Origin of the sequence: Alteribacter keqinensis, from assembly GCF_003710255.1 — a bacterium.
Classification (GTDB): Bacteria; Bacillota; Bacilli; order Bacillales; family Salisediminibacteriaceae; genus Alteribacter; species Alteribacter keqinensis.
Genome location: NZ_RHIB01000004.1, coordinates 56609 through 114279 on the forward strand (window position 1 = coordinate 56609; position 57671 = coordinate 114279).

The 57671-nt window shown below is 42.5% G+C and carries 49 protein-coding genes, 6 tRNA genes, 1 rRNA gene and 1 pseudogene (2 of these 57 running past the window's edge); 51 read left to right on the top strand and 6 right to left on the bottom strand.

Translation table 11 applies throughout. From position 1 onward, the window contains the following. The 4 genes from EBO34_RS18900 to rpsI (EBO34_RS18915) all read left to right on the top strand — a co-directional run. Positions 1-535, top strand: the 3' portion of a protein-coding gene (locus tag EBO34_RS18900) for an energy-coupling factor transporter transmembrane component T family protein (protein WP_122901562.1). Its footprint begins 263 nt before the window's first position; only the last 535 of its 798 coding nucleotides appear in the window; its start codon lies beyond the left edge, outside the window; it ends in the stop codon at positions 533-535. Positions 536-561: 26 nt separating this feature from the next. Next, positions 562-1329: a tRNA pseudouridine(38-40) synthase TruA gene (truA, locus tag EBO34_RS18905; RefSeq protein ID WP_122901564.1), complete on the top strand. Its 768-nt coding sequence runs from the start codon at positions 562-564 to the stop codon at positions 1327-1329. 658 nt (positions 1330-1987) lie between these two features. Further along, positions 1988-2425, top strand: a complete 438-nt coding sequence (gene rplM / locus EBO34_RS18910; RefSeq protein ID WP_122901566.1) for a 50S ribosomal protein L13 — start codon at positions 1988-1990, stop codon at positions 2423-2425. Between the two features lie 21 nt (positions 2426-2446). Further along, the gene (gene rpsI / locus EBO34_RS18915) at positions 2447-2839 is read left to right on the top strand and encodes a 30S ribosomal protein S9 (protein ID WP_122901568.1); all 393 of its coding nucleotides are present in this window, start codon (positions 2447-2449) and stop codon (positions 2837-2839) included. 119 nt (positions 2840-2958) lie between these two features. Here the strand turns inward: rpsI (EBO34_RS18915) and EBO34_RS18920 are convergent, their stop codons facing one another. Both EBO34_RS18920 and EBO34_RS18925 read right to left on the bottom strand, forming a co-directional pair. Continuing rightward, entirely contained in the window at positions 2959-4107 is a 1149-nt protein-coding gene (locus EBO34_RS18920) for a tyrosine-type recombinase/integrase (protein ID WP_122901570.1), read from the bottom strand. A gap of 42 nt (positions 4108-4149) precedes the next feature. Then, positions 4150-5181, bottom strand: a complete 1032-nt coding sequence (locus EBO34_RS18925; RefSeq protein ID WP_122901572.1) for a hypothetical protein — start codon at positions 5179-5181, stop codon at positions 4150-4152. 144 nt (positions 5182-5325) lie between these two features. On the opposite strand from EBO34_RS18925, the gene EBO34_RS18930 reads away from it, so the two are divergent. The 11 genes and pseudogenes from EBO34_RS18930 to rpsI (EBO34_RS18980) form a co-directional block, all read left to right on the top strand. Further along, the gene (locus tag EBO34_RS18930) at positions 5326-5505 is read left to right on the top strand and encodes an XRE family transcriptional regulator (RefSeq protein WP_183163961.1); all 180 of its coding nucleotides are present in this window, start codon (positions 5326-5328) and stop codon (positions 5503-5505) included. A 22-nt stretch (positions 5506-5527) separates the two neighbouring features. Beyond that, complete coding sequence (locus EBO34_RS18935) at positions 5528-5812, top strand: helix-turn-helix domain-containing protein (RefSeq protein ID WP_122901576.1); 285 nt, start codon at positions 5528-5530, stop codon at positions 5810-5812. Then, the gene (locus EBO34_RS18940) at positions 5805-6677 is read left to right on the top strand and encodes a bifunctional DNA primase/polymerase (RefSeq protein WP_122901578.1); all 873 of its coding nucleotides are present in this window, start codon (positions 5805-5807) and stop codon (positions 6675-6677) included. The genes EBO34_RS18935 and EBO34_RS18940 overlap by 8 nt, the downstream gene beginning before the upstream one ends. Next, positions 6674-8137, top strand: coding sequence for a YfjI family protein (locus tag EBO34_RS18945; RefSeq protein WP_122901580.1), 1464 nt, complete (start codon positions 6674-6676; stop codon positions 8135-8137). The genes EBO34_RS18940 and EBO34_RS18945 overlap by 4 nt, the downstream gene beginning before the upstream one ends. 268 nt (positions 8138-8405) lie before the next feature. After that, a complete protein-coding gene (locus EBO34_RS18950; protein ID WP_122901582.1) occupies positions 8406-8960 on the top strand; it encodes a hypothetical protein in 555 nt (184 codons plus the stop codon). A 136-nt stretch (positions 8961-9096) separates the two neighbouring features. Further along, the gene (locus EBO34_RS18955) at positions 9097-13170 is read left to right on the top strand and encodes a HigA family addiction module antitoxin (RefSeq protein WP_122901584.1); all 4074 of its coding nucleotides are present in this window, start codon (positions 9097-9099) and stop codon (positions 13168-13170) included. Positions 13171-13455: 285 nt separating this feature from the next. Then, the gene (locus tag EBO34_RS18960) at positions 13456-16323 is read left to right on the top strand and encodes an ATP-dependent helicase (RefSeq protein ID WP_122901586.1); all 2868 of its coding nucleotides are present in this window, start codon (positions 13456-13458) and stop codon (positions 16321-16323) included. Positions 16324-16338: 15 nt separating this feature from the next. Beyond that, positions 16339-18198, top strand: coding sequence for a site-specific DNA-methyltransferase (locus EBO34_RS18965; protein WP_122901588.1), 1860 nt, complete (start codon positions 16339-16341; stop codon positions 18196-18198). After that, entirely contained in the window at positions 18191-20809 is a 2619-nt protein-coding gene (locus tag EBO34_RS18970) for a TnsA endonuclease N-terminal domain-containing protein (RefSeq protein WP_122901590.1), read from the top strand. Before EBO34_RS18965 ends, EBO34_RS18970 begins: the two co-directional genes overlap by 8 nt. Before the next feature lie 185 nt (positions 20810-20994). After that, positions 20995-21681 (top strand): hypothetical protein, encoded by a 687-nt coding sequence (locus EBO34_RS18975; protein ID WP_122901592.1) that lies wholly within the window; start codon positions 20995-20997, stop codon positions 21679-21681. Between the two features lie 165 nt (positions 21682-21846). Next, positions 21847-21912: pseudogene (gene rpsI, locus EBO34_RS18980) on the top strand (30S ribosomal protein S9); the annotation flags it as partial. A 90-nt stretch (positions 21913-22002) separates the two neighbouring features. On the opposite strand, the gene EBO34_RS18985 reads toward rpsI (EBO34_RS18980), so the two are convergent. After that, complete coding sequence (locus tag EBO34_RS18985; RefSeq protein WP_122901594.1) at positions 22003-22794, bottom strand: YheC/YheD family protein; 792 nt, start codon at positions 22792-22794, stop codon at positions 22003-22005. A gap of 228 nt (positions 22795-23022) precedes the next feature. Here EBO34_RS18985 and EBO34_RS18990 point away from each other — a divergent pair, with 228 nt between their 5' ends. The 26 genes from EBO34_RS18990 to EBO34_RS19120 all read left to right on the top strand — a co-directional run bounded on the left by EBO34_RS18990 (position 23023) and on the right by EBO34_RS19120 (position 53010). Beyond that, positions 23023-24387 (top strand): YheC/YheD family endospore coat-associated protein, encoded by a 1365-nt coding sequence (locus EBO34_RS18990; protein ID WP_122901596.1) that lies wholly within the window; start codon positions 23023-23025, stop codon positions 24385-24387. Between the two features lie 590 nt (positions 24388-24977). Next, on the top strand, positions 24978-26684 hold the full coding sequence (locus EBO34_RS19000; RefSeq protein ID WP_249414155.1) for a sigma-54 interaction domain-containing protein: 1707 nt from the start codon (positions 24978-24980) through the stop codon (positions 26682-26684). Between the two features lie 277 nt (positions 26685-26961). After that, positions 26962-28581: a long-chain-fatty-acid--CoA ligase gene (locus EBO34_RS19005; protein ID WP_122901600.1), complete on the top strand. Its 1620-nt coding sequence runs from the start codon at positions 26962-26964 to the stop codon at positions 28579-28581. Then, entirely contained in the window at positions 28578-29357 is a 780-nt protein-coding gene (locus tag EBO34_RS19010) for an enoyl-CoA hydratase/isomerase family protein (protein WP_122901602.1), read from the top strand. Before EBO34_RS19005 ends, EBO34_RS19010 begins: the two co-directional genes overlap by 4 nt. Before the next feature lie 18 nt (positions 29358-29375). Continuing rightward, complete coding sequence (gene fabG, locus EBO34_RS19015; protein WP_122901604.1) at positions 29376-30125, top strand: 3-oxoacyl-ACP reductase FabG; 750 nt, start codon at positions 29376-29378, stop codon at positions 30123-30125. A 228-nt stretch (positions 30126-30353) separates the two neighbouring features. Then, on the top strand, positions 30354-31505 hold the full coding sequence (locus EBO34_RS19020; protein ID WP_122901606.1) for an acyl-CoA dehydrogenase family protein: 1152 nt from the start codon (positions 30354-30356) through the stop codon (positions 31503-31505). A 46-nt stretch (positions 31506-31551) separates the two neighbouring features. Then, entirely contained in the window at positions 31552-32889 is a 1338-nt protein-coding gene (locus EBO34_RS19025; protein WP_122901608.1) for a hypothetical protein, read from the top strand. A 20-nt stretch (positions 32890-32909) separates the two neighbouring features. Then, entirely contained in the window at positions 32910-33665 is a 756-nt protein-coding gene (locus EBO34_RS19030; protein WP_122901610.1) for an electron transfer flavoprotein subunit beta/FixA family protein, read from the top strand. A gap of 26 nt (positions 33666-33691) precedes the next feature. Next, complete coding sequence (locus EBO34_RS19035; RefSeq protein WP_122901612.1) at positions 33692-34669, top strand: electron transfer flavoprotein subunit alpha/FixB family protein; 978 nt, start codon at positions 33692-33694, stop codon at positions 34667-34669. Between the two features lie 30 nt (positions 34670-34699). Further along, on the top strand, positions 34700-35917 hold the full coding sequence (gene lhgO / locus EBO34_RS19040) for an L-2-hydroxyglutarate oxidase (RefSeq protein ID WP_122901614.1): 1218 nt from the start codon (positions 34700-34702) through the stop codon (positions 35915-35917). Between the two features lie 26 nt (positions 35918-35943). Then, a complete protein-coding gene (locus EBO34_RS19045) occupies positions 35944-36264 on the top strand; it encodes a DUF3870 domain-containing protein (RefSeq protein ID WP_122901616.1) in 321 nt (106 codons plus the stop codon). A 478-nt stretch (positions 36265-36742) separates the two neighbouring features. Next, positions 36743-37675 (top strand): glutarate dioxygenase GlaH, encoded by a 933-nt coding sequence (gene glaH / locus EBO34_RS19050; RefSeq protein ID WP_122901619.1) that lies wholly within the window; start codon positions 36743-36745, stop codon positions 37673-37675. 448 nt (positions 37676-38123) lie between these two features. Next, positions 38124-39275 carry an acyl-CoA dehydrogenase family protein gene (locus tag EBO34_RS19055; protein ID WP_122901621.1) on the top strand — a complete coding sequence of 384 codons (1152 nt, stop codon included), beginning with the start codon at positions 38124-38126 and terminating at the stop codon, positions 39273-39275. A gap of 19 nt (positions 39276-39294) precedes the next feature. Then, on the top strand, positions 39295-40161 hold the full coding sequence (locus EBO34_RS19060; RefSeq protein ID WP_122901623.1) for a 3-hydroxyacyl-CoA dehydrogenase family protein: 867 nt from the start codon (positions 39295-39297) through the stop codon (positions 40159-40161). A gap of 27 nt (positions 40162-40188) precedes the next feature. Further along, complete coding sequence (locus EBO34_RS19065) at positions 40189-40590, top strand: PaaI family thioesterase (protein WP_122901625.1); 402 nt, start codon at positions 40189-40191, stop codon at positions 40588-40590. 110 nt (positions 40591-40700) lie between these two features. Next, positions 40701-41885: a thiolase family protein gene (locus tag EBO34_RS19070; protein ID WP_122901626.1), complete on the top strand. Its 1185-nt coding sequence runs from the start codon at positions 40701-40703 to the stop codon at positions 41883-41885. 72 nt (positions 41886-41957) lie between these two features. Then, a complete protein-coding gene (locus EBO34_RS19075; RefSeq protein WP_122901628.1) occupies positions 41958-43949 on the top strand; it encodes a TRAP transporter permease in 1992 nt (663 codons plus the stop codon). A gap of 23 nt (positions 43950-43972) precedes the next feature. Continuing rightward, the gene (locus EBO34_RS19080; protein WP_122901630.1) at positions 43973-45601 is read left to right on the top strand and encodes a long-chain-fatty-acid--CoA ligase; all 1629 of its coding nucleotides are present in this window, start codon (positions 43973-43975) and stop codon (positions 45599-45601) included. Continuing rightward, positions 45598-46602 carry a TAXI family TRAP transporter solute-binding subunit gene (locus EBO34_RS19085; RefSeq protein ID WP_122901632.1) on the top strand — a complete coding sequence of 335 codons (1005 nt, stop codon included), beginning with the start codon at positions 45598-45600 and terminating at the stop codon, positions 46600-46602. The genes EBO34_RS19080 and EBO34_RS19085 overlap by 4 nt, the downstream gene beginning before the upstream one ends. 265 nt (positions 46603-46867) lie before the next feature. Further along, the gene (locus EBO34_RS19090; RefSeq protein WP_122901634.1) at positions 46868-47614 is read left to right on the top strand and encodes a polyphosphate polymerase domain-containing protein; all 747 of its coding nucleotides are present in this window, start codon (positions 46868-46870) and stop codon (positions 47612-47614) included. A gap of 22 nt (positions 47615-47636) precedes the next feature. Then, positions 47637-48320 (top strand): DUF4956 domain-containing protein, encoded by a 684-nt coding sequence (locus EBO34_RS19095; protein WP_122901636.1) that lies wholly within the window; start codon positions 47637-47639, stop codon positions 48318-48320. A 1052-nt stretch (positions 48321-49372) separates the two neighbouring features. Beyond that, the gene (locus EBO34_RS19100) at positions 49373-49810 is read left to right on the top strand and encodes a DUF2521 family protein (protein WP_122901638.1); all 438 of its coding nucleotides are present in this window, start codon (positions 49373-49375) and stop codon (positions 49808-49810) included. A 61-nt stretch (positions 49811-49871) separates the two neighbouring features. Next, the gene (gene cwlD, locus EBO34_RS19105) at positions 49872-50591 is read left to right on the top strand and encodes an N-acetylmuramoyl-L-alanine amidase CwlD (protein WP_122901640.1); all 720 of its coding nucleotides are present in this window, start codon (positions 49872-49874) and stop codon (positions 50589-50591) included. A 105-nt stretch (positions 50592-50696) separates the two neighbouring features. Continuing rightward, positions 50697-51755, top strand: coding sequence for a P-loop NTPase (locus tag EBO34_RS19110; RefSeq protein WP_122901642.1), 1059 nt, complete (start codon positions 50697-50699; stop codon positions 51753-51755). A gap of 145 nt (positions 51756-51900) precedes the next feature. Continuing rightward, a complete protein-coding gene (locus EBO34_RS19115; RefSeq protein ID WP_122901644.1) occupies positions 51901-52377 on the top strand; it encodes a YsnF/AvaK domain-containing protein in 477 nt (158 codons plus the stop codon). A 126-nt stretch (positions 52378-52503) separates the two neighbouring features. Next, positions 52504-53010, top strand: coding sequence for a YsnF/AvaK domain-containing protein (locus EBO34_RS19120; protein ID WP_122901646.1), 507 nt, complete (start codon positions 52504-52506; stop codon positions 53008-53010). Positions 53011-53140: 130 nt separating this feature from the next. On the opposite strand, the gene gerD is transcribed toward EBO34_RS19120, so the two are convergent. Further along, positions 53141-53803: a spore germination lipoprotein GerD gene (gene gerD, locus EBO34_RS19125; RefSeq protein ID WP_122901648.1), complete on the bottom strand. Its 663-nt coding sequence runs from the start codon at positions 53801-53803 to the stop codon at positions 53141-53143. Positions 53804-53989: 186 nt separating this feature from the next. Between gerD and EBO34_RS19130 the strand changes: the two genes are divergently transcribed. After that, complete coding sequence (locus EBO34_RS19130; RefSeq protein WP_122901650.1) at positions 53990-54601, top strand: KinB-signaling pathway activation protein; 612 nt, start codon at positions 53990-53992, stop codon at positions 54599-54601. 120 nt (positions 54602-54721) lie between these two features. Here EBO34_RS19130 and pdaB read toward each other — a convergent pair whose 3' ends face one another. Then, positions 54722-55483, bottom strand: coding sequence for a polysaccharide deacetylase family sporulation protein PdaB (gene pdaB / locus EBO34_RS19135; protein WP_122901652.1), 762 nt, complete (start codon positions 55481-55483; stop codon positions 54722-54724). 178 nt (positions 55484-55661) lie between these two features. On the opposite strand from pdaB, the gene EBO34_RS19140 reads away from it, so the two are divergent. The 8 genes from EBO34_RS19140 to EBO34_RS19175 all read left to right on the top strand — a co-directional run bounded on the left by EBO34_RS19140 (position 55662) and on the right by EBO34_RS19175 (position 56984). Then, positions 55662-55910 (top strand): hypothetical protein, encoded by a 249-nt coding sequence (locus tag EBO34_RS19140; RefSeq protein WP_122901654.1) that lies wholly within the window; start codon positions 55662-55664, stop codon positions 55908-55910. A gap of 241 nt (positions 55911-56151) precedes the next feature. After that, positions 56152-56268 (top strand): 5S ribosomal RNA (gene rrf / locus EBO34_RS19145). Between the two features lie 199 nt (positions 56269-56467). Beyond that, positions 56468-56542: transfer RNA gene (locus tag EBO34_RS19150), tRNA-Asn, on the top strand. A gap of 1 nt (position 56543) precedes the next feature. Beyond that, a tRNA-Thr gene (locus EBO34_RS19155) sits at positions 56544-56619 on the top strand. A gap of 3 nt (positions 56620-56622) precedes the next feature. Continuing rightward, positions 56623-56697, top strand: a tRNA-Glu gene (locus EBO34_RS19160). Between the two features lie 14 nt (positions 56698-56711). Then, positions 56712-56787 (top strand) — tRNA-Thr (locus tag EBO34_RS19165). A gap of 17 nt (positions 56788-56804) precedes the next feature. Further along, positions 56805-56879: transfer RNA gene (locus EBO34_RS19170), tRNA-Gln, on the top strand. Positions 56880-56908: 29 nt separating this feature from the next. Then, positions 56909-56984 (top strand) — tRNA-Ala (locus EBO34_RS19175). Between the two features lie 263 nt (positions 56985-57247). Here the strand turns inward: EBO34_RS19175 and EBO34_RS19180 are convergent. Then, positions 57248-57418, bottom strand: a complete 171-nt coding sequence (locus EBO34_RS19180) for an aspartyl-phosphate phosphatase Spo0E family protein (protein WP_122901656.1) — start codon at positions 57416-57418, stop codon at positions 57248-57250. 195 nt (positions 57419-57613) lie between these two features. On the opposite strand from EBO34_RS19180, the gene sigW reads away from it, so the two are divergent. Continuing rightward, positions 57614-57671 carry the 5' portion of an RNA polymerase sigma factor SigW gene (gene sigW, locus EBO34_RS19185; RefSeq protein WP_122901658.1) on the top strand. It continues 506 nt past the right edge of the window, so 58 of the gene's 564 nt are visible here — the first part of the coding sequence; the start codon lies at positions 57614-57616; its stop codon lies off the right edge, out of view.

The window sequence follows — 57671 nt, forward strand, 5'->3', positions numbered from 1 at the left end:
CAGGGAAGGGGATGTTCTTTTTCAGGGAGGATGGATTACGCTCCATGAAGGGGCGCTTACCCAGGCTTCTTTAATTGCCCTGAGGCTTTTGCTGCTTGTAATTCTGGCATCTATGCTCACGCTTACGACAACGCCGATCGATTTAACCGACGGTCTTGAAAAGCTGTTTGGTCCTCTGAAAAAAATCGGTGTTCCAGCTCACGAACTGGCTTTGACCATGAGTATCGCCCTGCGGTTTATTCCTACACTCCTCGGAGAAACAGAGAAAATCGTAAAAGCACAGATGGCAAGAGGGGCATCATTCTCAGAAGGGTCTCTCGTGAAACGGGCAAAAGCCCTCGTTCCGTTATTGGTGCCTCTTTTGATCCAGTCCTTTAAACGGGCTGAGGATCTGGCAACGGCGATGGAGGCAAGAGGGTATGACGGGAGTGCGAACCGGACGAAATACCGTCAGCTTCACTGGAAAAGGTCGGACACCCTGATGCTGGTGATCACCGTTTTAACCGGCGTGGTCATATTTTTACTCAGAGGATAAAGGCAAACATGAAAGCAGGTGATTAGATGACCCGGTATGTATGTCGCGTTGCCTATGACGGCACCGCATTTTCCGGCTACCAGGTCCAGGCGAACGGCCGGACGGTTCAGACTGCATTCGAACAAAGCTTGAAGAAACTTCATAAAGGCGTTGTAGTAGAATCCAAGGCATCCGGACGGACCGATGCAGGGGTTCATGCTAAAGGGCAGATGATCCAGTTTGACTCTGAGCTCGGTATTGCTCTTGAAAACTGGCCCATTGCCTTGAACGCCGTCTTGCCGCCGGATGTTGCCGTAATGGCTGTGGCAACGGTCCCTGACGACTTTCATGTGCGCTACGATACAACCGGTAAGGAATACCGCTACCGCATCCTCAGAGGACGCCAGAAAGACGTCTTCAGACGCAACTACACGTATCAGCCCTTTCCGCTGATTACCGATGTGGAAGCCATGAGAGCGGCTGCTGGGCATCTACTCGGTACCCATGATTTTACGAGCTTTTGTTCACCTCGTACGGACGTAGTGGATAAAGTGCGGACCATTACAGAGGTGGAGATCGTGGAAGAGGCGGATGAGCTGCTGCTACGCTACAGAGGGAGCGGCTTTCTTTATCAGATGGTGAGAATCCTTACGGGAACGCTTGTAGAAGTAGGGCAGGGAAAAAGGCCCCCTGACTCTGTTAAGGACATTCTCACAGCCAAGGACAGGGATGCTGCAGGGCCGACTGCTCCAGGACACGGCCTGTACCTCTGGGATGTGTTTTACGATACCGATCTGTTTAAGAAAGGGACGTGAGGGCGAAGCCGATTTAAATGAGGTTACTATTCGTTCGTGTTGATTGTTATTTTATACACCAACAGTATTTTCGTAAAAATAGTTGTTTTTCGACAAGGCTCTGTTAAAGTCAGGTGTTGATTTTACGCTCATTTCGCTCCCTTTCCGCCGGCGCCGGTGAGCCTCCAGGAGGCTTATGTCTGCTTCTTCCTCTACCAGGAACGTTACGCAGATTTGTGCGGTGAAGCAGCTCGCAGCTGATTAGTAGTGTAACCGCTTGTTGCTTCCGCAGGAGAGTCGCGCATTCGCTGCAATCAACATTTCTTAATAAATCAACAATGCACTTTAACAAAGAAAAATGGAGCGAAAGGCGGCGACTCCTGAAAGAACAGCATCAAATGAAGACTCCGCAGGGTGGTTTTCCCGGGGAGGCTGAATTGATGCCCGAGGAAAGCGTCCGCCTGCAGCGTAATTTACCTTTGTTAGAGGTCAAATGGTATTGGAAGAAAAAAACTTCACGTGACAACGAATCCTGGTGTAACATTCTATTGACATCACTGTCTCAATAGGTTAAGATGGTCTATGGTATTCTAAAGCCCACTAGCCCCGGGCAGACGAATCGTTTTGTAACAATGTAGTTATGATTTTGGTATTGAAGTATTAGGAGGGAAATAATCTGATGCGTACGACATATATGGCAAAGCCTAGCGAAGTAGAACGTAAATGGTACGTTGTAGACGCGGAAGGTAAAACGCTTGGTCGTCTTTCAACTGAAGTTGCGTCAATTCTTCGTGGAAAGCACAAGCCAACGTTTACACCACACATCGACACTGGAGATCACGTAATCGTGATCAACGCAGAAAAAATTCACCTGACTGGTAATAAGCTTGCTGACAAGATGTATTACCGTCACTCTCAGCACCCAGGCGGACTTAAGAGCATGACTGCTCAAGAGATGCGCGATCGCAAACCGGTAAAAATGCTAGAGCTTGCGATTAAAGGAATGCTACCAAAAGGGTCTCTTGGCCGTAAGCAAGGCATGAAGCTTCATGTTTATGCCGGCAGCGAGCACCCACACCAAGCACAACAGCCTGAAAACTACGAATTACGCGGTTAATAAAGAAGGAGGTTATCCACTTTGGCACAGGTTCAATACTACGGAACTGGTCGTCGTAAGCACTCCGTTGCACGTGTACGTTTAGTACCTGGTGATGGCACAATCACTATCAACAAGCGTGACATCGATGAGTACTTCGACCTTGAAACTCTAAAACTTATCGTAAAACAACCACTAGCTGAGACTGAAACAGAAGGTACGTATGACATTCACGTAACTGTTCACGGCGGTGGCTACACAGGACAAGCGGGTGCGATCCGTCACGGTATCTCTCGCGCGCTTCTAGAAGCAGATCCTGAGTACCGCACATCTCTTAAGCGTGCTGGCTTCTTGACTCGTGACGCTCGTATGAAAGAGCGTAAGAAATACGGTCTTAAAGCAGCTCGTCGTGCTCCTCAGTTCTCTAAGCGTTAATTACCAAGGCTTTAAAGGCTCTCAACCATTTCTGGGTTGGGGGTCTTTTTTGTTCTGATAATCGTTTTTGACCACATTTTGACCACAAAAGTTTTTTTGACCGCAGATATGACCGCAGATCATAGCTCAATGTACTGCTGGAATTTTTCTGCGGTCTTCTCTTTCAGGTAATCGGTGACGTGAGTGTAGATGTTCATCGTCATTTGAATGTTTGTATGTCCCAATCGCTCTTGGACCTCTTTGATGCTAGCGCCAGCTTCAAAGAGAAGTGAAGCGTGAGTATGCCTCAGACCATGGATCGTTATTCTATGGAGGTTATGTTTCTTGATGAGGATATTGAGCTTTTCGTTGAGGTAAGCAGACCGTAATGGCAAGTTATCATCCCGAGTGAATACAATGTTTTCGGTATTAACAGTCATAAAGGCCAGGTTATCTTTTTTCTGCTCAATACGCAACTTCTTTAGCAACTCAAGGGTTTGGGGATCTAAGCTTATTAACCGTCTGGACTCTTTTGTTTTTGATGTTTGAAAGATGTGTTTGCCTCCGGATTGGAACAATGTTTTAGATAACTTTATAGATCTTGCATCAAAGTCAATGTCATCCCAAGTGAGCGCCAGCACTTCACCCTTCCTAGCGCCTGTATAGATGAGAAGTTGAAAGCATACGTGATCCCGTAGTGATAACTCCTCCTTAGTTATAGAAAGGAATTTCTTTAGCTCATCTTTCTTCCAGTAATTTCGATCTTCTGAATTCCCTGGTTCGTTTAAAAACTCTTTTTTCTGTTTCGGGACGGTCACGTGCTCCAATGGGTTCTTTAGTATAATGTCCATTTTTGTTGCGTATTTAAATACCTGATTAGCTTGAATTTTTATGTCATTAACTGAGGCGATTGATTCAGCTATTTCATTAATCATCTTCTGGCAGTAAGAGCGAGTGATCTCTTTAATTTTCAGCCTTCCGAATCGGGGGAGTATATGGATCTTGAACATCGATTCGATTCTTTTCTTTGTACTGAGCTTGATCGTTTTCGAATGATTGTCGTACCATTGGTCGAAAACATCCTGGAAAGTAAGATTTTCATCTTGAATTGATAGCCCATTTTTTATTTCCTGCTCAAATTGATTTGCAGCTTTTATAGCTTCTTTTTTCGTTTTAAAGCCCCTGCGTGTTGTCTGCTTTGGTTGACCTGTTGCGGGATCAATGACTGCCCGTGTCTTAAATAACCACATTTGTCCTTTCTTAGTAGAGTATTTTTGATATGAAGCCATAGTTACCACCCTTTTTCGTTTTAATTTTGTTAGTAGACTGGGTTAATCCAGCCTCTTACCGATTTCCTTGATTATTTTCACCTCCCCGCTATAGCCTTCTTCGATTAACGTGTGGAAGATGGCTTCAATATCTTCATTGTTGTAGTCTTCATAATGCAAGAGTGATTGTTTTAACCACTTTTTTTCATTGTGTTTCTGTGAATGATAGTATCCCTTGCAATTATCTGAGCAATATTCATTGCTGGGTCTGGTAGTTATAAACTGTTTGTTGCATTTTTTCATTTTACAGCGTCTGAATTTTTTACCTTCGTGTTTATCGGTGAAGAATTTAATATAAATAGCTCCAATCAGCGAATTGTAACCCCACCCCGGTGAGTCTGAATTGCTAACGATGTCGAAAAAAGACTGAGGATGCACTTCTTCAAGCATTTCGTTTAAATGTAAGTAGGTAGAAAAAGCTTGGGATTCATGAATGGTCATTGCTTCAATCAAGTCCCTCTGACCTTCTGGGTGGTCCTTTTCTTTTTCCTCTCTGTCGATTACCGCGTTGCGAAACTCCTTTCTCTTTTCTTCGCCCCCTAACTTTAAAAGAGGATTATCCCGCTTATATCTGTTTATATCATTGATGAGTGTTTGATATGTTCTAACGGCTGCTTGAAAAATTATGACGGGCTCTCTGTCTTTTTCGCCATTTCGTCTTTTATTATTTCGATAGAGTTTGCCTTCTTCAAAAAGTCGAAAAGCGTTTTCTTCTTTACTGAGGATTGATAATACACTTTTGGTTGAAGTATATTTTTTTGTATTACTCAATCCTAGTAGTCCCCACATATTTACAAACTCCAGTATATCGTCGTGCTTTTCAGGGTTGATTCGACCAAGGGCAATATGTGGACCATATTGGAGGTTTTCTTCTTCTATATCAGGTCTTACTTTAGGAAGGCGATCTAGTAATGGATTGTATCTGGTTTCTTTTGCGCCTCTCATCGGGACAATAAACTGTATACCGTCCTCTTCTTTAATTTCGTAGTTCGATTTTGGCCAAGTACTATTATCGTCTATAAGTTTAGGTGCCATGTAATGTACTCCCTCTCTTAAATATTTTGACCCCTTTTATAGATATAAAGGGTCAATAAAAAGTGGTACATTAAATATACAACAACAAGAACAACAAGACAACAGAGTATTCATTCATTTCAAAAAACTGAGGGGGAAAATCAATTGAAAAGTAAGGCAAATGAAGAAATTAGACGTCTATTCAAATCGAAGGGATTACAACAATGGGAAGCAGCTGAGTTGATGGAGATCGACGAGAGCGTATTTTCTAGGTTACTGCGTAAAGAACTAGAGCACGAGCAAAAGGCATGGATAATTGAACAAATCACACGCTTGTGCGATTAACGAAGGGAGGTGACAGGAAGATATGAGCGTCAGAATCGAATTACCGGAACACACCTGTTTAGTGCATCGAGATGATCTGAAAGGCGTTTTAAAGGAAGTATTCCTTGAAATAAAAGAGGAATACGATGCTAGCGAGGTTATGACGATCAAGGAAACAGCTACATACCTAAAGGTGAGTGTTCCTGTCGTGAGGGATATGATTGCTGGTAATGAAATACCTTATTTCAGACGAGGCCAGGTTATAAGGCTGAAGCGGTCTGATATAAAAAACTGGATGAAAGGGGAGGTGGGGGGTCAGCATGGTTGATTACGATTGTTCCTCCATTGTCATCTGTTCGTCAGAGGAAGAACCTACACTAAGAGCGGCGCTAGGGTACGCAAATCTGCTTAACTGGGCTGTTTTCCCTGTTCACTCAATTGAAGATGGGCGTTGTACATGCAATAAAGCATGTACAAGCCCTGGAAAGCACCCGAAGACCCTCAATGGTGTTAAGGCAGCTACAGCCCAAACAGATAAAATCATTAACATGTTCTCAGGAGTAACGCAATCAAATATAGGTATTGCTACAGGAGGCCAGAGTGGATTCTTCGTCTTAGACATAGATTCGAAGCACGGAGGAATGGAGTCCCTAGCTGAACTGACAAATTCCTATGGAAAGATGCCTCGCACTGTTAAGGCTAAAACAGGAGGTAATGGCTACCATTATCTGTTCCAGCATCAATACGGAATCCGTAACAAAACAAATATACTACCGGGGATTGATATCAGGGGGGATGGCGGCTATATCGTCGTCCCGCCTTCTAAGCATAACAGTGGTAAAAAGTATACCTGGGAGGTAAGTGGCAAACCGCACCAGACTCCAATAGCCCAAGCCCCGGGATGGTTACTGGATATAATAATCGAACCTGAAGGAAAACGAACAAAGAGAAAGCCTTCCTCTTACTGGTCAGATTTACTTAGTGGTGTGCGTGAAGGGCAACGGAACATCGCGGCAGCATCATTATCAGGATATCTGTTCAGAAATATAGATCCGATCCTAGTTCCCGATATAATGCACCTTTGGAATGAAGCAAGAGTAAACCCGCCCTTAAAAGCGATTGAATTGGAACGAGTGCTCAACTCTGTAGCCAAGCTGGAATTCAAGAGACGACAAAAGGAGGGGAGTGAATGAACTATGTAAATGCTCTGAAAGAATTAGCAGATGATAATGGTTCCCTCATTGAATGGGGGGAACCAATAGGCTTTGATGATTATAAGCTTCCTGAATTCAATACAGCAATATTCCCGGAATGGCTAGGGAACTTTGTAGAAGGGGTAGCAGAATCCACACAAACCCCGAAAGATGCTTCTGGAATAGCTGCAATTTCAATACTATCAACGATACTGGCAAGAAAGTATGAGGTCAAAATCGTCGATGGATGGATAGAGACGTTAAACACATATACTGTAATGGCATTGGGGTCGGCTAATCGTAAATCATCTGTCCTAAAAAGCTTTATCCAGCCTGTGATGGAGTATGAGCGAGAGCAAACACAACTACTGAAATCGGAGGTAGCTAAACAGCAACAGTGGTTCCAGGCGAAACAGAAACGAATTGAAAAGCTTGAAAAGGACTATGCAAGGAGCAACGACCCACAGATAATGGATGAAATCTTTTCAGTTCGAGAAGAAATTGAAACAGCGCCAATAGTCACTTTGCCTTCATTTATCACCGCTGACTCAACCCCCGAGAAGCTGGCTGACTTAATGGCCAAAAATAATGAAAAGATATCAATCTTATCCGCAGAAGGGGCGGAAGTATTTCAAATGATGGCGGGGCGCTATGCAAAGTCATCTAATCTTGACATTTATTTAAAAGGTCATTCAGCTGACAACGTGTCGATCGATCGGATTGGAAGAGAGCCTATAAAACTGCACGACCCAACGCTGACGATCGGATTGTTTGTTCAGCCTTCTGTGGTAAAAGAGATTCCTTCGACTTTTCAAGACAGGGGCTTAACTCAACGATTTTTATATTCATTTCCGGTATCGAAAGTAGGCTACAGAGAGATAGAGCCTAAAGGGATGCTTGAAACCGATAAAACGAATTTTGATATCCATATAAACAAGCTGCTGCAATTAGGAGGCAACACTCCGGTGCATTTAACTCTGGATAAGGAAGCGAAAAGTTATGAGGTACATATGCGTACTGAAATTGAAAAGATGCTTAGAGAGGATGAACTGCCTGAAGGCTTTAAGGGATGGATAGGTAAGTTGGCTGGTCAGATCATTAGGGTAGCCGGACTTTTACATGTTGCTGAACACGTTGGTGGCGCCATTCCTCCAGATCTTAGGATTGATACCTTGAAAAGAGCAGATGCATTAAGAGGTTATTTCATTCAGCATGCTAAAAAAGCACATGGGGTCATGGGTGTAAGCGAAAGCGATGCAGATGCGAGATACTTGTTAAAGAAAATAAAAGAGCAGAACCGGCAAGTGGTGGATTATCGAACTATTCAAGTCTTAACGAACAAAAGGTTCAAAAAATCAGATGAGTTCAAACATACTCTACAGAACCTCGAAAGAAGGGGATTTATCCAGTTGGCTAAGAAAGGAAAGAAAACCATAATCCACGTACATCCGGATTTATAAATGGTACTACAGTTACTACAAAGGTTTCGAGCCATTGATAGTAAAGAGCGGAGGGAGTAGGAAGTTTGTTCCTACTCCTTCCTACACTTACTACAATGAGCTGAAGTAGGAAATGTAGCATGATGTAGTAAACGTGCTGGAACGCTCATTCGATAGTGGATACAGGTGTTTGATCCTAATGTAGTCAATGTAGTACAGAAAGAGAATAAGTTGTCTTTGCAACGACAAACTTCCCTAATGATTTAGGTAAAAAAAGGTGGAATCGTGGATGGGTGGATCTGGATCTGGTATTTATGGTGCTCGCTTAAAGGAACCTAAAATCACTGTGGAACAATGTAAGTCCTTAAAGATCGATCAAGTGAAGAACATTATTGACCCAAATACAAGAGAACTGCCAATGCGTATAGATAAAGATGGTGAATCACAGAACCAAGTGCTTGGTATTGACTGGACTGATTGTAATTTCGGAGGTAAGAGGCCGTGGTTTGTATGTCCAGGGTGTGAAGACAGAAAAGGGAAGCTTTACTTTAGGCACGAAGAATTCTTATGTAGAACATGTCATGACTTAGCGTACCGCCGTACGCAAATCTCAGGGGATCGAGTGTCGGAATTAGACTGGAAGATACAAAAAGTCTGTCGTAGGTTAGGTATCTTGGACGAAGGTTGGTTGAATAATGTCATCCCTCTTATTAAACCAAAAAACATGCATCAAACGGTGTATTTTAGACTTCTTATAATTTTAATGTACCTGAAAGAGAAGAGGACTCAGGAGCAAATCAGAAAATGGAAAAATTTTAGGTGGATGTATTGTAAATATTCTTAGTATGAGTTGCTAATTTGTGGAGCCATAAAAATAAGTGGCCTTTATTCAAAAAAACTGTATTGTGTTGCGATACACGATACAGTATAATCGATTTATATACTAGAATTGGATAAATTAACCAAAGGAGGTTAGGTATATGGATAAAAGGGTTGATATTGGAACTTCAATTGGTTCCTATATTAAAGAAACTGTTATTCCTAAAAACATGTCTGTAAAGGCAGCAGCAGAGATACTTGGAGTAGGGCGGCCTGCACTCTCAAACCTTCTCAATAATCGTGCCTCACTTTCAGCTGATATGGCAGCGCGTATGGAAAGAGCGTTTGGGATTAGTGCACGTGATTTACTGGATATGCAAGCAGAATATAAGACTAAGAGTTCGAAAGAGAAAGGAATCACGGCTTCTACAAGAGCCTATGTACCACCTTTTATGCAATTTAAAGCAAATGATATTGAAGAATGGGCTTCAAATATCAAAGCTAGGACACGTTTTGCGGTGTTTCTTCGTACCCTTATAAATTCAACTGGGTTAAAAATTAAGAGTATAGATTTTCCTGGGAATGATGATGCTGAGCGTCCTGGATGGGACGGATTCCTAGAAACTGAGGAAGGAACGCCTTGGATTCCTGCTGGCCTGTCAGGTTGGGAGTTTGGAACTAATAAGGAACCAAAGAAGAAAGCGGATAAAGATTTTAATAAGAGTGTTGAACAAAACACACTCGCTGTGCGTTTAGAAACAACATTCGTTTTTGTAACACCTATCCGATGGCATGGTAAAGATAAGTGGAGGAAAGAGAGACAAGAGGAAAATAAGTGGAAAGAAGTGTTAGTTTTTGACTCAAGTGATTTGGAACAATGGGTTGAACAATCGATTCCGGGACAGGCATGGCTTGCTAATGAAATGGGGGTTTCAGCTGAAGGCGTAATATCACTGGATGAGTGTTGGAGGCGGTGGGTTGTGGACACAGATCCACAGCTCTCCCAGAATTTTTTTGATCCTATTGTAGAAAAATCAAAGAATATTGTTTTGGAGAAGCTAACTATATGGGAACCGATAACGATTGCAAGTGATTCAAATGACGAGGCTTTAGCGTATGTATATAGTCTGTTTTCATGCAATGATCTTGACCTGACAAGGTTTCGTGACAGAATAGCGGTGTTCACTAAACCCGGAGTATTATCTAAGCTAGCAGCAAAACCTTCAGATTTCATTGCTGTAATAACAAACCGGGAAGTAGAACATGAGTTAGCCCCACTTAAAAAAAATCTGCGTTCAATTATTCTATATCCACGAGGGGCGACGAATGCAGAAGTAGATGTTACTCTTGAGCCGCTAATTTATGAACACTTTAGCAATGGTTTAGAAACAATGGGATACAATCGTGATCAAATTATGAGGTTAAGTCATGAATCGGGTAGATCACTCACTGTCTTGAGACGTCGCCTTTCTAATCTCGAGGCAATTCGTACTCCCGAGTGGGCGTCTGATAAAGAAATAGTCACTACTCTCAAAAACTTTGTCTTCGCTGGAGCTTGGGAAACTAGGAATGAGTCAGATAGGTTAATTCTTTCTCTTCTAGCAAGTGACGTAGAATACGAAAATCTGGAAGATCAATTTGTTGATCTAATCTCGTCAAATAATAGTCCGGTTTGGTCAATTGGGCATATGCGAGGATTAGTTTCAAAGATGGATGCTTTGTATGCCATAAACAGAAGAATATCAAGTGGGGATATCGAACGGTTTCTACATGTTGCATATTTAGTTCTTTCCGAGGATGATCCATCATTGGATCTTCCGGAAAATAAAAGATGGGCTGCTAATATATACGGAAAAACGAGAGAAATATCCTCTACACTGAGAAAAGGAATAAGTGAAACACTAGTTCTTCTTGCAGTTCACGGTAATTCGCTTTTCCTAGAAAGAACGGGGAATCACATTAGTTCTAAGATTGAAATGTTGGTTAGGTCTCTTTTAAGTCCTCTAACAACCCGCAAGTTGGAGGCTCAATCAGAGGATTTACCCTTGTACGCAGAAGCTGCCCCTGAGATGTTCCTACAGATTCTAGAAGATGATTTAAGCGCTGATGCACCTCAATCACTTGATCTTATGAGACCTGTAGATTCAGGAATATTTGGGCGAAATCCAAGAACTGGCTTACTTTGGGCTTTGGAGAGTTTAGCGTGGTCACCAGAGTATCTTATGAGAGTGGTTAAAATTCTGGCTGAGCTTTCTAAGAGAGAAATAGAGGATAATTGGGTTAACAAACCAGGAGAAACTCTAAAGTCGATATTTCGATGCTGGATGCCACAAACTGCAGCATCATTTGAAGAACGAATCTCTGCATTTGAATATTTAGTTAGAGAATATCCTGAAATTTCGTGGTCTCTGTGTCTTGAACAGTTCAATGGTCAATCTAAAATCGGATCTTTTAGCTACAAACCTCGATGGCGTTCAGAAGCTCATGGCGCAGGAGAGCCGGTGGGAGGCAATGAACGTTACGGTTTTTCTAAGGTAGCACTTGAATTTGCGTTAAATTGGGAAAAGTACACAGTTAACATGCTTTGTGATCTTGTTTCCTGCATGAGAAATATCCCTAAGAAATCCCAAGAATGCATTTGGGATATTATTGAAAATTGGGGTGCGACTGCAAGTGAATCCGAAAAATCAATCCTGCGTGAGAAAGTTAGAACGAGTGTACTCGTACATCAATCTAGTTTGAATAATGTGAAGGGGGGGGATGATGAGAGAGCTACAATAATATTTAATAATTTGGAGCCGAATAATATCATTTTGCGACACGAGTGGCTGTTTAAAAATCTTTGGGTTGATGAATCTTTTATTGAACTCTTTGACGATAATCTTGACTATGAAGGACGTTCTAGAAGGATTGAAACCTTAAGACTAGAAGCTCTCACAGCAATAAAATCTGAACTAGGCTTACAAGGTATACTCGAAATTGCGGGCCGTGGTGAATGTGCAAGGATTATTGGAGAGCTCCTAACCGACATGATTACGGATCAACAAGAGATAAGAAAACTTGTTGATGAGATCTTAAGTGTATGCTCTTTTGAAGATTCGCCAATTTGTAAATCTGTTGTTTCAGGAATATTCCGGGGAATAGTGAGTCAGGGTAAGGTAGGGCTCCTTTCACAGATTATTAATAAACGTAAACCTAGTAATGCTGTTTCCCTGTTAATACAAGCACCATTCGTGAAAAATGTTTGGGAGATTGTTGAGGATCTTGAGGCCACAGTTCAGGTGGAGTACTGGAAAAAGATAACCCCACAATGGCTCGGACATGCAGATCAAGAAGAAATACATTATGCTATTGACCAACTTATCAGAGTGGATCGACCTAGAGCTGCTTTTAAAAATATTCAGTACAATCTTAAAGCAATCCCACCTAAACTTTTATTCAGACTGGTTTCGGCAATAGCATCCATTCAAAGTGAGCCAGAAGGAAATTACATGTTAGACAGTTACCATGTAGTCAAGGCTTTAAAATGCTTAACAGACAGCGGGGAAATTACTGTTGATAAGATGGCGGAATTGGAGTTTCAATTTATTGATGCATTCTCGAGAGAAGAAGACACAATCCCTAATCTCGAAAAGCACTTGGAAGATAATCCTGAACTTTTTGTTCAAGCAATAGTGATGGCGTATAAAAGAGATGATGGAAATGAAGATCCAATAGAATTTCGTCCAAAAAATCAGCATGTAAAGGAACAACTTGCAAACGCAGCATTTCAACTTCTTGACAAATTATCATTTATTCCTGGGCATAATAGTGAAGGTGAATTAGATTCTGAACTGATTATAAAGTGGGTAAAAAAAGTTAGGCAATTGTCATTAGAGCTCTCTAGGAAAGACATATGTGATGTTTGTATCGGTAATTTGTTTTCGAAAGCTCCGATAGGTGAAGATGGTATTTGGCCGTGTCAACCAGTTCGTATAGCTCTCAATAATATTTTAAACGATAGGATATCTAGAGGATTGATGACAGGTATGTATAATTCTCGCGGTGCTCATTGGAGAAAGAATGGTGGTGACGACGAGAGAATATTGGCGGCTAAGTATGAAACTTGGGCTAAAGCACTGGAATTTAGCTACCCTCAAGTAGCAGCATTTTTAAAGAGGATGGAGAAGTCCTATATGACCGATGCTGTAGAAGAAGATTATAGGGCAAAGGTGGAAAAACGGCTGCTCTATTAAATTTTGTTCCTAACATGTAATGAAAGCATTCTCTCTATTAATACAGTCTAAAACCTCGTATGTAAATACGGGGTTTTTCCGTTGTCGTTTATTCTATTCATCTAATTAATTGAACATAAACCATTTAATTATTCTTAAAATTCAGGTAAGGTGAGAGGGGATAGTTACCGCCAATTTTTGGTTAATAGCAGGATATTTAGCCTGGTGCAAAATGTATAAGATACCTCAAGCAAAATAACTGGGGGAAGGAGCATTTACGGGCCTAAACCTCAACAGGAGGATTTTATGATTAGCAACAACCTTAATTTACATCAAAAACAAGCCGTTGAAACCACTGAAGGGCCAGTTTTAATAATAGCTGGTCCAGGTTCGGGAAAGACATTTACTTTGGTAGAAAGAATATACCACTTGATAACTGAAAAAGAGGTGGAAGCAGAAAACATCCTGGTTGCTACTTTTACTGAAAAAGCCGCAAAGGAATTAGTAACGCGTGTCTCCAATAGGCTGCATGAAGGGAACATTAAGTTTAATTTAAACGAAACGTACCTAGGAACTATTCACTCAATTTGTTTGCGTTTACTTGAAGAAAATCGTGAATTTACTCGATTAAAAAAGAATTATATTTTGATGGATCAATTCGATCAACAATACTTTATTTATCAAAAGGTACATCAATATGATCAGATTATCGGATCTGATTTAATACTGGGTGATCAGTCTAGGTGGAGAAAGGCTGAGAACCTTGTAAAGTGGATTAATAAAGTTAGTGAGGAAATGCTGGACATCAAAGATCTAAAAAGCTCTCCAGATCCTCAAGTTATAGCCTTAGGGAAATGTTATGAGCTATATCAACAACACCTAGAAGAAGAGAATTCACTAGATTTTTCAACGATCCAACTGGAAACATACAAGTTGTTAAAAAATCACCCAGAGGTTCGAAAGGGCTTAAATGAAAAAATACATTATCTAATGATCGATGAGTATCAGGATACTAATGCGATCCAAGAAGAGATAATCTTTTTATTAGCAGCAGAAAAACACAATTTATGTGTAGTTGGAGACGATGATCAAGGTCTCTATCGTTTTAGAGGAGCTACAATCAGAAATATTTTGGAATTTCCTAAAAGGTTTTCAAAGGGAGATTGTAAGCAAATTGAATTATCAATAAACTATCGTTCACATCCATTAATCATCCAATATTACAATGAGTGGATGGAGCAACAGAGCTGGCACTACGGAGGTAAGACTTTTCGTTTTGATAAAAAGATTAAACCAAAAGACGGGGAGCATCCTAAATGCCCGACTGTCATTAAGTGCTCTGGTTCCGATGGGTTAGATAATTGGTATGAAGAAGTATACCTATTTTTAACTTCGCTAAAAAAGAAAGGGAAACTTACTGATTGGAACCAAGTGGCCTTTCTGTTTAAATCTGTTAAGAACTCTAAGACTATCGGGTTAGCCAATTATTTAGAGGAAAGGAATATTCCGGTTTATTCCCCAAGATCGAGTATGTATTTTGATCGTAAAGAAATCAGGCTTTTAATTGGCGCTTTTCTGTTTTTATTTCCTCAGCTTCCCGAAGTGAGGAAGTGGAGTGATGATGCATATTTGCAGGAGTGGGAAATGTATGATAAATGTTTTGAAGAATTTGTAGACGAGCTACGCAAACCAGGGAATGAAAAATTGCTTAAATGGGCCAGGAATAAGGCGAAAAATCACTATAATCTAAGTGATAATACCGATTATGCTTTTGCAGGGTTGTTTTATCAGTTACTTCAATTTGATCTATTTAGCCGCTACTTAGAGTCTGATGCAGAGAAAGTTAGTGATAATAGAGCTGTCAGGAATGTTTCCTTGTTTTCACAGTTGCTAACAAAGTTTGAATACTTACATCGGGTGTCTGTATTAACACCAGTTAATGTTAACCAAGTGTTGCGTACGTTCATTAATCAGTATTTAAGGTTCTTGATCAATGGTGGGATTAATGAATATGAAGACGATTCGGAATATGCGCCAAGTGGTTGTGTGTCATTTTTAACAATCCACCAATCCAAAGGTTTAGAGTTTCCAGTTGTCGTGGTTGGGTCACTTGAGTCTACACCTAGAAAACAATACTCAGACCTAGATGAGATATTACAGCAAAATTATTACCATAAAGAGCCGTTCGAACCATTAGAACGAACAAAGTATTATGACTTCTGGAGGCTTTATTATACCGCGTTTTCTCGTTCACAGAATTTGTTAGTGCTGAGTTGTCAAGAAAATAAAGCAAGTGGCAGTGGTACAAGGAATGTTCCATCGAAAAGTTTTATTGACTCCTACCAACATTTGAAAAGTTGGAGAGGCTTAGACGGTATTTATGGTTTAAGGTTAGAGAGAGTAAAGGATGTAAATATTAAGAAGGAATATTCATTCACATCGCACATTAATATTTTTGAAACGTGTGCGCTCCAATATAAATTTTACAAAGATCTGGAATTCTCCCCGGTCCGACAGGGGGCAACGCTATTTGGAACGCTTGTTCACCAGACTATAGAGGATATCCATAAAGCAGCTCTGCGAGGTGAGGAAGGAAAGATATCAAGTGACAACGTTGAAGATTGGTTTAATTCAAATTATAATAACCTGGTAAAAAAAGAACGGATCTATCTCGCTCCACAAATCAAAAAGGCTGCTCTAGGACAAGTTGAAAGGTATGTAGAGCGGCAAAACAATTATTGGTCTCATATTAAAGAGGCAGAAGTTGACGTTTCACTAGTAAAAGATGGTTATATCCTAAAAGGCACTATTGATTTGATTAAAGGTGAGAATGATACGGTTGAAATTGTCGATTTTAAATCAGAAAAAAAGCCAGACTTGGTAAAAGAAAAAGATACAATGTATCATTATAAACGCCAACTTGAAGTGTATGCTCATTTAGTCGAGGAACGAACTGGACAAAAAGTAAGCAAGATGCATTTGTATTACACCGGGGAAGACGATAGTGTACCTTATGTAACGTTTTCGAAGGATACAGAGGCAATTGAAAAAACTATTTCTACATTCGATGACATTGTAGAACGAATTGAACAGAAAGATTATACCGTGAAAGAGCGGCCTAAAAAACATTGCCGAAACTGTGATATGCGGTTTTATTGTGATCAGAAGCTGTAATAAGGAGTGTTAACCATGAGTGAAATCAATTTAACCCAAAACGAGGAAACAAATGTTGAAAAATATGCATTTGAACCTATTAAAGGGTACCCAATGCTAAACTGGAAGGGAAAACGTCCATTTCGTTCAACACAGTTTTATCCGGCTCAACTAAAAGAGACACATGGTGAACCAGTAAATGGATGGCTAAACAAAATCTTTTGGGGAGACAATTTACAGGTAATGAGTCACTTATTAAAGGAGTACAGAGGAAAAATAAAATTAATATATATTGATCCTCCTTTCGATTCAAAGGCTGATTATAAAAAGACGATTACGTTAAATGGAGCTAGTGCAAATAATAATTACACTTCTTTTGAAGAAAAACAATATACTGATATTTGGAGCAATGATGATTATTTGCAATTTATGTATGAACGCTTAATGTTAATGAAGGAATTGCTATCTATTGATGGAAGCATTTGGGTTCATTGTGACTGGCGAAAAAGTCATCATTTAAGAAGCATCCTCGATGAAATCTTTGGGCCAGATTGTTTTAAAGCACAGATCACTTGGCGAACAATGACTTCTAGTGGTTATAAAGGAAAAAAGAGTCTAGGTCGAAGTCATGCAGATATTCTTTATTATAGTAAAAGTGAAAACAATTATATTTATAACCCTACTTATACTCAGATGAGTAAAGGTATGCTAGAAAGATATAAACATGAGGATGAAGACGGAAGAAAATTTAAGGATAGTTATTTAGGAGATGTTACACCTAAAACTGTTGAAAACCTTAAAAGAGATAATAAATTGTACATAACGTCGAATGGTGGATATAGAATTAAACATTATTTAGACGAAGCTAAAGGAACTCTGGTAGATGATGTTTGGACAGATATCTCTCCAGAAAACTCACAATCAAAAGCCCAAACTGGGTACCCAACTCAAAAGCCCGAAAAATTATTAGAAAGAATAATAAAAATAGCCTCTAATCCAGACGATATTGTTTTCGATTGTTTCATGGGATCAGGTACTACTCAAACTGCAGCGCTGAAGTTAGGAAGGAAATTCCTTGGAAACGATATTAATCTTGGATCAATACAGACTGTGACTAAGAGACTCCTCTCATTAACTAAAGAAATAGAAAACAATGGCGGGAAATTAGACGATACTCCAGAAGACTGCGAAAAGTTATATACAGGATTATCTATATATAATGTTAACAATTACGAAATATTTCGAAATCAAGTAGAAGCAAAAAGAGTAATATTAGAAGCTTTAGAAACACAAGAAATTAAAACTAATACTATTTTTGATGGAGAAAAAGATGGTCGAATGGTAAAGGTGATGCCTGTTAATCGCATTGCTACCAAAGCAGACTTAAACAATTTAATAACAGACTTTGATTATAAACTGTTTGAAAAACGTCAACAAGAACATCCGAATCAGCCTGTGGAAAGAATCTTACTCGTGTGTATGGGTCATGCCCCAGACCTTGCAGCGGCGTTAGAACAAGAGGCTGGCTATAAACTAGATGTAGAAGTCGTTGATATTTTAAGGGATAAGTCTAATTTGGAGTTTAGGCGAGATGCTGAAGCTGATATTTCAATTGAGGACGGACAGTTAGTGATTAAAAATTTCTATCCGTTGAATCTCTTACAAAAGTTAAGCATTATGAAAGAAAATGTAAAGGATTGGCACGAGTTAGTTGAATCGGTCATGATTGATTGGAACTATGATGGTGCGGTGATAGAGCCGAGTATTGTCGATATACCTGGAAAAAATAAGTTTGTTGAAGGTACTTATAAAGTCCCGGAAGAAGCTGGAACGATTAGGGTAAAAATCACCGATTTATTGTCAGAATCGTTAGAGGTGAGTGTTGAAAATGTCTAACAAAAAGGACTTTGCCTTAGATTTTGCTTTCTTTAATTACTTGAATCAGTTTTATGAGGAAAATAAAGGAACGATCCGTAGGCGTTACCGTACACTTTCAAAAAAGTTTCTGGACTATAATGATCCCGATAATGCTAATTCTTTTTTACGAGGACCCCAATTTGAAGCATTAGAAATGTACATCTTTCTTAAAGAATATTTAAACAATGCTCAAGTATATCAAATCTTTAATGATTGGTACTACAAGCAAAACGGTTTTGAAAAAAGGCGTGATTATGGTTTAGGAACAGATGAACAGATGACTTTATTCGGGATTAACGAAGATCAGTATAAATCTGTTTTTTCTCGTATGAAAAAGTATGCAGAAGAGTTTGCTCAAGAGTATCCGAACTATATTTTTGCACTGACAATGGGAACAGGGAAAACAATCTTAATGGCAACGTGTATATTTTACGAGTTTTTACTTGCAAACAAGTTTCCAAAAGATAAAAAGTATTGCCATAATGCCTTAGTGTTTGCTCCTGATAAAACAGTTCTCCAATCTTTAAAAGAAATTCAGACTTTTGATCGTAGTAAAGTCGTTCCATCTGAGTACCTAAATTGGCTTGATACACATTTGAAAATACATTTTCTTGAGGATACAGCTACAACATTAAACACAATCGATCGTTCGAAATTCAATATCATTATCTCTAATACACAGAAGATTATTTTAAAGCGGCAGCGTAAAGAAAAGAGTGTGGTAGACAAGCTTTTTAGTACGCCTTCTTTTGATCGAGATTCTGTATATAATAAGGCTCTAGATCTTTATGGATTTGATCAACCAGAGGATGAAGATGAGTTGATTGAAAACCAGCGTTTTTTGAAGTTAACACGACTTGAACAGTTAGGAATATATGTAGATGAAGCTCATCATTCCTTTGGAAATGCACTGGCAAAGGACATGGGATTAAAGAAAGCAAAAACGAGTTTGAGAATTACTATTAATGAGCTCTCTAAATCATTGGAAGCCTCGGGAACAAGTGTTGTAGGTTGTTACAACTATACAGGTACACCATATGTAGGGAAGGAGATATTTCCTGAAGTTGTCTATGCATATGGATTGAAAGAAGCTATTGATAAAAAATATTTGAAGGAAGTAACAGTGAATGGATATTCAAATGCGAAGACAATTGAATTTCTTCGTATAGTAATTAAGGATTTCTGGGAGAAGTATGGAGAAAACCGACGTGAAGGTTTATTACCTAAGTTGGCGATCTTCGGAAGTAAAATCGAAGAGATCGAAAATGAATTGAAACCAGCAGTTGAGCAAGTTCTCCATGAGCTGAATATATCGAATGAAAAAATTCTCGTAAACGTTGGTGATTCCAAGCTAACTACAAACGACGATATACGTGAATTTAATCGTTTGGATAGTCCTAACTCCGAAAAACAAATCATCCTACTCGTGAACAAAGGAAGGGAAGGGTGGAATTGTCGGTCCTTATTCGGAGTGGCTCTCTATCGAAAACCTAGGTCGAAAATCTTTGTACTACAAGCAACAATGAGGTGTTTGAGGGCGATAGGGAATCTTCAAGAGACAGCAAGTGTATACCTTTCTAAAGAGAATATGTCAATTCTGCATGATGAACTCCAAGAAAACTTCAGAGTGAGCGTTGAAGATTTAAAAGGAGATAGTAAAAGCCAGCGCTATAAAATAAGGTTGGTTCCGCCACCGGTAAAAGTGAAAGTTAATAGAAAGAGCAAGCTACACAGAGCAAAAGAAAAACAGGTTTCAGAAACTATTGATTTTCAATTTGAAAAGGTCGATCTAGAAAAGTACAAGCTAAAACACATCGAACAAAAAGGGCTTGTGAAGGGTGTTATAATTAAAAATAAAAAAAATGAGAACGATCTTTCAGATCAACGAGAAACTAGAAAGTTTAGTCGATTAACTCTCGTAGCTGAGATTGCTCGTTACTTAAACTATTCATGTATTGAACTAGACAAAATTCTGATGAAGGCTAAGCAAAGCTTCGATGAAATTCTTGCTTATGTGAACAGGTACAATGAATTGTTATACGACTGGATAATACCACGACTTTTCGAAGAAATGTATGACATCGAGAGTTTTGAAAAAGTAGAGGAAAAGGAAATCGAATTAGTTAAAGAGCCAAAGCAGGGGTATTATGAGATGTCAGCAAATCCTAACTTAGTTGTAGAAGTTAATGATGAAAATTTCAGCCAGTTATTTGATAAGTCGTTCCATTTAGATACTTATTGCTTTGACTCAAAACCAGAGAAGAAATTCTTCGAGGATATAATCAAGAGTGATGAGATTAATAATGTATATTTCACAGGAATGCTTACTCATGGCCAATCTGAATTTTTTATTCAATACATCGATCCTGAATCCAATACAGTAAGAAGTTATTACCCAGATTTCCTTATCGAAAAAAAGGATGGCAAATGGCTTATCATTGAAGTTAAAGGTGATAACAAGATTGATGATCCGATTGTACAAGCTAAAGAAAAGGCAGCTATAGAAACTGCATTTGCTAGTGAGATGAAATATTCAATACTTGCTGGAAGCGAGGTTATGGCAGGGAAGTCTAAAACAGTCTTAGAGTAAAAAGGAATTAAGGGGAGGATATAATATATTCAACTAACCTTATATTTCTCTCAATACAGATTTCAGCGTAATATAAAAGTAGACATATCAAGTGGCACCTAGATTATGCACCTGGGTGTCATTTTTCTTTCTTTAACCTTAGCTATATAATAACTCGTCTGAAAATAGAAATAGGGGGTATACTATTGAACTTTATCAATAAGAAGGTGATTAGAAATTTTGCCGTTTTTATTGCATTTATAATTCCTGTAATTATTTCTTGGAAGGCTTATGAAATATCAAAGGAAGCAAATGAAATTGCTTTGCAATCTTTTGAGATTCAACAAAAAGAATACGAGGCAAAAACCGAATTTATACTAGGGGGTCCCTACGATAAGGAGAAGAAGGAAATTGAAATAAGACCTCTTACACAGGGGACGGAAATAATAAGGTTAAATATCGACTTTCCAGGCGAGATTAATAGTAATAGAATACCGTTAACAGGTACTTTAGATACTAAAGAATTAGAAGTTTGGATAGTAAATCAAATTGAAAACATGTCGAAAAGAGATGAGCGGTTTAATATTCCAGATGTTGATATCGGAAATGAGATTAAGGGAATAAAGGTCAGTGGAGAATTACCGGTAATTATTAATTCTGAATACGTTGCGAGTCATGAATCTTTTCATGTACAAAATCTTTATCGTATAAATTATATTGGATCTTTATTAAGAGAGGGGAAATTTGAGATTGAACACATTGCTCTATTAAGAGATGTAGACTTGGGAACAGGAGAATATAGTGAGGAATTTCTTATGATGGAATTAGAAAGGTATTTATATAATAAAATAGATACTGATTTTATATTTGAAGGAATACCGTGGTCAAATTGAAATTAGTGGTTGTTAAATTAATCGAGAACATTTCTTTGACCACGTTTTGACCACGAAACATAAATAAGGATATTTTGCTCATTTATATTGAATGCAAAAAAGCCCTATAAAATAAGGCTTTTCGCTAATCATTTTATTCTCAATTTCTTCGTATTAAATAGTTAAATCAAAGAGCGTAAGAAATACGGTCTTAAAGCAGCTCGTCGTGCTCCTCAGTTCTCGAAGCGTTAATTATCAACACTTCAAAGGCTCTCAACCATTTTTGGTTGGGAGCCTTTTTGTTAGAATACAACAGTAGCTTTTTAGTTATGACTGCTACTATTACTTGCGTTTTTTTCTATTTCTCCTTCTCATTTTGCGATTATAGGCTTTTATCTTTTTAATTCGTCTTCTCATTGAAGAGTCCTTTAATCTGTTGAACCCTTTAGTTCCAGGCACCTCATTTGCTTCGAAGAAAAAGATCCGGCCATTATCTTCTATTCCAACATCCATTCCCCAAATCAGCCAGTTCTTAAATTTCTTTGTAGCACATGCTTGTTTTGTGGCTTCAAGACTGACTTTATCAATTTTTGAAAGAAGTGCTGAAATATCAATTTTTTCATCAATGGTCGATAACCTTATTGCTTCTTCAACAGGAAATACTCTTCCGCCTGCAGCTAAATTCGTTTTGAAAAATCCTTTTGCAGATGCTTTTGCATATTTACCAGTGACTACCCAATTATCAGTACCGAATTTCCGCTGAACAATCACTCGAATATCAAAAGGTGAGTCGTTTATTTTAGCCAAAGCAACATGTTGTTGAACGAGATACTGGGTTCCCTTTGTATTATCAATTACAAAGAAGTAGAGATTACCTTTATTAGTGAATACTCTTCTTTCATCTTCACGGTGAACCTCATACTTGTCTTCTCCCAATTTTTTTACCTTTAATATCCCAATTCCTTTACCGTAGTTTTCTTTTTTTAAAACAATAACATTATATTGATTTAACATTGCCCAAAAGTTTTTTTGGGTCAGTCTTTTCGTATCAGGCAGAGTTTCTTTTACCACACTGTTTTGAGAAAGAATTTCCTGCATACTAAGTTTAGAAAATCTTATTGGCGTCCTATTCATTCTATTCCTCCCGTTTTTACTACTCAATTATTAATATGAAAGAGAATTGGTTTTGTCTGGATGCCTTACTTAATAATGATAAAAAAGATATCTCTCTTTATTCTTTCAGACCCAACGAATACGAAAGTGTGGATGCTGCTACCAGGATAAAAGAGGACATACACGTATTTTAAAGGCAGATAGTGACCAAAAAATGGAAATAACCTCACTTTAATATGAGACCTACATATGATGCAAGTAAACGTGTTAGTATCATTGAAAGTGAGTGATAAAATGGAATGTAAAGTAGTAAGAGATAATAAAACCAGTGGAGCGGTTACGTTACCTTCTCTGTTAGCAGAGAGGATAAATATAAGAGTTAATTGTGAGAAGCGCATTAGTTTTGGAATAAAATCACTACCTGTCATCATAAAAAAATCAGATGATATAAAAACAGTTAACGTTTCAGGGGATATTGCGGATACTCTGAACCTCCCTGTGTATCCAATATATTCCATAGAAAAGGTGCGTGATAGTATTATTTTAGGACCTTATATTGGTATACTGGCTTCTACTCGTGAAAGAAACCTAAAGAGAAAATTAATGATGCTAAAGAGTTATGTTAATCAATACGCTGCATACAAAGGAGCCATTTTAGTTTTTTCAATGGATAGAGTGAATAAGAAAGCCAGGCGGATAAAAGGGTACCTTTACAATCCGGAAACAAAAAAATGGGTAGCCGGGAACTACTCATTCCCAGCCAGTATTATTAACAGAGCATATGTTTCAAAGAAAAACCTATTTTATCTGGAAAGTGTGTTGAAAGGGAAAATCTTTAATTCAACCCATTTTAATAAATGGCAGATGTATAAAATGCTGAAGAAGTTTCCGGAGATTAATAATCACCTCCCTGAAACAAAGGTTTACAAAAGTACAATGGATATCCTGCATTTTACACAAGGATCCTCAGCGTACCTAAAGCCATTATCGGGAAAAAAAGGGAAAAGGATTTTAAAAATAGACAGGCAGGATAATGGTATAACGATTTCGGCGGGAAAGGGAAATAATACAAAAAAATATAAGTTTCAGAATTCGGAGCAGGTACATCGGTTTGTTAAAAAAATTTATAAAAGAAGCCGGCTTATTATTCAACGTAACTTAAATTTAGATATTATTCCCGGGCATCAAGTCGATTTCCGCGTCGTAATGGTAAAAGATCAGGATAAACACTGGAATAGTCTGTTTATATTCGGGAGAAAAGGAGCCAGAGGGAATATTGTAAGTAACCGTTCTCAAGGAGGAAAGGTATACCGGGGTACTGAGCTGCTGATGGAGGCATTTAATCTAGATGAAACAGAGGCGGCAGGTTTTATTAAAAGAATGTCTGAACTCGCTATACTTGCGGCAGAAAAGGTTGATAAGTCAGGACACAATATGGGGTTTTACGGAATTGACCTTGGTGTTGATCAAAATAAAAAAATTTGGATAATCGAGATGAATAACCGCTCTCCCAATGATAATATAGGTTCTAAAATTGGAGAAAGAAAAGTACTGTATAATGCACGTTATTATAATATGATGTATGCTAGAAGGTTAGCCGGTTTTACTGGCTGATCTTTAAAGGCTGTAAATAAATCATTACCTAACCTTCACCCAAAACAACGGGTGGGGTTTTTGGTGTGGCCCGCAGGCACACATTCCAAGTGGGTAAAGATCCACTCAGTAACTTAACCCTTTAAAGTACTGTAGACGAAGGGACATCCTCCCTCGAAAGAAAAGGGTGGACAGGGTGTCTCCTGTGAAGGGGAATCCGAAAGGTCTGCAGGTAAAGTACAGCCTGGAATTACTCACTCCCGGAGATGGGGAACTGACGAAGAGAAAGTTGGATGCGGGAAAGCTGCACGTCCGGTTTGACGAGAGATCCGAGGGCGAAAGCCCTCGTCCTACTACTCTACTGTTTTTTGGGAGAAACCTTTGTTTTGTTGGGAGCCAGGACTTGTTTAAGGGAGATATTTTTCATTTGGTGGAGTTAGCTTCAGCTTTACCGAAGTTAGCTAGTAAACCATTAATTCAATACATTTTTCAAAGCTGCCCAAAAAGCCTTGTCAAATAATGATACAATAAAAAGAAATGATATCGGTTACAATGTATATTTAATTATCTGAAATATCAAAATATATTATGGGTAAAAGGCGGTGCCGTACGTGGAACTACAGGATATTAGTCGCGAGGAACTTTTAAATTTTTTACCCTTTCCATCGTTCATTGGTGATCAGGACGGTCGGATTATTAATGCGAATGACGAACTGAACCAACTGATCGAGATCAACCAACAAAACAAACTTGAAGAAAGCATCGAAGCAAATGAGATAAAGAATTATTTCGAAGGGGAGATCCTGCATATTCTGATTGACGGGTCTTCATACCTTTTTATTAAAAAAGAGGTGATGGACCACCCGCGTAAAGAGTTTTTGTATATCGGCGTGCAGTCAACGGGGGTAAAAAAACTTGTGAGTCGTCTGAAGAGGACGGAGGAGCTGAACAGAGAGTTGGACGCGATTATCGACAACTCGTATGACGTGATTTATATTACGGACAAACACGGCATGACCCTTAAAACGAATAAAGCGATCGAACGGGTCACAAGAATACCTAAAGAGTACTTCGTTGGTAAGCGTGTCGACGAATTGATCAAGAGAGGCATATTGAAAAACTCGGTTACTCATCATGTACTAAAGAAAAAAAGAACGGTCTCTTTTGTCCAATCCAACTACGAAGGCAAAGAGATGCTCATAACGGGGAATCCGGTCTTTAACGCCAAAGGGGAAATCGAAAAAATCGTAACAAACGCCAGAGACTTAACGGAGCTCAATGAGCTTCAAGCGGCTCTCAGTAAAGCGACGGAGCTTAACAAGACGTATAAAAAAGAGCTGGAAACGTTGAAAGGAAAAAAAGTAGATGACGGTGGCATCGTTTTGGCGAGTGAAGAAGTAAGACTCATATACGAGATGGCCAACCGGATCTCGAATGTGGATGCTACGGTTCTGATTTTAGGAGAGACGGGTGTAGGGAAAGACGTACTCGCCAAATACATTTACAGCAACAGTTTCAGAGAAAAAGAAGGGAATTTCATTAAAGTCAACTGCGGTGCGATTCCTGCGGAGCTACTCGAGTCCGAGTTGTTCGGCTATGAAGGAGGCGCGTTTTCAGGGGCTAGTAAAAACGGAAAAGCAGGAATGTTTGAACTGGCGGATAAAGGTGTTTTGTTCTTGGACGAAATTGGCGAACTCTCTTTGTCACTCCAAGTGAAGTTGTTGCGAGCATTGCAAGAACAAGAGATTATGCGGGTAGGGGGAACGAAGCCCAAGAAAATAAATGTTCGAGTGATCGCCGCTACAAACCGTAAATTAAAAGAGATGGTACAAGAAGGAACGTTCCGAGAAGATCTGTATTACCGTCTCAATGTGATACCGATTCAAATTCCTCCGTTAAGAGAGCGAAGAGACGACATTGTCCCATTAGTGAACATGTTCTTGAATAAAGTGAACAAAAAATATGATTTATCAAAGACGATGAGTCATCGATTGAAAAACTTCTTTGTTTCCTTTAAATGGAGTGGGAATGTAAGAGAGCTGTCCAATTTGATTGAGAGATTGGTGCTCGTCACGGACAGGCAGATGATCGATATTGAACACCTCCCGGAAGAATACTTGACCACAGGTGATATCCCGGTCCCGAGCAGTTCATCGTCAATGACCCTAAAAGAAGCAGTCGAACGTGCTGAAAAAGAGGTGCTGGCGTCAGCGGCAAAAGAATTTACGAACACGTATGAAATAGCAGATAAGCTGGAAACGAGTCAGCCGACGATCGTAAGGAAAATGAAGAAGTATAACATCAAAACAGGCAAATAAAGAGGAATTGAAAGAGGTCCTATCCGTTAGGTCCTCTTTTCTTGATTCATTAATGAATGACCAAGTTGTTTTCGTATCAACACTCCTCTTTAACAGTAGGGCTAAAACATAGAGTATGGGGGGTTAAATCACCAGATGCATTGAAAACAGGAGAGTATCGTTGTTCACAAAAATTGGCATGAGTATTGCATCTATATAGAAAGTAGAACGAATGTCCTTTTAAAATGAGAGGTGTGAAAGAACTGCATCATATCGATTAAGAGAAGGGGTGAGAGAGATGTCACATCAAGTGAGTGAGGACGCAGGTGCCATTCCAAGAAGCCTGAACGTGCCTGAAGACTCCCTTTACCACATGCTGAAAAGAACGGTAAAGACGAACGAGAAGAGAATAGCTGTAATCTTTGACGAAGAAAAGGTTACATATGGTGAGCTTTTCGATCAGGTTAATCGATTGGCCGATTCCTGGAGAAAGCTCGGAATGAAAAAAGGAGAGATGCTCGGTCTTATGCTGCCTAACCAGACCGATTATATTGTCTGTTTTTATGCAGCACAGGCTTTGGGGATGACTGTCGTGCAGATCAACCCGAATTATACACCTAGAGAGCTTGTCCAAATCATTCATAGCGCCAAAATCAAGCGTATTGTCGTTTCAAAAACAAACCTGGATACCGTTCTTCATGTTCATGGTCTTCAAGCGATCGAAACCATCATTGTCTCTGATGCGCCGGACAAAAGCGAAGATACCGAGGAGCTCTTCAGTTTGGAGAGGCAAATCAATGAAGGGGGAAGCGTCTCTCATGATACACAGATCGATGTAAAAGAAGATGTGGCCGTGATTCAATACACCGGTGGCACAACAGGTCAGATGAAAGGCGCGATGCTCACTCATTACAACCTGGTAGCAAATGTGGAGCAGAGCTTTACGATGTATGGAAGCAACATGGAACAAGGGAAAGAAGTGTTCCTGGTGGCAACCCCTCTCTACCATGTATATGCCATGACAGCCGGGATGAATTTGGGGATCCGGATCGGCGCGACGATCTTGCTCATGAGGAAGTTTGAGATTCAAAGAGCTTTGGAATGGATCAAGACTTACAGACCGACTTATTTTCCCGGTGTTCCCGGTATGTACACGGCCTTCGTCATGCATCCGGAAGTGGAAAAGTACGGACTTGATTGTTTGAAGTTTTGCTCTAGCGGGTCGGCACCGCTCCCGGTTGAGATCATTAAACGGTTTGAAGCGTTAACAGGTGCTGTGATTGGTGAAGGGTTTGGTATGTCTGAAGCGTCACCTACGACTCACCGTAACCCTGCTGAAGGGGTCAGAAAAATTGGAAGTGTCGGTCTGCCGTTACCTGGCACAGAAAGCAGAATTGTAGATGATGACAATCAGGAACTGCCACCGAAATGCGTTGGTGAATTGATTATTAAAGGTCCCCAGATTATGAAGGGATACTTGAACAACGAAGCCGACACGGGGAATTCGTTACGAAATGGATGGCTTTATACGGGAGATTTGGCCATGATGGACGAAGATGGCTATTTTTACATTGTCGGTCGGAAAAAAGAAATGATTTTAATTGGCGGGTTTAACGTGTATCCAAGGGAAATCGAAAATGTGTTATACGAACACCAAGATGTGAAGGAAGTTGCTGTTGTAGGAATACCTCACGAAGAGAAAGGGGAAGTCATCAAAGCCTTTATCGTGTTGCGGGAAGGGGCCACTGCCGATGTGGAAGAATTGAAAGGGTTCTGTTACAGAAACCTGACTCGGTATAAAGTACCGAAAGACTTCGAGATCAGAGATGCCCTTCCAAAGAACACGGTAGGAAAGTTGTTAAAGAGGTCATTGGTCGAAGAAGAAATTGGCAATCAAAAAAAGGAGCGTGATGAATGATGTTTTCAAATATCGAAGTAATCAAAGACGATCGGGTAGCGTTTATTACAATCAACCGGGAAGAAGTGCGAAACGCCTTGAATAAAGAAACGTTAGGAGAAATTTCTGCTGCGTTAAAAGAATTAAACGATGATAGCTCTGTTGGTTGCGTGGTGTTTACCGGAAAAGGGGAAAAGTCGTTTGCTGCCGGGGCAGACATTGCTCAATTAAAGGAGAAATCAACGATAGACGTGTTCAAAGCCGGCGGAATGCAGGAAGTGTACGATGAAATTGAAGCGTATGATAAGCCGACGATTGCCATGATTAATGGATTTGCTTTGGGTGGCGGCTGTGAACTTGCCATGGCTTGTGACATCAGAGTGGCATCAACCAATGCCAAGATGGGTTTGCCGGAGTTAAACTTGGCGATCATCCCCGGTGCAGGTGGAACACAACGTTTAGTACGCATTGTGGGGAAAGGAAAAGCCCTTGAACTTATTTTGACTGGGAAGATTATCGGCGCAGAAGAAGCGGAACGAATTGGCCTTGTATCTTCAATCGCCGAGCCGGATCAACTGTTGGAGACTGTCATGGTCACTGCGCATCAGATGCTTTCTAAAGGACCACTAGCGTTAAAACTGGCGAAGATTGCCGTGCACGCCGGTTCTGAAGCAGATATGAAAACAGGCCTTCTCATTGAAAAGCTGGCACAAGGAATCTTATTCTCATCTGAGGACAAGGACGAAGGCACGCAAGCTTTTCTCGAAAAAAGAAAAGCCAACTTTGTCGGAAAGTAATGTAAAGGGGCGTTTCACGTGGGACGATTAGAAGGTAAAGTGGCACTCGTTACCGGGGGATGTAAAGGCATCGGTCGAGCGATTGTGAATCGATTTCTTTCTGAGGGAGCCCGAGTATGCGTGGCAGACTATGACAATGACGCTGGCAAATTTGAAGATGGATCGAAAGACGGTCCGCTTGTTTTTAAGGCTGATGTTCGTAAACGAGACGAGATCCAAAGCGTGTGTGACAAGATTGTAGCTACCTACGGGCAGATTGATATTTTAGTGAATAACGCGGGCATCATTCGAGATCATTTGCTCTATAAAATGAGAACGAGCGATTGGGACGATGTGATGGACGTCCATTTAAAAGGAGCCTTCTTTTGCAGCCAAGTGGTTCAAGAATATATGGTCAAAGAACGATACGGACGTATTATTAATCTCTCCTCTACCTCTGCCCTCGGCAATAAAGGACAGGCCAATTATGCTACGGCTAAAGCCGGTATCCAAGGGTTTACAAAGACGTTGGCACTGGAGTTGGGCAAATACGGGATTACGGCAAACGCCATTGCCCCGGGATTTATAGAAACGGATATGACCAAACAAACCGCTAACCGATTAGGAATCGACTTTGAGACTTTGATCGAGGCAAGCAAAGCACGCATTCCTGTAGGTCGAACGGGAAAAGGAGAAGACATTGCGAATGCTGCCGTCTTCTTCGCCGAAGAATCCTCTTCATTTGTAAACGGCCAAGTCCTTTATGTAGCGGGAGGACCAAAAGCATAAAAGAAGCACCTGCGGGATGCAGGTGCTTCTTTTATGAGCAAGAGATTCAGAAGCGAGTCATCACAATAATTCAATAATGAATCAATTGATACCCAAGTGGATTGCATAACCTTAGCCATGTTCAAGAACGTGCACCATTCGTCGGTTTTTGATCGTGGCATGAATATTGCATTAATTTATGATCAAGTAGATTGTGTGTCTTAAAAATGGATAGAGAGGGAGAGAGACATGGACTTTTCATTAACGGAAGATATAGACTTTTTGCGTAAAGGCGTCCGAAAGTTTGTAAAAGAGGAAGTCGAGCCGGTGGCAATGGAAATCGAACAATCAAATGAAATCCCTGAAATCGTAAAAGAGAAGTCGAAAGAATTAGGTTTGTTTGGTATCAGTATCCCTGAAGAATACGGCGGACTCGGGCTCGACATGATCGGAAAATGTGCCATATACGAAGAACTGGGAAAAACACATAACGGATACACCACCTTGATTGGCGCCCATACCGGTATTGGCTCGGTTGGGATCGTAGAGCTCGGAACAGAAGAACAAAAACAGAGGTATTTACCGAAGATGGCGACGGGAGAATGGATTGGAGCGTTTGCCCTGACGGAGCCCAGTGCAGGATCGAATGCGGCCAACTTAAAAACGAGAGCAGAGAAAAAAGGGGACAAGTACATCCTTAACGGCTCAAAACATTACATTACCAATGCGGTGGATGGTCACGTATTTACGGTGATGGCGGTTACCGATCCAACAAAAGGGGCAAAAGGAATTACGTCCTTTATCGTTGAAAAAGATTTTCCTGGTTTTCAGCTTGGTGCGGTCGAAGAAAAGATGGGGTTAAGAGGCTCTCATTCAGCCGAGTTGTTTTTTGAAAACATGGAAGTGCCAAAAGAAAATGTGCTCGGAGAAGAAGGGCAAGGGTACGTGAATGCCCTGAAGATCTTGGCAAATGGTCGAGCGGGTCTGGCTGCAAGGAATCTCGGTTCTTGCGTAAAGCTTCTTGAACATTGCATGGAGTATGTATTCGAACGAAAACAGTTCGGAAAGCCTTTATTCGACCAGCAAGCCATTCAACATATGTTAGCAGATATTAGCGTTCAAATTGAAACCCTTCGTTCGTTAACGTACAGAGTGGCTTGGATGACCGATCAAAAGCAGCGGGTTGTAAGAGAGGCAGCCATTGCAAAGCTATACGGGTCCGAAGTCTACAATAAGGTGGCCGACCTGGCTGTTCAGATTCACGGAGGGGTCGGTTACATGAAAGATTATCCGATCGAACGTTATTTCCGAGATGCGAGAATTACGAAGATCTACGAAGGTACATCTGAAATTCAACGAAACATCATTGCGGGAGAATTAAAAAGACAGGCCGGAAAATAAGCACGATTCACCAGAGGTGCCAATCTGAAGTAATGAGGGCGTTTTGATGATGGTTGTACTGAAAACATGGTTACTCAAGCTTTTGATCGTGGTTTATGTGGTTCATACGTTAGTGGTCGTCCCTTATGGAGAAGCGATTTTGGCTACGTTAACAGCGGTAGTTATCGTTTTGTTGCTCGGTCATTTAAGAGGGTTTTCAAGAGTGATCAGCTCTTTTATGCTCCTGACCGGCTTTTTAATCATCATGGCGACAGGAAACGTTGGACTGATAAAGAGCAGTCTTACGGTCAACCTTCCTTTGGTTGTGTTATTAGTGACGGTGCCGGTCATGGGCTTTCCTTTACGTTTAGGTAAGTATGATGAGCAACTGAGCAATTTTGTTAAAAAGCACGGCCGAAACAATAATCGATTGTTTTTTTCCATAACAAGCGTCTTTTTTCTCATTGGACCGGTGATTAATATGGGTTCGATCAAGCTGATGAACAACTTGGTAGAGAAGCTTGCGTTAGCGAAGGGGCTTCTTGCAAGAAGCTACATGCAAGGGTTTACCTCTACTCTGTTATGGTCTCCTTTCTTCGCATCATTGCTGCTTGTTTTGAACTTGGTCGGTCTTTCCCTATACACCTATCTGCCTTTTGGTCTGGGAATTGCCGTTCTTCATATTCTCGTAGCGAACGTCTTGTATTCCAAGTTCGCAAAAGACACTGCTTTTTCTTCAGCGGGAGTCCAAACCGTGCGGATGAGACGGATCTATGAGCTGGTTATAGTATTTGTTCTATTCTTTTGCGCTGTTTTTCTGATTGACCGGTTACTCGGGATAAGCATGATCATCAGCGTCACGTTCGCAGCCGTATTGGTCGCGATCATTTGGAGTTTGTACTTGAGAGTGGAAAGAGAATTCATGAGCAATGTGAAAGAGTATAGCGGGAAGACGATTCTACTAAGTTCAAATGAAGTGGTTCTTTTTACGACAGCCGGCTTTTTCGGAGCGGTAATTGCCACAACAGAGGTAGGTGCGTTCATTAACCGGTTTGTTTTGTTAGTGAGTGAATCCTCCGTCTTGCTTCTTATTCTATCAATCATTCTGATTACAGCGCTCTTGGCACTCGGGGGCGTGCACCAGATTGTGACCATTACAGCGTTGGCCACAACGGTCAGACCGTTGGAGGTTGGAGTGGATCCACTTATTTTTGCTTTGACCCTCATGTCTGCTTGGTCAATCGCAACGATTCTTTCTCCTATTTCAGCAGCAAATGTGATCATCATGAACTTGATTAGACGGAGGTATAAAGAGGTTGCGTTTACGTTTAACGGGGCATTTATTTTGGTGATGACCGGCATGTATACGATCTTTATTTACGTGGTTCATTTGTTTTTCACATAACTTTTCTTGGAGGGGTAAACATGAATATTTTTGTACTAATGAAACGAACGTTCGATACAGAAGAACAAATCGTAGTGAGTGACGATAAAGTCGACGAGTCCGGAGCAGAATTTATCATCAATCCGTACGACGAATATGCGATTGAAGAAGCGATTTTACTTAAGGACGAGCATGGGGGAGACGTGACTGTTGTCACGGTAGGGGATGAAGAAGCGGAAAAAGAGCTACGTACAGCGTTAGCCATGGGGGCGGACAAAGGAGTGCTCATTGATCGAGAAGAAGTCGAGGAGCTGGATCAGGCGGGCATTGCCCTTATCTTATCTACCTATTTGTCCGAACAAGAATATGATCTGATCCTTTGCGGGAACGTGGCAGTCGATGGGGGAAGTGGTCAAGTGGGACCCAGAGTGGCGGAACGTTTAGGAATTGCACAAGTCACGACCGCCACGAAGATCACGATCGAGGAAAGAAAAGCAACGATTCGTCGAGATGTTGAAGGAGATGAAGAAGAGGTCGAAGTGGAGCTTCCGGTTTTGGTTACAGCTCAGCAAGGGTTGAATGAACCTCGTTACCCGTCCCTTCCGGGAATTATGAAGGCGAAAAAGAAGCCTCTTGAGGTGGTTGACTTGGAGGACCTTGAGCTTGATGAAGATCACTTGGAATTGAAAACGAGGAATGTGGAAGTGTTCCTTCCACCTAAGAAAGAAGCCGGGGAAATGATTGACGGAGAGCCTGCTGAACAGGTGAAAAAGTTGATTTCGGCTTTGAAGATTTAATACAAAAAAGAAGTGGAGGAGATAACATGGGGAAAAAAGTAATTGTAATTGGAGAAATTCGTAACGGTGACGTGCGCGGGGTTTCGTTTGAAGCTGTATCAGCAGGAGTGGACGTAGCCAACGGGGGCGAGGTCGTTGCAGTCGTATTGGGAGAAGACGTGAATTCATTAGCCGAACCTTTTATTTCATATGGAGCTGATCGGGTGATTGCAGTGAACCACCCCGAACTGAAATTATATACGACCGATGCGTATCAACAAGCGCTTTTACAAGTGATTGACGAAGAGAAGCCGGACGCGATCTTAATGGGACACACGTCCATTGGAAAAGACCTTTCGCCTCGTTTGGCTATGAAGCTTGGTTTAGGCCTCATATCCGATGCTGTGGCGGTGGAAGTGATGGGGGAAGAAGTGCTGTTTACTCGCCCGATCTATTCCGGTAAAGCATTTGAAAAAGAAAAGCATGTTGGCGGTAGCGTGTTTGCTACAATCCGTCCGAACAATATCGAGGCTAAAGAGCGCGATGAAGCCAGAACAGGGGCGGTTAAAACTATTGAGGTGGTGTTGAAGGACTTACGAACGGTGATTAAAGAAGTTGTACAAAAAGCAACGGCAGGGGTAGACTTATCTGAAGCGAACGTCATTGTGGCAGGAGGTCGCGGTGTGAAAAATAAAGATGGGTTTCGTCCGTTACAAGAACTTGCAGACCATTTGGGAGGAGCGGTAGGTGCTTCTCGTGGAGCCTGTGATGCGGATTATTGCGATTACGCGTTGCAGATCGGTCAAACGGGAAAGGTCGTTACCCCCGATTTGTACTTTGCGGTCGGGATTTCAGGAGCGATCCAACATTTAGCCGGGATGTCGAACGCGAAAACGATTGTGGCCATTAACAAAGATCCGGACGCACCGATTTTCGAAGTGGCCGACTACGGAATCGTAGGCGACTTGTTCGAAATTGTGCCGCTATTGTTAGGCGAACTCAAGAAAGTGGAAGTCCGGTCGTAATCGAGTGAAAAGATAGGAAGAGGGATGCGTATGTACGACTTTATCATCGTTGGAGGCGGCATTGTCGGACTATCGACGAGCATGGCACTTTACAAGAAGTACCCAACTGCAAAAGTATTGCTGATCGAAAAAGAAAAAGAGCTGGCAACCCATCAAACGGGTCATAATAGCGGTGTAATTCATTCGGGCATATATTACAAGCCGGGAAGTTTCAAGGCTCGCTTTGCACGGGAAGGCAGTTTGTCCATGACAGCCTTTTGCCAAGAGCATGGCATTGAACACGACATTTGCGGCAAAGTTATCGTAGCAACGAAAAAAGAAGAGATGCCACGGCTTAAAGCCCTGTATCAACGAAGCGTTGAAAATCAATTGAACACAAGTATGATCGATAAAGGAGAGCTAAAAGAGATTGAACCTCATGTAAATGGAGTGGCTGCTATTCACGTACCTGGAGCCGGTATTGTCAATTACAAACAGGTGAGCCTGACATTTGCGAAAATTGCCCAGGAACAAGGTTGTGACATTCTTCTCGACACGAAAGTAATGAAAATAAATGAAGGGAAAGACGCTGTAACCGTTGAAACTAATCGAGGGAGCTATCAATCTAATTACATCGTAAATTGTGCAGGTTTACAAAGTGATCGTGTTGCGAACCTTTCCGGATATGTGACCGATGTGAAGATTGTCCCGTTTAGGGGAGAGTATTATAAGCTCAAACCGGAAAAACGAACTCTCGTCAAGCATTTGATTTACCCAGTACCTAACCCGGACTTTCCCTTTTTAGGGGTTCACTTTACCCGAATGATCGGAGGAGAAGTGGAAGCAGGACCGAATGCGGTTTTGAGTTTTAAGCGAGAAGGGTATAAAAAAACAGACTTCTCCATAAGGGATCTCACGGAAGTACTTACGAATCGAGGCTTTTGGAAGCTTGCCGGCAAGTACATGGGTGAAGGCATGGGCGAAATGAAGAGATCCATAAGTAAATCAAGTTTTACGAAAAGCCTTCAACAGCTCATTCCCGAGATTAAACCGGAAGACTTAATCAAAGCTCCGGCCGGTGTGCGAGCTCAAGCCTTAAAGGATGACGGTCAGTTAGTCGACGACTTCTATGTGATTAAAGGAAACCGCACGATCCATGTATGTAACGCACCTTCACCTGCTGCGACAGCTTCGATTGAGATTGGTAAATCGATTGTAAACCAAATGAATGTTCATATTGAAAAAACGACAGCCGTCCTCACGCCTTGAGGTCGCAAAAGAAGGGATTGAAGCAGATGACCAAGCCCAATATTGTTTTTATTGCAGGACATGCTCGCTTGCCACAAGGTATGGCAGCCAAAAGCATTTTTGATACACTTACGATTACGGCTGAGGTTGAAACGACGTACGGAGTGATTTTGGAAGCTTCTTGTACGTTGGCTACAGACCATGGGCGATCGTTTATCGGCCGGATCCTAAAAGGTGTGAGTTTAAAAGATGGCATTGACTCCTCAATTAAAGCGATCCAAACGTCGTACCAAGGAAAAGCGAATAATGCCTTAATAGCCGCACTAAAAGACCTTCATTTGCAATACGAGCAAATAAAATCAAGGTAATAATTCTAAATAATCTAACAATTTGTTGACTTTACTCCCTTTTTTCATTACACTGTTAATAGATGAAACATTGCCGTTGGGAATTTGCCTTTCCAATCTCGCAATCATCCTCAATCTACGCTGAATTAAATAATAACGATAACTGTATCATTTACAATGACTCTATCCACAATAGAGCAGGAATGTAAATATAGCCGGTTATATTATGAGTGTTTTCATAATATAGCTGGCTATTTTTGTTTCGTTGTTTTCGCATAAAGGTTGTTTTAAACAAAGATAATGGAGTGAAGGGCGGCGACTCCAGAGGGAATAGCATCCACTGAAGACCCCGCAGGGCGTTTTTCCCAAAGAGGCTGAAGTGATGCCTGCAGAAAGCGTCCGCCTGTAGCGCAATTATCCCTTGTGAGAAAAACAATCGTTACGAGGAGAGCGTTTCATTTTAACTGTGGACAATCCAAATTTTCGAGGAGGATGAAACATGAGTGTTGTAAAAACAAACGAAGGCAAAGTAGTAGAAAAAACGGATTATTTTGAGGTATCGGAGCACCCCCAAAGCAAAAGGCTATTCCACATTGATATTAATAAAGACGTCCTTGAGCAGTTTTTTAGAGAGGTAAAGGACGTATCGGTTCAGCAATTGGAGTACGTGCCATACATGCGCTTTATAATTGCCGACCAATTGAATACCCTTGCCGGAAGCAAATTAAAACAAGTACTCACTGATATCTTGTACGACCGGGAAACAGGAGGCTATACGATAGGAACGAAGAACCTCACTTCCGATCCGGACGATTACGTCAAGTTTTCTACGGCCATTACACACTTAATCGGCGAGCCGAACTTCGACTCAATGTCGGGAAAATACTACGCAAGGTTTACGGTTCAACATGAAGACAATAGTGACTCTTATTTAAGGCAACCATACCGGCTTTTTACTCTTCATACAGATGGAACATTTGTAGATGAACCAACTGACTGGCTTTTGATGATGAAGATGAAGGAAGAAAATGCTGTAGGTGGGGAGTCGAGGCTTCTGCACCTGGACGATTGGGATGAGCTTGATACGTATTTAAATCACCCTCTCGCTACAAAAGAAATTACGTACAAAGCACCGTCCAGTAAAAATGTGAACAAAGAAGTGAATCGAACAACGTTTTTTAAACAAAACAACAAACCGTGCATTTGCTTTATTGATCAATTTGCTTATCCGAAGAGCGTTGAAGAAGCAAGTTACTTGAAGGGATTGTCCGAATCAATGGAAAATGATTCGGCGTTGATTGAGCTGAAGTTGCCGGTGGGAGATCTTGTGGTACTAAACAATGCTTTCTGGCTGCACGGAAGAGCTGCCTTTGAGAAAAATCCGGAGCTTAACCGTGAGCTCCTTCGTCAAAGAGGTAGTTTCTTAAGTTAATGAAGTTGTGACTTTGACAAAGCAATGATGAGAGCCGCTACGAACGAAAGAACATTCGTCCTTTCACCAGTAGTGTGCCTGATCATTGCTTTTTCTTTTTACCCCCACCAACTGTGCGATTCAAAATTGAATTAAAAATCATCAATGAATTGTTAGATAGGGTACGGGAGAGGAAACCCCATTCAACTTTGCATTAACGCGGAAAGTACCGAAAGTCGGTGCAAGAAAAAGTCCTCGTTGCAAGAACGTGGTCGTCACCGCCAAGAAAAGCCCGGGACTCGTAGGCTTTACTGTGATAAACAGCCATAAACCATGAGGTCATACCTGGTGATTTAGAGGTGTTAATGAAAGGCATATCAAAAAAACACCCCGAAATGTAAGCGTTTTATCGTTTTGGCACAGTTCTTGCTTATATATACCGTATCAAAATAAAAGGAGCGTGTATCGCATGGTAGCAACAGCAAGCGAAGTAAAACAAATGACAACAATGATTCGGAATTTTGTAGAAAAGGAAGTTGAGCCTTATGCCCAACAGATTGAAGATGAAGACCAAATTCCCGATCATTTAGTAGAAAAAGCGAAAGAGTTAGGATTATTCGGATTGAGCATTCCTGAAGAGTATGGCGGAATTGGATTAAATACCGTTGGAAAAGCCGGTGTTCTCGCCCAATTAGGGAGAACCCATAATGGTTATGTGTCTCTCATAAGTGCTCACACAGGGATCGGGAGTACCGGTCTTGTAAAACTCGGATCGGAACAACTGAAGCAAAAGTACTTACCGGCAATGGCATCGGGGAACCTGATCGCAGCTTTCGCACTTTCAGAGCCGGGAGCCGGATCGGATGCTACCAACTTGTCTACACGAGCAGAAAAAACAGGAGATAAATGGATTTTGAACGGGATGAAGCACTTCATCACAAACGGACCGATCGCGGACGTCATTACCGTGTTTGCCGTCACGGATAAAGAAAAAGGAGCCAAAGGTGGCATTACCGCCTTCTTGGTAGAGAAAGATTTTCCCGGATTTTCAGTAGGGCCGAAAGATAAGAAAATGGGATTGAGAGGCTCTTATACATCACAAATCATTTTTGAAGACTGCGAAGTACCTGACGAGAATGTAATCGGAGAAGTTGGCATGGGGTATGTGTCGGCATTAACGATTCTTGGAGAAGGACGGGTGGGACTGGCAGCAAGAGCCGTTGGATCCTCTGAAAAGTTAATTGAGCTATCAGCACAGTATGCGATGGAACGAAAGCAGTTCGGGAAACCGATCGCCGATAACCAAGGCATTCAGTGGATGCTTGCGGATATGGCAACGGAAACGGAAGCGGCTAAACAACTTACAATGAATGCGGCGAGAATGATCGACGAAGGGAAAAAAGCGATTAAGGAGGCATCGATGGCGAAAATGTTCGCCTCTGAGGTTTTCAATAAAGTAGCTGATCAAGCAGTACAGATTCATGGGGGAATCGGATATATTGCTGAATACCCGGTAGAACGCTTTTACCGTGATGCGAGAATCACAAAGATTTATGAAGGTACAAATGAAATTCAACGAATCATTGTGGCCAAACACATCCTTAGCGAAGTAGCGCGATAATGAAAAAGGAGGGGATTGTATGAACGTAGATCAAATCAAAACCATCAGTGTGATCGGCTCTGGCGCGATGGGGTCTCAAATCGCCATGGTATCAGCATTGGCAGGTTACAGTGTAACCCTGCAAGATATTCAAGAAGAGAGCGTAGTCAAAGCGGAACAATCATTACGAGACCGATTAGGTAAACGAGTGGATAAAGGGAAGATGTCAAAAGAGGAATTAGACGAAGCCTTTTCAAACATGACGTTTACGACTTCTTTGGAGGAAGCGGTCCGAGATGCGGATTTTGTGATTGAAGCCATTGTAGAAAATTTGGAGATTAAGCGGACTCTCTTTGAAGATCTCGATCAACTTGCTCCGAAACATGCGATTTTGTCTACGAACAGTTCAACGATCGTCAGCTCTAAGGTGGCCGATGCGACGAACAGACCAGGTAAAGTGTGCAACTTTCACTTCTTTAACCCGGCATTGGTGATGGAGATGGTCGAAGTCGTACAAGGACCGCACACTTCTAATGAAACGGCAGAAGTGGCGATGGAGCTGGCAAGAAGGTTAAACAAAACACCAATTCTGTTGAAAAAAGAGATTTCTGGTTTTGTAGCCAATCGGATATTAGCAAAGTTAATGAACGAAGCCTTATACCTTTATGAAAACGAAATTGCTACGGCAGAAGAGATTGACCTTGCTTGTACAAAAGCGTTAAATCACCCGATCGGACCGTTTGCTTTAATCGATCTTACAGGTCTTGACGTTCATTACAATATAAGACAGTATCGTTACGAGGAAACAGGCAACGAAGAAGATAAGCCTTCCCCGGTAATTGTGGAAAAGGTAAAAAAAGGCGACCTTGGACGGAAGTCCGGAAAAGGGTTTTATTCCTATAGTTAGTCATTGAGAAGATAAGGAGTGAACAAGATGCCGGGAACATCGGAATCATTGAAAGGGAGATTTGAAACGAGTCCGTTCTTTGCTCATTTAGGATTCGAAATTGAAACCTATGAAAAAGATAATGTAGTCTTAAAACTGCCGATTCAAAAGCATCTCATAAACACAAATGGTACCGTTCACGGAGGCGTCTACGCTACCATGCTCGATAACATTATGAGCATGGTTGTACGAAACGCCATCGATGAGGATATTGTGACAGTGAATATGAATATTCATTTTTTGGCCCCGATCAAAGCAGGGGAGCTGCTCGCAGAGGCAACGATTATTCAACAAGGGTACCGTATTGTGACATGTGAAGGTGAGATCTATAGCAACAATAAAGTCGTAGCGAAAAGCTCGGGTACGTTTAAAGTGAAACGCTCTACATAGGTGTATGTAGGTGAATGCTAAGAGCCTAAATGCCCGTGAGCTCTTCCGGAAAGCAGATGGGTGAGCCGGCGGCATCAAGCAATAGAAGGATAAAATATAGGGGTGAAAACATGAGTCGAGACGATATCGTCATCGTGAGTGCCGTCAGAACCGCTATAGGAAAATATGGTGGTTCCCTTCGAAATGTTGATTCAGGATTTTTAGCTTCAGTGGTGATTGGAGAAGCACTGAAGAGGAGTTCTCTTCCCGCAGATCTTGTTGATGAAGTGATCATGGGAGAAGTAAGACAGACGACCAAATCGTCAAACGTGGCACGCGTCGCTGCCCTGCGAGCGGGCATTCCGGAAGAAACGCCGAGTTATACGATCAATCGACTATGTGCATCGTCCATGCAAGCGATCGTCTCTGGTGCCCAGCAGATTATGACCGGCTGCGGTGATGTGATTGTTGCCGGGGGGACGGAAAATATGAGTGACTCTCCTCATTATCTTCGAGGCGCACGGTTTGGCGGGGCTCCAACGTTAGTCGATCCCAATACGGAGAATGGACAGCAGCCGATGGAAGTATTCGGAGATCGGTTGGGAATGGGACAAACAGCTGAAAACGTAGCCGAACAGTACCGTATCTCTCGTGAAGATCAAGACGCGTTTGCCGTTCATAGTCAGGAAAAAGTGAAGCGTGCTCAGGAAACCGGAGTGTTTGATCAGGAAATCGTGCCCATCGAAGTTCGAGAGCGAAAAGAGATCAAATCATTTGCTACGGATGAACACCCTCGCCCATCTACGACGCTTACGAAGCTTGAAAAGCTAAAGCCTGCGTTTAGAGAAGGTGGAAGCGTGACCGCCGGGAATGCATGTGGGCGGAACGACGGTGCATCTGCGGTAATCCTAATGAAGCGATCAAAAGCGGAAGCCATTGGCATGGAACCGCTTGCCAAGATCACAGCATGGAGTGTGGCGGGGGTTTCTCCAAAGGTAATGGGAATCGGTCCGGTACCTGCTGTACAAAAATTATTACAGTCCACCGGAGAACGGTTGGAGGACATTGGTCGAATTGAACTGAACGAAGCATTCGCATCACAAGCCCTGGCTGTGATCAGGGAACTGGATTTACCGGCTGAAAGAGTGAACGTAAACGGTGGAGCCATTGCGCTAGGACACCCTTTGGGGGCTACCGGGGCGCGAATTGTAACTACGCTCGTTCACGAGTTGATAAGAAGTGGAGAGAAAAAAGGAATTGCCACCCTTTGCGTAGGCGGAGGGCAAGGAATGGCGATGATGGTCGAGACGGTTTAACCAAATACGCGATTTGATTTCTGATTATTCAGTAACTAAAATGTAGCGACCACGGAAAGAGGAGGGAAGAACATGAAGAAGGAAGAGGAAAAGATGAGTTTGAAAGTGGAAAAGGAAGAGAGGAGTAACTTTGAACAAGCGTTGGATCGGTCGAACGGTTGGTCTAAGTTATACCGAACCTGGAGTCTGTTCCTTTCTGCAATAAGCATCGGTCTGGCATTGTATGTGTTGTATGCGGCGGCGTTTGGAGGAATGCCCGCATGGCAACACAGAGCGGTATTTACATCTGTTGCACTTTTCCTGTGTTTTAGTTTTGTTCCGTATAAAAAAGGGAGAAACACACTGCATCCTCTCTTTGATATGATTCCTCTCCTCTTATCCGGAGTACTTGTGGTCTTTACGTATACGGCCTATCCGGATGTAGCAATGCGGGTGGGAAATGTCATTACGATTGATAAAATCTTCGGAACGTTGATGATCGCTTTGATTGTTGAAGGCGTTAGGCGAACGATCGGTATTGTCATGGCAGGATTAACTTTGTTTTTTACCGTGTATGTGTTTATCGGACCTTGGTTTCCGGGACTGGCCGGGCACCCTGGATACAGCTACAACCGACTCATTGATACCATGTTCATTTCAACAAATGGTATATTCTCGGATCCGATCTATATTGCTTCCACGGTTCTCATTTTGTTTTTACTCTTTGCGTCGATTTTGTTGCGAACAGGGGCGGGTCAGTTCTTTATCGACTTTGCTTTTTCCATAACAGGTCGCATGCGGGGAGGTCCGGCGTTAGCGTCTGTTCTTTCCAGTGGGATGATGGGGACGATTACGGGAAACGGTGTGGCCAATGCGACGATGACAGGTCCTTTTACAATCCCTTTAATGAGAAAAGTTGGCTATTCAAAAAACTTTTCCGGTGGTATAGAAGCTGTCGCATCTCAAGGTGGACAGATTATGCCCCCAATCATGGGTGCAGCTGCATTTATCATGGCGGAATACACCGGTATTCCATTTATACAAATTGCAGGATACGCCTTGATTCCGGCGGTGCTGTACTTCTTTATGGCCAGTGTCATGATCTACCTTCAGGCAAGAAAACAAGGGATCGAAGGCATGCCGAAAGAACAACTTCCGAACTTCTGGGAAGTGATTTTAAAACGCGGCTATCTCATGATTCCTCTCATCCTGATCATTGTACTCATGGTGCAAGGCTACAGCCCGATGCGTGCCGGCGTGTGGGCCATCGGGTCTCTGATCTTGATCAGTTTCATTCGAAAGGAAACACGTCTTTCAATGGTCAAAATGCTAGGTGCCATTGAGTCGGGTATTCGAGGATCGATTTCAACGATTATGGCCTGTGCCGGTGCAGGAGTCATTACCGGTGCCGTCATTATGACAGGGCTTGGTACAAGGTTCTCCCGTATGGCGATTGATTTATCCGGTGGAGAGCTGTTGCCAATGCTTCTTATGATCATGGTCGCATCCATCATTCTTGGGATGGGAATGCCGACGGTTTCCGCGTACGTGATTCTTGCAACAGTGGCGGTCGGTAGTTTGACTCAGTTGGGTGTTTCCGTTATTGCGGCTCATTTGTTTGTGTTTTATTTCGGAATTTTCTCAGGGATTACGCCGCCTGTTGCCATTACTTCGTACGTTACGGCAGGTATCGCAGGAGGAGATCCGATGCGGACGTCCTTTCAATCATTAAAAATCGGGGTTGCCGCATTTATCCTCCCATATATGTTCATCTACAATCCGACGATTTTGATGGAAGGGAGTGTACCCACCATCATTTTGGGAGTTTCAACAGCTACGGTCGGGTTAATTGCATTCGCTTGTGTGATACAAGGTTACATGATCACCAAAACACCGATCATACAACGAAGCCTGTTACTCGTATCGGCCATCTCCCTTGTGATTTTTGAACCTGTAACGGACGGAATCGGAGTCGGTCTTTTTGTGGCAGTGTTCTTAATTCAATGGTTCAAGAATAAGAAAAGCACTGTGGTACAAGTGGAAAGTAATAAAGACCTCCCTTCAACAAACAGCCATATAGTATAACACGAAGAGAAAGGTGAGAATGAATGGATCGTCCTTGGATAAAGTTTTACCCACCGTCTGTTGAACCGAACATTGCCATTCCAACCATGCCGCTGTTCTCGTTATTGAAAAAATCATATGAAGAAAGGCCTGATTGTCTCGCTGTTGTGGATGAAGAAGTACGCTTAAGTTACCGGGAGCTTTACGCGTACGTCCTTTCTTTTGCGTCATCTCTTTGGGACGCGGGGTTTAGACGAGGCGACCGATGCGTGATTATGTTATTTAACTGCAAAGAGTACATCACTACTTACTTTGCCGTATTGAGGCTAGGGGGAACGGTTGTACAAGCCAACCCTTTGCACTCAAGTGAAGAACTAAAAAGAGTGATGGAAGATTCAAAAGCGGAATGGATAGTTACAGGTGATGGTGAGTGGGCAAAGGTGTATGAGGCGTGTAAGGATCAACCGGGGAAAAAGCTGATTATTACTGGTTCGTCCTTATACGGCCGTCAAGAAGCGTTGTGCTTTGAGGAGATGGTCGAAAAAGGATGTGTTGGCCATGTACCCGAAGTGGACGTTGATCCTGAAACAGATATTGCGGTTTTTCAATATACAGGAGGCACAACGGGGAAAAGCAAAGCTGCGATGCTCACGCATCAAAACATCTTATCAAACGTCTGCCAAAACGAACATTTTACGGTGAAAAACCTAAGTAAAGTCGATGAGAAGTTGCTCGGTGTTTTACCCTTTTACCACGTGTACGGGATGAGCGCCGTTCTCTTGTTGGGTGTGTTTAGAGGTTCTGCGGTGATTTGTATCCGACGATTCGACCCTAAGCGTCTACTAACAACGATTAAAAACGAAAAGCCGACGCTCTTCTCCGGTGTGCCTACGATGTATATGGCTCTGCTGCAACAAGAAGAGGCTACACCTGAAACGATGCAGTCGTTGAAGCTCTGTATGGCCGGGTCAGCTCCTTTGCCTAAAGACGTGATACGGGTTTTTGAAGAGAAGACCGGTGCAGAAATCCTCGAGGGGTACGGGTTATCGGAAACGTCCCCGACGACTCACCGCAACCCTGTAGGCGGATTGCGAAAAGTAGGAAGCATTGGCATTCCCGTTCCGAACACGGACTGTCGCATCGTCGACCCGGATGATGGAGATCGGGACATGCCCGTAGGTGAAGTGGGGGAACTCGTCATTAAGGGGCCTCAAGTGATGAAGGGGTATTTAAAGCAAGAAGAAGAGACTCGCTCAGCCCTGAGAAATGGATGGCTTTTTACAGGTGATTTAGCTTACATGGATTTAGATGGGTACTTTTTTATCGCAGGCAGAAAGAAAGACCTGATTATTGCAAGCGGTTACAATGTGTATCCGACTGAAGTTGAAGATGTTCTCTACCGGCATCCATCAGTGAAAGAAGCAGCTGTTTATGGTGTGTCAGATGAGTATAGAGGCGAGACGGTGTACGCCTCCATCGTTTTTTACGACAGAGGTTCACTAGACCCGGGCCAACTAAAAGATTGGTTAAAAGAACGTATAGCCAGTTACAAAGTGCCAACCCATATTGACGTCAGAACATCGTTACCAAGATCAAGTGTTGGAAAGTTACTCAAGGCTATTTTAAGAGACGAGGCAGAACAAAATCAAAAACAGAAAGAGGGATCGCGATGAAGAAGTGGGGAGTTGCTCTAGGTGCTGCTATGATGTTGGTGGTTGCCGGGTGTGGGGAAGAAAGTGCCGGTGGGGATGACAGGGATTTGCGACACTCTCATATTTCAGGTCCTACTGCATCCGGTTGGTATCCATTATCTACATTGTTGACGGATGTTTGGATGGATGAATTGGACGGTTCAAACATTACAGTAGTAGAAGGTGGGGCGATCGGGAATATCCGAGAAGTCAATGCAGGGACTGATATGCTCACGGGAATGGCTTTTGCTTCTGACTTTGCTGATGCCGTAGCGGGAAGAGGTTCGTTTGATGGAGAACCACAAGAAGATATTATGGGTATTGCTGTCCTTTACCCGACGCTATGGAACTTTGCCGTACTTGATTCAAGTCCTTATCAAACCATAGAAGAGGCGATTGAAGCCGGGGCGGATATTATTCCGGGACAAGCGAACGATGCAAGTTCTCAAACCGCTCACCGTGTTTTTGAAGCCATGGGATACTCCATTGAAGACATTGAAGCGAACGGTGGAAGTGTAACCTACAACGGTTATGGAGACGCGAACAATCAACTCCGTGACGGTACGATCGACATGGTTGTGCAAGGTGGATCCCCATTTGTAACAGGACTGAGCGAGTTGGACACCCAAAACCCGATCAGACCATTGCCTATTACAGAAGAAGCACTTCAAGTGTTGGATGAAGCAGGGTACGGTTACAACATCGAAATGTCCATTCCGGCAGGCTCATATAATAACCAGGAAGAAGATGTTCCTACAGTAGCGACGGATGCAATGATTATTGTGAACAAAGACATGAATGAAGATACGGTTTATGAGCTAACAAAAGCTCTGTGGGATAACCTTAATCGTTTCCAAGAGGAGCAGCCGAATCGGGGTAACTACTTCGACCCTGAACTCGGTTACCATGGGCTCGTTGATCCTGATGTAAACATGCATCCTGGAGCTAAACGTTATTATGAAGAGATTGGTGTTGTTGATTAAAGAATATAGCAGAAAACCTCATCCGGTTTCGGGTGGGGTTTTTTTATGCAGTATGGACGAATTAAGGAATTATGAATTGTTTTAAGGAATTGACCTCAAGAATTCAGGAATACCTCACCCTACGGAAGACGGCACCTCCTCACCTCCTCATTCCTCCAACATTAACACTTCTTCATTTACTTCTCATCGTTCTCTAATAAAACTCCAAGGGTCTCTTCATTTTTCACCCGTAGTATAAAGGGTGTCGGAAGGAGGAGACATAAACATGGCATTGGAAATTTTCAGCCGTTACGAAATGAAATACTTAATTCCTTTACAAACCTATAAACAGCTTGTGCCTCATCTGCTGGAGCGGATGCGCTTTGACAAGTTCGGGGAGGAAGGGAAGTACAACATCGTCAGTTTGTACTTCGATTCTCCGGATAAGCAGATTTATTATGAAACCCGGAACAAGCTGCGGTTCAGACAGAAGCTCAGACTCCGGGTTTATGATGACGCCACATTGAACAGCACGGCGTTTATTGAAACGAAGCAGAAGTACAACAACGTGGTCAATAAAAGAAGAACGGGGATCACACTGAACGAAGCGTACCGTTTCCTCGGGCGGAGCAAGGATGAGCGGCCGGATCAGTTCGAGGCTTCGAACCCACAGGTGTTAAAAGAAGTGGGTTCCTTCCAGTCTTTGTACGGCCTCGAGCCGAAAGTGGTTGTGAGCTACGACAGGCAGGCGTTTCACGGCCTGTATGAGGATGACCTGCGGGTGACGTTTGATTACAACCTTATGTGCCGTGGTGACGATTTAAAGGTGGAAAACGGGCCTGTGGGTCATCACTTTGTTGATGAAGATCTGGGTGTGCTGGAAGTGAAGGTGAACCATAGTGTTCCTTTATGGTTAAGCCGTCTCCTCAGCGAATATGAGTGTCCGAAGCAGAGTGTATCGAAGTACTGCACGAGTGTGGACCTGGTTGAAGAATTAGCGAACAAGAAAAGTAAAGAAGCCGCTGCAGGCTAAAAAACAAGGAGTCGATGTAACGATGAATCAGTTGTTAAGTGAATTACAGAATGCGGGGAATGAAACGACTCAGGTAGTTGCGATTGAAGCGATCATGGCCATTCTCCTGAGCTTTGTACTGAGTGGGATTGTAACGTGGGTGTATAAAAAAACGCATAAAGGCCAGCCGTCCCAGTCATTTATTCATACAATTATGATCATGAGTGTTGTGGTGTCTGTGGTGATGATCGTGATTGGAAATAACATTGCGGTGGCATTCGGACTTGTTGGTGCTTTTTCGATTATTCGTTTTAGAACGGCCATGGGTGATCCGAAAGACATTGCCTTTATTTTTGCAGGTATGGCCGCAGGTATTGCATGCGGGCTCGGGTTTTACCTGCTGGCATTTATTTTCACAATGATTTTAAGTGCCCTTATCTTCCTCCTGTTTACGCTTGATTACGGGAAAACAGATGTAAGTGAAAAAACATTGAAGGTAACGATTCCGGAGAACATGCATTATGAAAAGCTTTTTGACGGGATTTTCAGCGACCTCCTTGATGAGTACAATCTGGTGCAGGTGGAGACAACAAACCTCGGTACGATGTATCAGCTTACGTATAAAGTGAAGGGGAAAGAAGGGGTATCGGATCAGGAGATCTTGGATGCGGTCAGGGAACACAATGCGAATCTCAAGGTGTCGATCGTGATGTCAGGGATGGGGTAATAATCATCGAGCATTATTGAAACCAAACCTTAAAGTGGAGTGGGTAATCATAAGGAATAAAGGTAAACACTTCACTTGTTTTTATAATTTAACGGATTAGCATTTATTCGGGTTTTCAAGTCCTGGCAAAGTAAGGTTTGTTAGCGAGTAAACGAGATGAAAAATACCAGTAATTCACATAACCAGCTTTCAAGTGGTTTTAGTTGTTGTTTACTGGTTACTGCATGAATGTAGATAAACTAAAAAGAAAAGCCCTCAAACGGACCTGTCGAAAGTTGCAGTTAGCTAAATGCAGTCGATATTAGAGCAATCTGCCGAATCTTCGCAAACTTCTACTCCGGATTCATTGAGGCATCTGACTGCTACATTTAGGTTTAAAGGCTCTCCCTGCGTTGGACATGCATTAATAGAAATAGTTGCAGTTACCAGTGTAGAACCTGGTCCGACTGTAAGTGGCTCCCCTGGTTCTACAGGGTTTGAACCAGGTGCGCTCAAATTGCATGTACCATCTCCCCCTTCACCAGAGAAGACGAGATTACATCTAACTTGGCAATTCTGACAAAATCCAGACACATTTACTATAAATTGTACATTAGTGCTTTCTCCTGCAGCAACTTGTGTCGGGCATAATACAGGTGTGATTTCACATTCACAACGAACTCCCATTGTTTCACCTCATTTCTAAGAATTTTTTCTTACACAAATAATGTATTTAAAAAACAGGTATAAAGTACCGGCGTCTATCTTTACTTGCAACAAAAATTTATTAAAGAATAAAGAAGGAATTCAATAAGGGGAGGATAGAGAAGTGGTGTCCAATCAGAAGTTCATGGATGCGGTCCGGGAACACAATGCGAATCTTAAGGTGTCGATCGTGATGCCGGGGATGGCTTATTAAGTGAACGCGTGGGAGCGGAGCTTCTAACAATGGAAGCTCCGCTGTTTTTTGTCTGGTGATTCTTCGCATTTTTCCCATGGGTCCGCTGGGATGATTTCTCGGGTGTGAACTGGTGTCCGCAGCAAAAAATAGAACTAAAAAAGAGGCGGAGACCATGAACTTAATTACATCCTTTAGTGAAAAACGGCGAAAAAAGCAGTGGAATTACGAGCGGCGGGTACTCCGCAGTTTATCCATCAGTGACCTGAGAAAAGATGTGCATCAGCATTTTATGACGACGATTTATATGGACCGGGTGAGTAATATGTATCTTGAGGATTTTTGCGTGGATATTGGAATTGACGCCTTCCTGCTTGGTTCGGAGTACGGGCGGTTCGGTTATTTTGGTGAAACAGCAGAGACGGTGAAAGCCCGCTGCATGGATGAGATCGATATTTACTCGGAGCAGTCAGCGGGGCAGTTCTTTGCGTGGCTGGGAGGCTCTGAGGCGGACGAGGAGCGTTATAAACAGATGAGTGAGGCATTTGTGCACCGGTGGTGGGAAAAGGGATTTAATGAGGGTGTGCGGCGCTATAAAATGAAGCTCCATTGATTTGAAGTTCTGAATTCCTTTCTTGTCCCATATAGTTATGGTGAGACAAGGGGGGAGCCGGGTGCGGAAGCGGTGGAAATGGAGCCTGAGTATATTTGGACTTATCGTTATTCTTTTAATTGTGCAGTACCCATTTACGAGTGAGGACTCGACGGGGCTCGGTCTGCCTTTATCGGGTAAAGTGATTGTCCTGGATCCGGGGCATGGCGGGATTGACGGGGGAGCGTCCTCCCGAGCGGGGGATCTGGAAAAAGATATTGCTCTTCAAATTACGTTTATTTTGCGGGATTATTTACAGGAGTCCGGTGCTCTCGTGTTAATGACGCGGGAAGGTGATCATGATCTGGCGGCGGACGGGACAAAGCGGATCCGTTCCCGGAAAGTGGAGGATCTGAAGCGGAGGGTTGAGCTTATTAACGGGTCGGATGCCGATCTTTTTATAAGTCTCCACTTAAATGCAATTCCGACACCGAAGTGGAGGGGCGCACAGACCTTTTATAACCGGGCTGTGGAAAAAAGCGATGTACTGGCCAAGCAGATTCAGGCAGAGATTATCAGAAACCTTGAGAATACAAGCCGGGATGCGAGGCCGATTAACAGTGTTTATTTAATGCAGCAGGCGGAGATTCCCGGTGCTCTTGTGGAGGTTGGTTTTTTATCCAACCCGACAGAGGCGGAGCTGTTAAAAACGAAGGACTATCAGCAGAGTGTGGCAGCGTCAATATATGAGGGGATTCTTCGTTATTCGTATGAAGAGCCGATACCGGGGGCAGGTCAGTGACCTGCTCTTTTTGCTGTGAAATTCTGTGTGCCTTGCGGGCGAGAAGAATCGGGGTTCTGTGTTATACTAGGACATGTAATCGAATACATAGAGGGCGGTGTTACAATGCTTACGGAACAACAAGTGCTTGATGCACTCAAAGATGTGCAGGAGCCGCACTTAGGAAAAAGTCTAATCGAACTTCAGTCAGTAAAAGAAGTGAAAATTAAAGATAATTTAGTGAGTTTGAAATTGGCGATCGCACAACCGGGAACAGCGGAGCAGATGCAGCTCCAGCAGGCCGTCGTGAGCGCAGTGAAAGGTGCCGGCGCTGATTCTGTCGGGCTTCGTTTTGAAAAGCTGAGTGACGAAGTACTGGCTAAGCATGGCGGCGGGGAAGAGAAAGAAGCCGGAGAAACGATTCTTGACCGTGCGAAAAACGGGAAGACGACGTTTATTGCTGTAACGAGTGGTAAAGGTGGCGTCGGGAAGTCGACAGTGAGTGTAAACCTCGCTACGTCACTTGCCCGCAAAGGGAAAAAGGTCGGCATCATTGATGCGGATATCTACGGTTTCAGTGTTCCTGACATGATGGGAATTGAAGAGCGTCCGAAAGTAGTGGGACAGCGCATTTACCCTGTAAACCGTTTTGATGTGCAGGTTATTTCCATGGGCTTCTTCGTGGAGGATAACTCCCCGATCATCTGGCGCGGACCGATGCTTGGTAAAATGCTGAATAACTTCTTTAACGAAGTCGAGTGGGACGATCTTGATTATCTTGTGCTGGACCTTCCCCCGGGAACAGGGGATGTGGCCCTTGATATTCACTCCATGATTCCCCAGTGTAAGGAGATTATCGTAACGACACCTCACGCAACAGCGGCGTTTGTGGCTGCACGGGCCGGTGCGATGGCGATTAAAACCGAGCATGAGATCTTGGGAATTGTAGAAAACATGGCTTACTTTGAAAGCAAGCTCACCGGGGAAAAAGAGTACGTGTTTGGAACAGGCGGCGGAGAAAAACTCGCGGAGGAGCTTCGCAGTGAGGTACTTGTCAAGATTCCATTAGGCCAGCCGGAAATTGATGAAGAGAACTTTGCACCGTCTGTTTATGATGAAGACCATCAAATCGGGAAGATTTATTCCAACCTGGCTGATTCGGTTATTAAAAAAATTGGGAAATAGATCAGAGCTCGCAGGCAATAAGGCTGCGGGCTTTTTTTACCTACTTTAAGCCAGCAGAACCTTTATTTTAACGAATGGTATCAGCCCCCATGGCAAAAATATAGAAGTGGGCAACGTCCACTTAAATTCAAAAGGGGGTCGTATCATGGGCTTTTTCAATTTGTTTAATGAAAAGGATAACGAAAAACGTGGTGAGCGCAAGGCTGTGAATGAGGAAAACCGGGATACAGAATTCGCAAGAGACGACGCACATATCGATCTTCGTCAAGAAGAATTGGATATCCACAAACACAGGGATGAAACAGGAGATGTGGAAATCCATAAAGATATCGTGGAAGAGGAACAAACGGTCAATGTTCCTGTTTCTCACGACCAAGTTATCATTGAAAGAAAAGCTGTAGACCACGAGCCAACGGATGAGCCGATCTCAGAAGAAGAAACTGTTCACATTCCAGTTACAGCAGAAGAAGTAGATGTTGAAAAGCATACTGTGGTGACTGGGGAAGTTACTGCTCATAAACGTTCTGTTGAAGAAACAGAGCAAGTCCATGACGTTCTTCACAAGGAAGTAGCGGATGTAGAAACACATGGTACGGCAGACGTTGTAAACGATACAGAATAACAAGAAGCGCTGCAGAAATAAGGGTGTCCATGCGGGCCGTTAGCGACGGTCCCTTGGACACCTTTTTTCATACTCATCCCTGTGATGGGCAAAATAGAAAAAATATTGTTTTGAAGGGAGAAATGTATGGGACGTTTTATCATGACGGGAGTATTGACAGGCGGGCTGATTGGCTGGATTGCAGGGTATTTTTTTACAGGTGCGGCAGCAGGTGGACTGATTGGGCTCCTCCTGGCTTATGTGGTAAGAGAGAGAAGAAAGAGTGTCAGTGAAAACAAAAAAGAATCATCTGATCAGATGATTAAACTTAAAGAAGAACAACTGGAGATAAAGAAAAAACGGGTGAAATCAGGTGATGTAACCATTCGTAAAGAGGTAGTGGAGGAAGAGAAGACGTTTAAAATACCAATTAGACGTGAGGAAATGGTAATTGAAGCAGGAGACGAAGAAGAACTTCGGATACCGGTTAAAGAGGAAGAAGTGGACATAACAAAACATCCAGTGACAGTAGCGGAAGTGGAGGTATCAAAACGGCAGGTTGAAGAGATGAAGACAGTAAAGACTCCTGTGAAAAAAGAAACAGTTCGTGTTGAAGTTACCGGTGAGGCAGATGTAAAAGAAGAAGAAAAATAGTACTGAAATTAAAAAAGCAGCGGTTTTCTGCTGCTTTTCACGTTCATTCCCTTGACCGGCTGTTTCACCCATTTGTACTTTCTCATCCTGGGGAGCATTACCGCTTACTTCTTCTCCCGCTGCTCGTTTATTAACCTCCACCGCCCTGGCCGGATGTTTGCCCCATCTGATCTTCTTCCTCTTGAGCGCTGTCATCTTGCTGTTCTTCTTGCTTTTTATTTTCTTCGTCCTGTTTTTCCATCTGTTCTTTGGCTACGTCCCCGAGAATCTGATTCAGTCGTGCAACGAAATAAGGACTTTCGAACGCTTCGGCCATAATATTCATAACCTGCTGGCGGTATTCTTTGCTCTGCATCAGTTCGAGGTAGTGTTCTTCCATTTCAGGGTCGTGCATCACGTCCACGAACATCTGCTGATACTCAGGGTCTTTCATGAGCCCTTTCAGAACATCCTCATTTTTCTGCTGCATGCTTTCGGCCAGGGATTTTTTAAATTCCGCATCCTTCATCATTTCTTCCCAGAACCCTTTCCCCTGTGTGGTTGTGAGGGTGTTCTCGATGGTGTCTTTCACGAAGACCTGGTCCATGACAACGGATGAACGCACTTTTTCATCCTGAAGAACTTCCTGAATTGCCTGCTTTCCTTCATCTGTTTTGAGCATATCGACCATCATTTTTTTCGTGTCTTCGTAGTCGGGCTGACTGCTTTGGTCTTCCATTGCTGCACAGCCTGAAGTGACAAGTAGACACGTTATGAAGAAAGATAAGGCCGCTTTTTTCAAGACACGATCCATGTGTGTCAGCCCCTTTTACTGTCTTTTTTCCTAATATGCGTTAAAGGGAGGCGGTTTATGCGGTCCGGTGTGAGATGCATCACGTTGGCAGGAATGGTGTCTTCAGGAAGTGAAAAAAAGTGGAATGTGGCGAGTGAAATCTGATACAATGATGGGTGGTATCTATACAATATCGGGGGCAGAACAGTGAATACACGAAAAGTGGTTTTTTTATTTTACAGCACGTTTTTAATCGGGACAACTTCAGGTCTCTTGATGGGACTGTTTCTGGATTTTAATACACACATGCAGGACCTTGCCAACGGACAGTTCGGCGGAGTATTTATGCTCTTTATCGGGGCGGGAATCTGGACGATCATCTCTCAGATGGGCTTCTTTGCATACTTGACCATTCACCGTTTCGGGCTTGGTATTTTCAAATCGCAGCAGCTTTGGAACAGAGTGCAGGTCGTCCTTATTGCCTTTACCCTGTTTGACTTGGTGTTCTTCAGACATCTGCTTTTTGCAACAGAAGGAGAAACCTTTGCGGGGTATATGATCCTGCCGCTTTTTCTTCTCGGATACAGTCTTATAGTGGCCTATATTAAATCGAAGGACACAAACTTCACGGCATTTATTCCGACGCTTTTCTTTATGGTTGTTGTAACCACCATCGAGTGGATCCCGGCCTTAAGGGAAAATGAACCGACATTCCTGTGGACGGCCATTGTACCGCTTCTCGTAGCCAACACATGGCAGATCCTTGTCCTTCACAGGCTTCACGAACAGCCGAATAAACCAGGAGCAAAAAAAGCTTAGCCGAATGGCTGAGCTTTTTCTTATGCTCCCGGGTTCGCCTGTTTCGAGGCGCGGAAGGGTGTTGTACGAACAACCCTCTTTTCCCATGAACTTACACAATTGTTCGGGGGACAGACCCCGTTAGTCGACTTCCTGTGTTGTGGTTTCGGAGCCGGTCATGAGTTCTGATAATGAGACGAAGTTGAATCCGCCGTTGGATAACTGGTCAATAATCTCCGGGAGGGCTTCAGCTGTTTGTTTTGCTGAATCGGATGCGTGCATGAGAACAATGTCCCCCGGCGCTGCTTTTCCGACGACGTTTTCTACAATTTGATCTACACCTGGATTCAGCCAGTCGTGGGAGTCAATACTCCAGTGGATAACGTCATAGTCGAGTTTATCAGCAATAGTAAGAACGCGGTCGTCGAAGTTGCCGTTTGGCGGACGTAAAAACTGCGGTGTCGTATCGCTGACTTTTTTTATGATTTCGTGTGCTGTTAAGATATCTTTTTTGATGTTTTCGTCTTCCCATTGTGTGTAATGATCGTGACGGAAACCGTGGCTGCCGATCTCGTGGCCGTCTTCAAGAATCCGTTCAACGACTTCAGGGTGCCGTTCTGCCCAGGCCGCTGAAATAAAGAAGGTAGCGTTGGACACGCTATTTTCTTTTAGGGTGTCCAGAATGGGAATTGCACGTTCCTCGCCCCAGCTGATGTTAAATGTGAGGGCAATATCTTTATCCTCCGTTTCCACCTTATAGATTGCCACTGGCTTTTCGCCGGTTGAAAAAACAGGAATTTGAGTGCGCTCTACATACAAAATACCGGCCGTGAAAAGAGCAGCAAGGATGATAACAGAATAGCGTTTGATCCGCTTTGCGTTCCAAATCCAAAAAAAGTTCATCCGGAGTCCTCCTTGTCCATTGTTATCCTATATGTATTCTTCGGACGGGCATTTATGAATAAAAAGGAGACAAGTTGAAAATAATCATGGAGAGGCGGGTAAAACGCTTCCAGCTACAGTAAACTTCCACCTTAGATCAGACACAATCGATTGCAAATGTTGAAGACAGAGGTGACCTATGTTTGGATTAATGCTTAATGCCAAAGAAACACAGGAAATGGAGTATTTATTAAAACGGGAGCTTGAAGAACTTTTGCTCGACCTGACGGATTCACGCATTGACGGAATCGTAAAGCGGGCGATGGAAGAACGGTACCAGATTATTTTTCGGATGTATAAACGCTTTGTAAATCCGAAAGAATATATGAAGTATATGAGGAACCGCCAGACTTCCAAAAAAGCTGAGCAGCACCGGAAAACAGAATAGAATTAACCACACAAATACATACGGGCCTTCAAGCTCGAAGCAATGAGCGGAGCCGCTGCCCTCTTTAAAAGAGGGCGGCAGAAGTAGGTTTTACTGCCGGTGAGCAGCGTGCGCAGCCCATTGCCAATCTATTTTACCCTTTTGAGACACCTCCTGATATTTGATTTTTGATAAAAAAATCTATAAAAACTCTTGCACAAACAAGAGAATCTATAGTATGATATCAAATGTCTCAATCATGTCCAGTGACGATAGCGAAGAGGTCACACCCGTTCCCATGCCGAACACGGAAGTTAAGCTCTTCAGCGCCGATGGTAGTTGGGGGCTCTCCCCCTGTGAGAGTAGGACGTCGCTGGGCATAACCCTTCTGGGGTGAAGCCAAAAAGCGGACAAGCAGTTCATGACAGATTCGCCGCTGTTCCAAAGATCTGAATTGCCAAGAGGCAAGAAGGTCGAGGAAGCAAGTGAATGACTGAGGGAGCGTACCGAAGTACGTGACCGAGGGAATGAGCACAGCAGACGAAGAGATTCGCCGCCTCTTGGCAATTCATTACCGTTCCACAGTAGCTCAGTGGTAGAGCAATCGGCTGTTAACCGATCGGTCGTAGGTTCGAGTCCTACCTGTGGAGCCATGCTTCCTTAGCTCAGTTGGTAGAGCGCATCCATGGTAAGGATGAGGTCAGCGGTTCAAGCCCGCTAGGAAGCTCCAGGAGGCCCGTTGGTCAAGTGGTTAAGACACCGCCCTTTCACGGCGGTAACACGGGTTCGAATCCCGTACGGGTCACCATTTTCTATCATTTTGCTGGCCTAGCTCAATTGGTAGAGCAACTGACTTGTAATCAGTAGGTTGGGGGTTCAAGTCCTCTGGCCAGCACCACTACATATTTTAAGCGTAGGGCTATAGCCAAGCGGTAAGGCAACGGATTTTGATTCCGTCATGCGCAGGTTCGAATCCTGCTAGCCCTGCCATTACTTTTTAAGTAAATGCAAATTTAAATGGGGCCTTAGCTCAGCTGGGAGAGCGCCTGCTTTGCACGCAGGAGGTCAGCGGTTCGATCCCGCTAGGCTCCACCAATATACTCAAACAAACTCTGGCTTACAGCAAGCCGGATTTTTTTATTTTAAGGCCCTATTATACTGGTGTTGATTTCCGCTACTTTCCCCTGTGGTGCCGACAGGTCTGCCCGGGCGGAGCTGACCCCGATTCCCTCACTGCAGGCAGCGGTTTGTCCGTGTGGACACAACTCGCAGGATAAGCGGGTACCATACATAATGCACGCCATACAAAAGAAAAACCCGCCGCTCGGTGCGACGGGTGGTGATAATATGGGTTATTCCTAGTTTTCTATTTTGTAGTACGTGGATTGGTATTTGTTAAGCAGCTGATCTAAGTAGGAACTAATTTCTACGACTTCGTGAGAGGTGCGGTTTAGTTGTGATGACAGGGTGTACATCTTCTCCCGTGCCCATTCAATCTCTTCCAACAAGTCCTTCTGTTCAAGCTCCAAATGTACGCCCTCCCATTTAAATAGACTTAGATGTATGTAGGATACCCTAAGTCATTCTATTCTAAACATAATCTTTTTTGGAAACTGTATGATTTTTCTGTATTTGGGTGATAAAATGTAAATTGGAAATCAGGTGAAACCTTTCTATACCCTATGACGTAATTAAGGTAACCGCCATGAAGCGGAGGTTATACGATGGACGCGGTGGTCAAAAAAATTATTATGGAAGTAAAAAAAGGGGATCAGCAGGCGT

Excerpts from the sequence above, each read along its gene's own strand:
- EBO34_RS18950 (WP_122901582.1), top strand. The coding sequence starts at position 8,406 with ATGGGTGGATCTGGATCTGGTATTTATGGTGCTCGCTTAAAGGAACCT.
- EBO34_RS19100 (WP_122901638.1), top strand. The coding sequence starts at position 49,373 with ATGAACTTAATTACATCCTTTAGTGAAAAACGGCGAAAAAAGCAGTGG.
- EBO34_RS19035 (WP_122901612.1), top strand. The coding sequence starts at position 33,692 with ATGGGGAAAAAAGTAATTGTAATTGGAGAAATTCGTAACGGTGACGTG.
- truA (WP_122901564.1), top strand. The coding sequence starts at position 562 with ATGACCCGGTATGTATGTCGCGTTGCCTATGACGGCACCGCATTTTCC.
- EBO34_RS19090 (WP_122901634.1), top strand. The coding sequence starts at position 46,868 with ATGGCATTGGAAATTTTCAGCCGTTACGAAATGAAATACTTAATTCCT.
- EBO34_RS19065 (WP_122901625.1), top strand. The coding sequence starts at position 40,189 with ATGCCGGGAACATCGGAATCATTGAAAGGGAGATTTGAAACGAGTCCG.
- rplM (WP_122901566.1), top strand. The coding sequence starts at position 1,988 with ATGCGTACGACATATATGGCAAAGCCTAGCGAAGTAGAACGTAAATGG.
- EBO34_RS19075 (WP_122901628.1), top strand. The coding sequence starts at position 41,958 with ATGAAGAAGGAAGAGGAAAAGATGAGTTTGAAAGTGGAAAAGGAAGAG.
- EBO34_RS19055 (WP_122901621.1), top strand. The coding sequence starts at position 38,124 with ATGGTAGCAACAGCAAGCGAAGTAAAACAAATGACAACAATGATTCGG.
- EBO34_RS18945 (WP_122901580.1), top strand. The coding sequence starts at position 6,674 with ATGAACTATGTAAATGCTCTGAAAGAATTAGCAGATGATAATGGTTCC.
- EBO34_RS18955 (WP_122901584.1), top strand. The coding sequence starts at position 9,097 with ATGGATAAAAGGGTTGATATTGGAACTTCAATTGGTTCCTATATTAAA.
- EBO34_RS18990 (WP_122901596.1), top strand. The coding sequence starts at position 23,023 with ATGATGCAAGTAAACGTGTTAGTATCATTGAAAGTGAGTGATAAAATG.
- EBO34_RS18920 (WP_122901570.1), bottom strand. The coding sequence starts at position 4,107 with ATGGCTTCATATCAAAAATACTCTACTAAGAAAGGACAAATGTGGTTA.
- EBO34_RS19095 (WP_122901636.1), top strand. The coding sequence starts at position 47,637 with ATGAATCAGTTGTTAAGTGAATTACAGAATGCGGGGAATGAAACGACT.
- EBO34_RS18935 (WP_122901576.1), top strand. The coding sequence starts at position 5,528 with ATGAGCGTCAGAATCGAATTACCGGAACACACCTGTTTAGTGCATCGA.
- EBO34_RS19120 (WP_122901646.1), top strand. The coding sequence starts at position 52,504 with ATGGGACGTTTTATCATGACGGGAGTATTGACAGGCGGGCTGATTGGC.
- EBO34_RS19025 (WP_122901608.1), top strand. The coding sequence starts at position 31,552 with ATGATGGTTGTACTGAAAACATGGTTACTCAAGCTTTTGATCGTGGTT.
- EBO34_RS19005 (WP_122901600.1), top strand. The coding sequence starts at position 26,962 with ATGTCACATCAAGTGAGTGAGGACGCAGGTGCCATTCCAAGAAGCCTG.
- EBO34_RS18985 (WP_122901594.1), bottom strand. The coding sequence starts at position 22,794 with ATGAATAGGACGCCAATAAGATTTTCTAAACTTAGTATGCAGGAAATT.
- EBO34_RS18970 (WP_122901590.1), top strand. The coding sequence starts at position 18,191 with ATGTCTAACAAAAAGGACTTTGCCTTAGATTTTGCTTTCTTTAATTAC.
- EBO34_RS19110 (WP_122901642.1), top strand. The coding sequence starts at position 50,697 with ATGCTTACGGAACAACAAGTGCTTGATGCACTCAAAGATGTGCAGGAG.
- EBO34_RS18965 (WP_122901588.1), top strand. The coding sequence starts at position 16,339 with ATGAGTGAAATCAATTTAACCCAAAACGAGGAAACAAATGTTGAAAAA.
- lhgO (WP_122901614.1), top strand. The coding sequence starts at position 34,700 with ATGTACGACTTTATCATCGTTGGAGGCGGCATTGTCGGACTATCGACG.
- EBO34_RS19080 (WP_122901630.1), top strand. The coding sequence starts at position 43,973 with ATGGATCGTCCTTGGATAAAGTTTTACCCACCGTCTGTTGAACCGAAC.
- EBO34_RS19060 (WP_122901623.1), top strand. The coding sequence starts at position 39,295 with ATGAACGTAGATCAAATCAAAACCATCAGTGTGATCGGCTCTGGCGCG.
- EBO34_RS19010 (WP_122901602.1), top strand. The coding sequence starts at position 28,578 with ATGATGTTTTCAAATATCGAAGTAATCAAAGACGATCGGGTAGCGTTT.
- gerD (WP_122901648.1), bottom strand. The coding sequence starts at position 53,803 with ATGGATCGTGTCTTGAAAAAAGCGGCCTTATCTTTCTTCATAACGTGT.
- EBO34_RS18940 (WP_122901578.1), top strand. The coding sequence starts at position 5,805 with ATGGTTGATTACGATTGTTCCTCCATTGTCATCTGTTCGTCAGAGGAA.
- EBO34_RS18960 (WP_122901586.1), top strand. The coding sequence starts at position 13,456 with ATGATTAGCAACAACCTTAATTTACATCAAAAACAAGCCGTTGAAACC.
- EBO34_RS19020 (WP_122901606.1), top strand. The coding sequence starts at position 30,354 with ATGGACTTTTCATTAACGGAAGATATAGACTTTTTGCGTAAAGGCGTC.
- EBO34_RS19085 (WP_122901632.1), top strand. The coding sequence starts at position 45,598 with ATGAAGAAGTGGGGAGTTGCTCTAGGTGCTGCTATGATGTTGGTGGTT.
- EBO34_RS19045 (WP_122901616.1), top strand. The coding sequence starts at position 35,944 with ATGACCAAGCCCAATATTGTTTTTATTGCAGGACATGCTCGCTTGCCA.
- EBO34_RS19140 (WP_122901654.1), top strand. The coding sequence starts at position 55,662 with ATGTTTGGATTAATGCTTAATGCCAAAGAAACACAGGAAATGGAGTAT.
- pdaB (WP_122901652.1), bottom strand. The coding sequence starts at position 55,483 with ATGAACTTTTTTTGGATTTGGAACGCAAAGCGGATCAAACGCTATTCT.
- glaH (WP_122901619.1), top strand. The coding sequence starts at position 36,743 with ATGAGTGTTGTAAAAACAAACGAAGGCAAAGTAGTAGAAAAAACGGAT.
- EBO34_RS19030 (WP_122901610.1), top strand. The coding sequence starts at position 32,910 with ATGAATATTTTTGTACTAATGAAACGAACGTTCGATACAGAAGAACAA.
- EBO34_RS19070 (WP_122901626.1), top strand. The coding sequence starts at position 40,701 with ATGAGTCGAGACGATATCGTCATCGTGAGTGCCGTCAGAACCGCTATA.
- EBO34_RS19115 (WP_122901644.1), top strand. The coding sequence starts at position 51,901 with ATGGGCTTTTTCAATTTGTTTAATGAAAAGGATAACGAAAAACGTGGT.
- EBO34_RS18925 (WP_122901572.1), bottom strand. The coding sequence starts at position 5,181 with ATGGCACCTAAACTTATAGACGATAATAGTACTTGGCCAAAATCGAAC.